Here is a 57,049-nt window from a genome sequence, read left to right on the forward strand (position 1 = left end):
CCTACCACCGCCGCCGACGGCAGACCGCTCTCGGTCGTTTGACGCCAATCGAATACGAGACGATCATGACCCCACCGGCCAGTCAGGCCGCGTGATCGAACCTGTCACCTGGTCGTGCAGCAGTCCCAAGGAGCGGTGGCAACCAGTCTCACCAACACTGATGGCAGGGTTGCTGCGCCACTACCACGAACGCATCAACCTGCCAGGTGCCACGCGACCGAAATCCCGAAACGGTCGTCCCGTCAGCGCTGCGGCACATCAACGACTACTGCGATACAGCTACGGACCCCCGATCAGCAAACGCCGCTACGACACCCTCTGGGCCCGGATCGGTACCGAGCTGGAGGTTGTTGCCATACAAGGGATCACCACACACTGGCTGCGTTACACCACGCTACGTTGGGTAGAACGCAACTTCGGCTATAGCGTCGCCAAAGCATTTGCCGGACACGCACATACACACGGCCTGGGCGCTACCACCGTCTATACCCGCGCAGGAATCGAAGAGATCGCCGAAGCCCTCGCCGGACTCACCGGCGAGCCCCACCCCCTTGCCGCCGGGCCAGGTCTGCAATGGCACCCTGCTGACCGAACCCCACCCCTCGCGAGCACAACGCTGACATAACAAACGGCGGCAAACCGCACGGTCATCGCGCACCACCCCGGCGAGCGCAGCAAAACACGACCGAGGTCCACGTGATGCGATCCTGTTCGTCACCCCCGAGCACAACCGTTCGATCCCAGGAGCGCTGAAGAACGCCATCGACTGGGCGAGCCGGCCATGGGGTGATAACTCGTTCACCTACAAGCCGTCCGCGGTGATCGGGACTTCGCCCGGCCCAAGCTGGGCACTGCAATTGCCCAACAGAGCCTGCGTACCGTTCTGGGCTACCTCAACTCTCCGCAGATGAACGCCCCCGAGGCCTACATTCAATACCACCAGGATTTCTTCACCGAAGACGGCGAAGTGCTCGACGACAACACCGCGCTTTCTGCGTGACTTCATGGACGAGTTCGGAGCCCATGTGACGCGCGTGCTCACCGTCCTCCCGCCCCGCGTTGAGACACCACCTGCCACTCATGGATCAACAGGCAGCTCGCGACACCTGCATGGCTTTCGCGCGAGCCACCTTCACGTCATGATCGGGTGAATCAATGGCCGGTGGTCGGGCATCGGCGCTGGTTTGGCGGCGACACGCAGGAGTTGAACGGGACGATCTCCCGTCGACGCAAGGCCGCTGCCACGCGCCGCCGGCGAGGAGCTACCCGCGCCTCGAACTGTGGTCGACCACTGGACCGCCAAATGCACAGCGCAGCAACGGATATAGCGCATCGAACGGGGCGCGGCCCCAGCACCCCGCTCGATGCCTGTGGGGTTATCTCCGGGTGCGGTTTTCACTGCTGAGCATCCACGCCTGCTTTTCGAGTTGATTGATGATGGCGTGCAGCAGGTCGGCCGTGGATGGATCCTCGGCGTCGGTGTCGTCGTGCACTGCGCGCACGGTCGCCACGGCGGTGCGGATCTGTGTGGTGACCAGGTCGACGACGACAGTGGTGTCTTGTTCACCGGCCGGAAGGACCGGCAGGGCGGTGGACGAGGCGACCGTCTGTGGCCGACCGTCGGGAACAGCGTCCAATGCGCGCATCCGTTCGGCGATGGTGTCGCTCGATTCCCTTGCGGAGTCGACGATTTCGTCGAGTTGGAGATGCAGATCACGGAAGTTGTGACCGACGACGTTCCAATGCGCCTGCTTACCGTTCAAGTGCAGCGCGATGAGGTCGACGAGGACCTGCTGCAGGTTGGCCGCCAATTGCGACGAGGCGCGCAAACCGATATTCGATTCCATGTGAGTGGTCATGATACTTCTCCTGATTCTATTGGGGTGGCTGGCTATTCGGGCCAAGAGTTGGATTCGATGACCTCGACGAAATCCGTCCGGGTGAAGCCGGGCAGGAAGTGTTCGAGGACGTCTGCGTTGACGGTCCCGAAGGTGGTGTCCGGGCGGTCGGCGAAGCCGTTGGTGAAGGCGGTGAGGATCTGCCGTGTGAAGTCCCGCCGCGGATGGACCGCGGTGACGGCCTCGATATCGGCGGGATCGAGATCGTCGTATCCGATGCCGAGCACGTCGGTCTCGACACCCGCAGTGACGCAGGCGATCTCGGGGCCCATATGTTCGGGGATCCCTGGGGTCGTATGCAATGCGATGGCCGTCCATACCCGTTGCGCCGCTTCGTCATCGATGCCGTGGATGGTGAGGAAGCGGCGGGCTTCATCGGCGCCGTCGACCTCGAACCGCTGCGTGGTGGTGCGGTAGATATCGGTGAGTCCGAGGTCGTGGAACATCGCACCGACATACAGCAATTCGGGGTCGGGCTTCAGGCCGCGCACCTGCGCTTGCAGCATTCCGAACAGGTAGACGCGGCGCGAATGATGGAACAGCAGCGGTGGCGCCGCGCTACGCACCAGCTCGGTAGCCTCGGCGACCACGCGACTGTCGGGGATGACGATGCCTGCGATTTGATCGTTCATGACGCGCGGACCTCCTGCTCGATGCGGTCGCCGAGGTCTTTGTCTACTTTGCACCAGTACTCGAAGGCGCGTTGTAGGACCGGCTCGGTGACGCCGTCGCGGAGGTGGCCGACGATATTGCCGACCAGCCGGGCGCGTGCCGCGCCGTCCAAGACGTCGCGGACGAGGGTGCCCGCTTGCCCCCGAATCGATTGAGTTTCGGTCATTTTCATGCCTTTCGCTTGTGGACGCGGATGGTTCATTTGTCGTCGGGATCGAGAGCGAGGAAGACGACGCCAGCCGCCGCGCCCGCGACAAGTTGAGCGGCCGGATACACCCACAGCGTCGGCCAAGCGAACATCCCCATCACGGCGGCGCCCACGGCCACCGATGGATTGAATGCGCCGCCCGAAATCGCACCTACCGCGAAAGCTCCTGCCACGACGGTGAATCCGATGGCCAGCCCGTAGACCAGGTTGTCCGGATGACTCTTACTGGTGGCCACATTGAGCACCACATAGCAGAGGGCGAAGGTGAACAGGGCCTCCACGACGAGGACGGCCCCCACGGTGCGACCGCTCAGCGTCAGTGTCGACGTGGTCGCCGCCCGCGCCGGATCGATGATCTCGCGGACCACTACCGCGGCCAGTAGCCCGGCAACTACTTGCGCGACCCGGTACCCGATGGCGGTTCGCGGTCCGATCCGGTGTCGCACCAGCACCGCCAGGGTTACCGCGGGGTTGTAGTGACCACCAGAGATATGTCCTCCGGCGTAGACCATCACCATCAGCGTGGCGCCGATGGCCAGCGGCGCGAACGGGCTGCCACTGCCGGCGGCGGTGCCGACAGTAAGAACCAGGAAGAAGGTACCGATCAGTTCAACGGCATACGTCGTATCGACCCGGTGAGCAGCAGTGGTGACCGGACCGGCATCGGGGCGGGTGGGGGTTGCGGTGATTTCTTGGGATGTGACCATGTCACGACTCCTCGAATTGCGCTGTGGCTTTCGAATTACGCTGTGGCACTTTCAGAATCGCCCCGTACCGCACCGATGTCGTCAGTGCTGGCGGCCGTTGCCCCTGCCCGCCAGCCCCAGACCTCGTATACCTGCTAGCTGCAACTCGCCCCGCGACGGCGCTGCGAACGCACTGCGCGTACCGGCCCGGAACGTGGCGGCGTAGCGGATATGCTCGAATCGAAGTAGCCAGGAGGTGACTGGATGGAGGCGACAACGGTCGGATCCGACGATGCGAGGGCTGCCGCGACCCGCTTGCGGGTGATTCTGGTCGAGGACGATGTCCTGCTGCGTGAAGGCTTGGCGAGCCTGCTCGAGCGCTCGGGATTCGAGGTCGTCGCCCAGGCGGGCGACGCCGTGCAACTACTGAAACTGGTTCGGGACCAGACACCCGAGCTGGTGGTGATCGATATTCGGATGCCCCCGACCAACACCACCGAGGGCCTCGACGCCGCCCGCGCGATCCGGGAGGAATTCCCGGAGACCGGCATCCTCGTTCTGTCCGCGCACGCCGATGTCGAGCACGCGATGGAACTGCTGGCCAGCGGCCGCGGGATCGGCTACCTGCTCAAGAGTCGGGTCATCGACGTGGAGGATTTCGTCGACACACTGCATCGCATTGCCAAGGGCGCGGCGGTCGTGGACCCGGCGCTGGTCACCGAGTTGGTGTCCGCACAGCGTCGCAATGATCCGCTCGCCGCGCTCAGTGTGCGTGAACGCGAGGTCTTGGCATTGATGGCGGCGGGGCGTTCCAACGCCGGGATCGGTCGGCGTCTGTGGGTCACCGAGGGCACCATCGAAAAGCACGTTCGCAGCATTCTGACCAAGCTCGACCTGCCCGAGACCGGTGACGATCATCGGCGGGTGCTCGCGGTGGTCAGGTTCCTGGAGTCGCGCTGAGCTGATCCTCGCCGCCGCGGAGCAGATCGTGGACGGCTGCGGACGACAGCGCGGACTTGGACAGGAAACCCACCGCCGCGCTCTCGGCGACCAGGTCGGCGAAGTCCTGCCCGGAGTGGGTGGAAATCAGTATTACCGGCACGGCGAGGCGCTCGGCGAGGTCGAAACCGCTCTCGGTACCCAGATCGACATCGACCAAGGCGACATCGGGCCGCGACTCGGCGACCTCGGTCAGCGCTGTGGTGCCGGTCGATGCCACACCCACAACGATGATTCCCTGCTGCTCGAGCAGACCACGAGCGGCAGCGAGGAAATTCGGGCTGTCATCGACGATGAGGCAGCGTAGCGGCGAATCCCGCGTCATCACGTCAGCTTGCCCGCGTGCACTCGGGGACCGCATTGCTGCTAACGGGAATCGTCTGGGTTTTGCAGCTGGCGAGTAGCCGGGTTTACCGCTGGCCGGAAGCAGCGATGGCCGCCAGCAATGGCGACAGGCGTCCGACTGCGCGCGAGGGTGGTTGCTATGAAAACAACAACCTTGGGAACCAGCGGACTCCACGTCTCTCGAATCGCCTTCGGCACCTGGCAACTCGGCGGCGACTGGGGCCACTTCGACGAAGATGCGGCGATCTCCGCGATCCGCCGCGCCCGCGAACTCGGCGTCAATTTCTTCGACACCGCGCAGGCATACGGTTTCGGCGCGTCCGAGCGACTGCTCGCCAATGCCCTGCGGCACGAACTCACTACCGCCCGAGACGAATTGGTGATCGCCACCAAGGGCGGCCTGCGACGGACCGAGTCCGGCATGGTGCGCGACGCGAGCCCCGACTGGCTGCGCCGTGGCGTGGACGCCAGCCTCACCACGCTCGGCCTCGACTACATCGACCTCTACCAGGTGCACTGGCCCGATCCGGCCGTTCCCGTCGCCGAGACAGCGGGTGCGTTGGCCGAGCTGGTCGCCGCGGGCAAGATCCGCCACGTGGGCGTCTCCAACTACGACGTGCGGCAGATCGCGGAATTCTCCGCGACCCTGCCGGTGGAGACCGTCCAGCCGCCGTATCACCTGTTCCGGCGCGAGATCGAGGACGAATTGTTGCCGTACTGCCGCGCGCACCACATCGGCGTGCTGGTGTACGGCCCGTTGGCGCACGGCCTGCTGACCGGAACGCTCAGCACCTACACGATATTCGCCGAGGACGACTGGCGCAGCGGCAGCTCGGCCTTCACCAGCGAGGTCTACGAACGCAATCTCGAGACAGTGCAGGCGCTCGAGGACTTCGCGACCGAGCGCGGAATCACCATCAGCCAGTTGGCGATTGCCTGGACCCTGGCCAACCCTGCGATCCACGTCGCGATTGTCGGCGCCCGGCACGCGAGCCATGTCCAGGACAGCCTCGCGGCAGCGGAGGTATCACTGTCCGATACCGACCTCGACGAGATCAACAAGATCATGGCCTGGGCCACCCCGGTCGCCGGACCATCACCGGAGAGTGTCTGATGAGCGCCACAGCTCGCCGGGTCGCCGTACTCGGCACCGGGACGATGGCCGCGGCTACCGCGGACCTGGGGCTCGTGATCGGATAACCCGATCCGCCGACCGGTTACGATCGAATCGTTACGTCGTCCGCGGTTGTCGACAGTCGATGTGAGCTCTGCGTCATGAGGCGGAACCGGTCCCGAACATGCGGCTGGCTGGCAGCCACGCCAGGCGCGGATACCGCACGCCACCCGACCTATATCCCGCCGACCTCGATGCGCGGGCGCTTGGTGTCGTTGTCCCTGCGCCCCACCTCCCCGCCCTGCTGGCTCGGGTTCGCGGTCGCGACCACTTTCATCGCGGCGGAATCGGTTCTGGTCTATTGGCTCAAACAGATCTCGCCCGGGGAGTCGTTCGCTGTGGTCTATCTGCTCGGTGTCCTGGCGGTCTCGACAATATGGGGACTCGGGATGGCGGTGGTGACATCGGTTGCCAACGCCATCGCCTTTGCCTACTTCCGCAACTGGCCTGCGCCCTTCGGCGCCGGGGCCGACGACTTGGCAGCCATTGTGGTCTTCCTGGTCGTCGCGTTGCTGGCGAACACACTCGCGGGCTTGGCCCGAGCCCATGCCGCCGAAGCGGATCGACGGCGCGTGCAAGCCGATCTGGTCGCCGAGCAGCAAGCCGCACTGCGCCGGGTGGCCACGCTCGTCGCGCGCGGGGCGGCCTCGTCGGAGGTGTTCTCGGCTGTGGCCGAGGAATCGGCCCGCTGCCTCGGCGTATTGAACGCGACGCTGTTCCGCTATGAGCCCGACGGCTCGGGAACGATCGTCGCGGCCCGTGACGAGCCCGGACTACAGAAGATGCCGGTCGGTGAGCGCCTCACACTGGAAGGCGACAACATCGCGGCGATGGTCTTGCACAGCGGCAGCCCAGCCCGGATGGACAGCCACGACCATGCCGTCGGCTCCGCCGCAGCGCGCATCCGAGAGCTGGGGCTGCGCGCGGGAGTCGGCGCGCCGATCGTCGTCGATGGCCAACTGTGGGGGGTGATCGTCGCGGGCACATCGCGCCGCGAACCGCTTCCATCAGACACCGAGGCGCGCTTGGCCGAATTCGCGGACCTGGTCGCGACCGCGATCGCGAATGCCGAAGCGCACGCACAACTGACCGCGTCCCGTACCCGGATCATCGCCGCCGCCGATGAGGCTCGGCGGCGCCTCGAACGCGACCTGCATGACGGAGCACAACAACGCCTGGTCTCGGTCGGACTCGCACTCCGTACCGCGGAGGCGTCGGTGCCCTCCGAACTGAGCGCATTGCAGACCCAGCTATCGGGGGTGGTGGCGGGCCTGGTCGACGTCTCGGCAGATCTACGCGAGATCTCCCGCGGAATTCACCCGGCGATCCTGTCCAAAGGTGGGCTCGGACCCGCACTCAAGGCGCTGGCGCGCCGCTCAACCGTCCCGGTCGAGCTCGACCTGAACCTGACCGAGCGAGTGCCTGAGTCCGCCGAAGTAGCCGCATATTATGTTGCGGCAGAAGCACTCACGAACGCGGCGAAATACGCGCAGGCATCCGGGATCGACATCGACGCCGGGACCGAGGGCACGCACCTTCGACTCTCGGTTCGCGACGACGGAGTCGGTGGCGCCGACCTGGCCGAAGGGTCCGGCCTCATCGGCCTGATCGACCGCGTCGAGGCCCTCGGCGGTCATCTGCACATCACGAGCCATCCCGGATGCGGGACAACCCTGTTCATGCGGATCCCGATCGTCACCGAATCACAGACGACCACCTGACGGCTCGAATTACTCGGTATCGCTACGACGTTGTTGGCGCCTGGCGGCGGTAGAGGTCGGTGACGACGGAGATGTCGGCATCCGCATGACGGGACGCCGCTGCCTCGTAGAGGTGCCGCACCACCTCGGCCTGCGGCAACTCCACACCGGCGGCGCACGCAATTTCGAGCGCCAAGCCGGCATCCTTCGCACCGAGGGCCGTGGTCCACCACCCATCAGGTGTACCGGTCAGCACACTGTCGAACCGGTTGTGCAATCCGGGCGCCACGACGGGACTCGCCCCGAGTAGATCCCGCAATTGATCGTCCTCGAGGCCTCCCGACCGGCCCACAGCGAACGCCTCGGCCAGCGCGACAACTCCCGAAAGCAACAAGAGATTGGTCGTCAGCTTGGCGGTGAGGGCAAGCGGCGCCGTGTCGTAGCGCCGGACCGTATCCGACAGCGAATAGATCATCGGACCAAGACGGTCCACCCGGTCCGCGTCACCGCCGACAAGCCACACCGCCTGCCGCGCACTCACCGCAGCGGGACCACCGATAACCGGCATGGCGACGAATCGGGGAAAGACCTCGGCCAGCTCACCGCTGAGCGCAGGAGACACCGTCGAACAGTCGACATAGCTGGTCGACGCATCCAACGAGGCCCGCAGCTCCCCCAACGCCACCGCCCTGACCGCCGCGTCGTCGGCCAACATCGTGACCACCACGCCGGCGCCGTGCACAGCCTCGGCGACGCTTCGCGCCTCTTCAGCACCCGCGGACACGAGCCGCCCAGCCTTACCCGTCGTTCGGTTCCACACCCGCACCCGGTGTCCGCCCTCGAGCAGACACCCTGCCAGTGCCTGCCCCATCCGTCCCATGCCCAATACCGCGATATCCATCCCGGCCTCCTCGGCGCTCGTATCCGTTGCGACATGACATCGCCGTCAGCGTCGTCCGCTGTGACTGCAACCCTCGCGCATATCGATCGAGTGCGTCATTGCCGCTAACCAGACAGTGGCGATTCCCGCTACCTGCATCCCGCAGAGCTGTACTGGCAGCGATGGCAGCGCGCCAGGCAAGCGCAGCGATCGACTCAGAGTGACTTCTCCGCGACGACATGTCGCCAACACAGAAATAGCAGGTGAGAGCGATGACCAGAACAACCATCCGCACCGCGGTCACGGTAGCCGCGGCTGCATCCGTGTTCGGCCTCGTACCGGGCTCCACCTCCGCCGCACATCGAATAGCGGCCCGCGCCAGCGAATTCGGCGAACCCGAGTAGCCAGCCGAAGAGTTTTACCGCATGATCGGGACGTCGCAGACGTACCGGATGAGTATCACAGAACATCCGCAGTGGCAGAGCCCCGAAGACTTCCTCGGACGGCAAGGCGCTGTGCGCCCTTCAGGCGAAAGGCTCGCTTGCCTACATCTAGGCACGCTGGAGGGTTTGAGAATGTCGAACAGAGAGCGGAAAACCGCCTCTGACTGGCCGGGATGACAGGATTTGAACCTGCGACCACTTGACACAGGTTCCAATCTCATCGACATGTCTCAGCAGACCTCATCACACCTGGTCACAGCCGATATCTATACGCCAGCACCCGCCCGTCATGTCCCATCAGATCTGGACAAATCCCATCAAAAATGTGAGATTTTGGTGGGACGGATCGAATGACAGAATCCGCCGTGGTCCAGCCACTCCAACCCCGTTGTGAGACATTTCGATCTTGCTTCGCACTAGCCGCACTGCGGTCCACGTTCGCGACAGCGCCGACGGCGTGTCAGAGTGCGACACGCCAAGCACCTTCCGTACTAGAAACTCTTCAGCAAATCGCTACCGTGTCATCGCCGAGCGGGGAGCGCGGCCCCGGACACCAGGCATCCCGCTAGTTCATCCCAAGTCAGCATGGACGGCAAACACCGAGGCGCCCACGACCCGTGTCCCTCCTTACCTCTCGATCCGACCACCGGTAGCGCTCACCCGAAATCACTGCCACACATGGGAATCCACGCACGCAAACCGGAAGGGGAGCGCTCCCCAAGGACAGCGCTGGCACGGCCGTCAACATCAGGGCACGTCAACAGACGTCCACGTCAACATCCCGGTCAAAAATCCAGTTGACGACAGGCCAGAGAAATACCCTCTGAACTGCGGCTATATCAAACTAAAATTGTTAGCGAAGGGGACTCGAACACCTAACCCCCACACTGCCAGTGTCGCAAGAACATTCCAGCGGGTGGGCTCCCGTCCATCTCGTCCAGGTCAGGGGCCATACCCCGTCCTGGTCGACCGCACCGTCCCGCCCGCACGTGCCTGTCTTGGCAAGCTCTCGGCAAGATGGCGAAGAGACGAAACCGGTTCCTGACCTGGGCAGCCGACCTGCTCGGGCACATCCTACCGAGCTACCCTTCGGACTCGGCCGTCTCGGCGCGTACGTCGAAACCGTCCACGGCCTTGGACGCTGACATTCACTCCTTGTGCACATCGAACGGCAGCAAATACGGATTGCGGACCGGCGGCGATCAGCGTGTGGGCGGAGTCGCCGTGGATGGCTTGGGCTGCTAGCAGGGCGAAGAGCTTCTGTGCGAGTGGCCCCGGCTATGTCCTCCGGCGTCCAGCGGGCACCGTGCTGTCCAGATCAGCGGCCCAATCGTTTTCCGCCACGGCCTGTCCATCGATCCGCTGTGAGCAAGACCCACTACGAGGACGGCGGCGGAGTCGACGGCAGTCCGGCGCAGCCTGCGTAGGAGTCGACTGCCTCGCAGGGTGCGGCCTCGCGGGTCGGCTGATAGCCGTCGGGCACACCGCCCTCGGCAATGATCGTGGTGTAGGTGGGGACGGCGTCGGTGGCCTTACGTTCGAGGGCGTCGGGTTTGCCGACCACATCGACCTGGTAGAGACCGAATCGAGGACTGTAGCTGCCCCATTCGTAGTTATCGGTGATGCTCCAGTAGTTGTAGCCCATGAGACTCACGCCGTCGGCCTTAGCGCGCTGCAACCAGTAGACGGTGTCCCGCAGATGATCACTGCGGGTGTAGCCGTCCAGACGTGTGCCACCGTCCTCGATGGGCATGCCGTTCTCCACGACGTAGAGCGGCTTACCGGGAAATAGTCCCGAGTACCGTTTCAGCGCGTAGTAGATGCCTTCGGCCCGCACAGTGAGCTGCGAGATGCCGCTCAGTGGGGAATCGGCGATGGCGCGAGCCGGAGTGGACACACTCGACGGCGTCGCACTGCGAGCGAAGTAGTAGTCGAGGCCGATGTAATCGAGCCGGTCACGGATCTTCGCGACGACCTGGCCGTTGACCTGCTCGTCCTCACCCGCGACATACGCGACATTGCTGGTCACCTTCGCGGTAGGACGCTTGTCGTGGATGTAGTCGTAGATCGCGTTGTGCGCCTCGACGACCCGATCTTCCATCACCTGCTGGTTGGTCTCGTTCTTGACCACCTCGTGCATGATGTAGGCGACAGGCTCGTTGATGGTGACCCATAAGGGATCTCGGCCGTCGTAGCGGTCGACCACCTTCTTCATATTGGCCAGCCAATGACTGACCATGCTGTCGGAGTCCCATCCGCCTTTCTCGAAGGCCCAGCCGGGGTACACCCAGTGATCGAGGGTGATCATCGGCCGCATCCTCGCTGCGACGATCTTGGCGACCACCTTGTCGTAGAAAGCGAAACCGTCGGCATCCCACTGATTGGGGCCCGTCGGCTGCAAACGCGCCCACTCTATGCCGATCCGGAACACCTTCACACCGAGCGACTTCGCCAGATCAATGTCGGAGGCGTACCTGTCGTAGAAGTCGATCGAGTTCTCGTAGGGTTCCAGACCTCTGTCCGCGATGTAGCGCATCCAATTGCTGTCGGGCGCATGGCCTTCCGATTGGAAGCCGGAGGCGGCCACACCCCACAGAAATTCGGGCCCGAACGCAGGAGCGCCCGCTACAGGCCATGGCGGAGCCGCGGTGCCCACACTGGGCACCAGCAGTACAGCCATCGAGGCCGCGACCGCACTCGTCACCTGCCGAGTCCAAGTGCGCATAAACCGTGAATCTAGCCGCGCGATAGCTGGACTATCGGCAGGCACCGTCAACCCGGCGATTTCGCATCGAGTTCTCCCATCGCCGCGCGACGGATCACGGTGTCCGTCGCCAATGCCGCACCACCGAAACGCCAGGACCTTGCGAGGCTGCACCAAGCACGCGAAAGGTGCTGTGTGCTGCCTATTCCGGCAGAACCATTGAGCGTGCTGACTCGTAAACTCAGCGACTACCGCGTTCTTCCCACCAACGTCGGCCAGCCCTACAGCGAAGCAGCCTTCGACCCGACCGATCCCGAAATCGTGAACCGCATCTCCGCGCAGTGTGGTGGGCTAAACCAATCGTATTCGCCAACCCACAGCCGTTCGGTCAGAGCAAACTCTCAATTCCTTCGAAAGGTAAATCCGCGAAAGCCACAATCACAGGCGTAATCCCCGTGGGGGCACCGCCCCATGTCTGTCTCCTGGCAGTCGCCACAGCCAAGAGCGATCCCATCCCGGAAAAAACTGGCATCGCTCCTGGCACCGATCGGCGCTGGGCGCAACTTAATCTGGACGCTGTAACGCCGGACATCAACGGGGCGTTCGCCACCCGCATTCAGATCGGAAACGGCAGCGCAAAACCTGGTCGATTCCACATCACTGCCCGCTGGCCTCGCCCCGAGGCCCTGGAGCCGCTCACTGAGGCTCTCGGTCTCCGATGTCACGGGGAGTTCCCCGTGAGATGGAACCTTGCAGGTCAAGAAGGTGCGGCTACAGAGAACGACTCACCGTTGGTCGTCGATCTGGATGCTGGCGAAACCCAGGAGATCGAGCTATCGGGCCGACTCCTTGACCCCCTGGAGCCGGATTCGGCGGTGGTCTTTGAGGTCTACCAGCACGGCCCGGCCGACCTCGAGTACGACCTCTGCGGTGCGATGGAGGTAATCGTGACGCCTCGCGAGATTTGATGTCGCAGAGACCTTCTCGACGAACGGACGACGGATGGTAGGGAGAAGACTCGTCGGCGCCCCTATCTGACCGCCGAATCGAACTGCGGCTTTCGGGCGCTATCGCTTGCCGAAGCAGTCACCTGAGGTTCGGAAGTGGCGGCCACACGAGGACGATCGTTTGCGAGGGCCCCGCTCCTGGCGCCACGCCCGGGCGGGGGCTTCTTTCGCGCTGGTTGCCGTCCGGCAGCGGACGCAACCAGCATTCACGCTATCGCGGGAACTGTGTTCAGCGGCAGCCTCACCCTGCTCCTGGCGATCCTCACCACCTACACCCTGCTGTAGCAATCTTCTGCGCCGCAGACCGGAATCCCTGACCGGTGTGTTTCGCACCGACCGTCGATAAGCTCATCGCAGCCAAGCACACATCCAGCCCCTCCACGCCGAACGAAGAGGATCGATGACCAGCCCGTGACGTGTGACCGCCAGATTGCCGACCACCAGCGACCAACCTGCCGACCCAGGAACAGATCTGGACCAACGCCGCCGACGTCGCGGACAGAGCCGCTCTTGCACTGTCGGACGTGCGCGACTGGCTGAACTGCGACTGGTCCGACACCGAGACGCTGACCGACGAAGCGGCCGACGCCTGCAGCAACGCCCGCGCCAAGCTCGAAGGCCTCAAGGCGGAGATCCGCCAGATAGAGGAGAACCTGCGTCGCGGCGCAAATAGTCTCCGCGACCGGCGATAACGCCGGACGACCGAGCAACACGACGGCGGACACCGATCTCGCCGATGCGGCCGTCCGGATTCAATGCAACCGAAGTCGTGGCGAAACTGTCTCTCCGAGAGAAAGATTCGTAGGGAACCCTGTTCGTCAACCGCGTGTCCGCTTGCATGGTGCAGAGAAGCGGCAACATCAGGTACCAGACGACCGGCGAACTCTCGTTCCCGCACCTGTGCTTCCCTGATGATTGATTGAGTTCAAGGAACTCATGAAGGAGCAGGGCGGACGAGTGGTGGTTGGTGTTCGTTCCGGATTCGGACCGGTGGGGGCCACTCCCACCCGATGGAGTCCTGGGAATACAGGATCTCCCGGCTGCTGTGGACCGGACGGGACTTCGTCCCGGTGATCCGGTGTTCGTCCGCCCCGACTTCGTCGTCGATGCGGATCTGCTGGAATTCGTTCTCTCGCAGGAGTTTCGGGGGCTGGAGCGCGAGACGCGCAGGAACTACGCGACGGACATTAGGTTGCTGCTGTCGTGGCTCTGGCAGCGGGGTGTGCCGTGGAGGCAGGCCACGCGGACCGATCTGAGGGCGTACCGCGAATTCCGTTGTGACTCACCGAAGAATCCGCATCGGATCAGCGGGTCGAAGTGGGACCGGGAGGCTGCGGCGTTCACCCGGCTGTATCGGTGGGCGAGGGTGGCGCCGCTGCCGGTGGACGTAGGGCGCAGGGAGGACCGAGCAGCGCATGCGCGGAGCTCGCGAGTGTCGTGGCTGACGCCCCGAACCTGGGGTCTTTGGCAGGACCTCGGTCTGCGCGGGCTGAGCCGAGACGGCGCGCCGATGCTGGGCTGGGACGCACGGACCGAGCTGCGGAACACCGCGTTCTTCGGCTTGACGCTGAGCTCAGGGCTGCGGCGGCAGGAGGCCGGAGCCATGCTGACCTTCGAGGTCCCTTCCCAGCCTTTACGATTCGGCCGGTACTGCCACGGGCAGGTAGCGCGGGCCCTGTCGCGATCTAAGCGGGACAGAACGTTCTACGTGTCGACCGATGCGTTGCGCCAGGTCGGTGCTTACTCGGAGTCCGAACGCGTGTGGGCGATCGAGCGCGCTCAGGAGCAGGGGCGCTACGAGAGGCTGCACAGGATGCGGCTGATCACGAACGTGACGGCGGGACCGGCCCCGAAGGTCCACTGGGTAGACCGGAGCGGAACCGAGGGCAGTCATGCACTGGCCCTGCTGGACTGGCGTGAACGGCAGTGGCTGTACGTCGAGGGCGCGCGAGGCCCTGAGCCAGCGTGGTTGTGGCTGACCGAGCAGGGTCTGCCGATGCTGCCGGACCGGTGGAATGCGGTCTTTCGGCAGGCGAACCTGCGGTGTGAGCGAGTCTTGTTGTCCGGAATCGAGCGGGAGGTTCCGCGGTCGGCGCGGATTGCGGAGAGTCGCGGGAAGGTCCCCTACGCGACTCCGCACTCGGCGCGGCATTCCATGGCGCTCTACATGCTGATCGTGCTGAACGAGTTGATGGACAAGAAGTATGGGCTGTCCCCGTCGGATCGGCGGGACTTCGCGCAGCTGTACGGCGATCCATGGTGACTGGTGAAAACCTTGCTCGGACATCGAGAGGTCGAGGTGACCAAAGAGCACTATCTCGCCCCAGTCATGCACTTGCAGTTGGAGTCGATCCTGGCGTTCGACACCCTCGGCGGCGAACCGCGGGCGGCAGATGATTCGGCGAGTCTCGACGATCTGTTCACGCGGCTGGCCAAGGAGACCACAGGGATTCAGGATATCGACGTCTTGGTCCGGCCCGAGTCATCGGCGATCCCCGCGTGAGCGGGCGTGGACACAAGGCGATTCTGCCACCGCCGGATTTTCAAGCGACCCAGCGGATCGCCGAGCAGGGCGTGCAGGTCACGGTGATCAACAAGGAGGGCTTCGCGCGGGTCTTCGACTTCGTCACGATGCCGGTACCCGAACCGATGCAGCGTTCCCTGGCACAGGCTTTCGCTGAGCAGTCGTTGAACTGGAATAGCCACGCCAGTGGCGAGTCGTACTGGCAGGCACTACGGGCCTTCGCTCGGTTCCTGAACACTCAAGACCACCCCGCGCCGGATCTGGACGGCCTCACCGCCGCGACGTTGCGGCTGTGGCGCAACAACCACAAGAACACCCCCGGCGGACGCGAGGCGCTCGCGAAGATCCGGACGTTGTTGCAGCGCGATCCGCGCCTGACATACGGCCCGGTCGCCGAGGAGTTGGCTCGCCGGGCCCTGCGGGACGCCACATCGTTCGAGCAGCAGTCGTACAAGGTGTCCGATCGTGAACTCGTGGTCAAAGCGGCTGAGCGGCAGTTTCGTTCGGCCCTGCTGCGGATTCGGGCGAACTCGGCTCTGCTGTCGCGGTTCCGGTCAGGCGGGCTGGAGGAGGGCAGCGGTGATTGGCAGCTCGGTCAGGTCCTCGAGCACATCGCCGAGACCGGTGACGTCGCGCGTCCGGATGGAATGGACCGCCGTCCACCGGATGCGAAACTGCTGGGTGGACGGCACCGGGAACTCACCTGGGGCAGGTTGTTTCTGAGTCGCCAGGAGTTGACCGCGCTCGCGGTGCTGATGACCGATCAGTACGGGTGGAACCTGTCGGTGTTCGACCGGCTCACCGTGCCGACCACCGTGCCGTCGGCCGGGTCGACGACCACGGTGACGTACAACGTCCTGGTCGAGAAGCGGCGTTTGGGAGCGGGTCGATGGTTCGTAGAGGAGAACTACACCGATTCGGGGGTCGGGTCCGCCGGGCGACTGATCACCCAGGCGCTCGAGGCCACTCAGCACGGCAGGGCCTTGGCCGCGCGCCTGGCTCCACCCGGGATTGATCTGTTGATGGTCGCGCGCCAATTTCACACTCGGGCAGTCGATTCGGACCTGGACCGGCCTCGCCCGGTCGGACCGCTGTGCTTCGGGGTGTCCAAGTCCGATGGCACGCTGTGGGCGAGGAGCCACAACATCGGCTCCCCCTTCCAGCGTGCGCGTCGAACAACAGTGGCCCGGGAAGGGAAACCTTTGCAGCACAGTCGCGGCACCCACGAAAGCGTCTATGTCCTGCCCGACAAGAACGTTCAGAAGGCTGCCGAAGCGGTCATCGCCGCCGGAGCACAGGACGCGGTTCGGCAGGCCCAGGACCTCACATTCCGGGCCCGGTTGACCGTCGCTGCGGATCCGGACCACCAGGAGACAGCGACGGCGGACTGCGCAGACGAAACCTCCAGCCCCTGGCCGACTTCGGGCGGCGAGTGCGGGGCCGATTTCCTTCTCTGCCTGGCGTGCGACAACGCCCGCGTTCACAGCGGGCATCACGCCCGCCTCGCATTGCTGCACGAACAGTTGTCGTCGATGCGATCGGTGTGGCCCGAACAGCTGTGGCGAAAGCGGTGGGACGACAGTTTCACACGGCTGGTGGATCTGCGCACCAAGGTCAACGAGGGCACCTGGGACGCAGCGCTGACGCGGGTGACCGATCGTGACCGGGCGATCATCGACCATCTGCTCAAAGGAGAGTTTGCCCCGTGACCGAGGCACTGGCCATCGAGTCCGACCCGTTCATCCTGCCCATGCCAGGTCCCGACACCCCGGTCGTTCAGGACCGATGGATCACCCCGGACAACATGCACCCGAACTCCCGCTACTGCGATGACGAGTGGAGCCTGGGCCCGCTGACCGACAACCCGGGACACCCTCTCTACCAAGTCATCTGGAGCAGATGCCCCACGACTTTGCAGCCGCAGATGCGGCTGATCATCTGGACGCTGATCAACGGGGAACTGCGGCCCAGCTACGTGAAGGCGCGCAGCATGCAGGGCCGTGCGCGCGACGGGGTCATCAGCATGCGCAACTGCATCCTGGAATGGCTGAAACTGGCGCGATGGCTGCACCGGCACGAGGTCACCCGGCTCAGCGAGTGCACAGCTCAACACTGGAAAACCTATGCCGCCAAGCGAACCGCCGTGCAGAATCACCGCGGGCACGCCCTCAAACTGCTGCGCTGGCTCTCGGATCTGTGGGCCTTCGACCAACTGTCGGCCCAGCCCTCGGGCATCACTGCGCCACCCTGGGAGACCGACGGCATCGACGAATACCTTCCGGCCGAAACCGGGGAAGCGAACGGAGAGAACAGGACCGAACCGGTCGACCCGACGGTGATCGGTCCGCTGCTGACGTGGTCGATCCGCCTGGTCGAAGACTTCGGCGACGACATTCTGGCGGCCTGGTCAGAACGCCGCCGCATGATCGCCCAAGCGAACGCGACCGCCCCCAGCCCCGCAACCCTCGACGCACTCAAGGCATACCTCCTGCCCCGCATCGATGCCCAGATCCCGCTGCCCGCAATGGAACACCGCAGCCGTGGAACGACCCTGAACCGGCTCTACATCGCCGCGGTCACCGGCGCCGCCTACCACCAGGTCCAGTACCTGTCCGAGCGACTCGAATTGCCCACGCTCACCGCGCAGAGACCTGGCCCCTGCCCGATGCAGGTTCGGGTGACCGGCCGGATCGATGGCCGGCCGTGGCGCGAGCACCTGGACTTCGAGGAAGCACCGACCTTGGTGCGTCACCTGGCCACGGCGTCGGCCGTCGTGATCCTGTACCTGACGGGCATGCGGCCGCAGGAGGCCCGAACCCTGCGATCAGGGTGCTGCCCCGATCCCGGATCGACTGGCCCGCACCTGATCCGGGCCCACCACTATAAGAACGTTCGTGACATCGACGGATACCATGTATCCGCCGGCGCGGAGCGCGATGTTCCGTGGGTCGCGATCACCCCGGTGGTCAAAGCGATCCGCATCCTGGAGCGAATGGTCCCCGAGGGCGAACTTCTGTTCAGCGCGACGCACCACGACGTCGTCTCCCAACGCCAGCATCACGGGGCACTCCGGGCCGCGAGCCTGGATCGCCGGGTTGAACAGTTGATCGGATGGATCAACGCCGAGGCCACCGCTCAAGGTCTGCCGCACCAGCAGGTTCCCGATGATCCGTTCGGGAACATCGGGCTGGGTCGCCTACGCAGGACCCTGGCCTGGCACATCGCCCGAAGGCCGGGCGGCTTGGTGGCGCTGGCCATCCAATACGGCCACATGCGCACCGTGTTGGACGGTCGCACCGCCAGCGGCTACGGCAACCGGGCCCGGCGCGGCTTCCACGGCGAACTCGACGTCGAGACCGCGCTTGCCGCCGCCGACACGGCCGCGCGCCTGCGGGACGCCACTGCGGCCGGAGAGAGGATTTCCGGCCCCGCCGCTCGCCGTGCCTTGATCGCCGCCGCCCACCTGCCCCGCTTCGAGGGCGCTCTCACCACGCCGAAAGCGGCAGCCAAGTTCCTGAGCCGAGACGGACAGGTGTTGTTCGACAACCCTGACGCCTTCCTGATCTGCGCGTTCAAACGCGATATGGCACTGTGCGATCCGGCGTCCAACGCCACAGCCCCCAACCAATTCGCGTGCCAAGTCGGGTGCGGCAACGCCGTGCGCACCGACAGCCACGCCCGTGCCGCACGAACGTATGCCGACGTGCTGGACCGTCGGGCAGCCCACCTGCCCGAGCCAGCGGGCAGACGACTGCGCCTGAGCGCCATACGCTTCCGCAGCCTCGCGGATACCCATGACGTCCAATCGCTGGACGCCAGCGAGGTTGTCGAATGAATCAGCAGCACAGCGACGAGCGAACCCGGATCCGGGCTGCGATCGAACGGCTCCTCACCGGCCGGCCTGAACGCTCGGACGGCAGCCTTACTGTGGTCGCGCTGGCCATTGAGGCCGAGGTCCATCGAATGGCCTTGCAGAAGCGCCACGCCGACCTGAAAGAGGAGTTCTACGCACGCGTTCGCGCCGAAACCCATCAGCCGCCGGAAGTCGAGAAACGCCTGCGCGGCGAAGTCGCTCAGCTGAAGAAGGCACTGAAACAGTCACGGACAGCCGAGGAAGAATCCCGCCGACACGCCGAGCAGATCGCGCTCGCCACCGCGGTCCTCCTACTTCAAAACACCGCCGACTCACCGACTCCGCAACCGGCAACGGTCCTGCCACTACGCCCTTCGATCAGCAATCGGGGACGATCGTCCTGACTGCGGGGCGGGATTCATCCGAGTTCTCCCGTGATGGAGGACAACCACATCTACTATCGACAACGGTCCGAAGCGACGAACACGATATCGGCAGCAGAACGTAGATGCTGTTGACGGTCGCCCCTTCTCTTCCAGCGACGATCCCGTGAAAGGGTATGTGCACCATGCGATCTGGCGGCTGCTTGTGCGGCAACATCAGGTACCAAGCATCGGGCAACCTGTCGTTTCCCCACCTTTGTAGTTGTACACATTGCCAGAAATTGTCTGGTGCACCGGTGATGTCGTGGGTCGACTTCCCCCGTGAAGGGTTCGAGTGGACCGGGCCCGGCGGGGAACCGGTCTGGTACAACACCTTCCCCGATTCCCAGCGTGGCTTCTGCGGTGTTTGCGGGAGTTCCGTGGGTGCCCAGGACGACGGTGACGCGAAGCTGGTCGGTGTGACAATGATGAGCCTCGACGACCACACGGGTTTGGTGCCCGAGCGGCAAAGCTTCCGCCCCAACGCCGTTCCCTGGCTTCCGATCGTCGGTGCGCAGGACTGATCAATTCCACTCTGGTGATGCGCACCCTGAAAAGATCCAGACCTGCCTGACCTCACGATCGGATTTGGAATCCGCTGCGGCCGTTTTGAACCGCGCACTATGCGGCAGATTAGTGCGTTTGGTGTAATTTCAGCGAGTTTCGCAAAACGAAGCACGTCACCCCCGATGGAGACTCGACCCTCGAGTTACCGTGCCGAAGCCGCCCCGGGTATAGCTGTTGACCATGTTCGCGGGTTCAGCTGTCACAGCCGCTTGGACCAGTCACCACGAGAGCGATAGCTACGGCCATCGCCGACCTGCGTCATCCCGCCGGGAACAACGTCCCTATAGTACGGATACTGCTCCGTCACCGCGGCCAGCACGAACTCGAGGAAGCCGCCCTCGAACAGGTCCCACATCAGCATCGAGTCGAACTTGGCGGCGACTGGCCACCGGTCCGGGTCCGGGCCACGCATCAGCCAGAAGAAGTGGTCGGAGTTCCAGTTGTTGCCCCACTTCAGAAGCCCGCCCTCGGCCGGGAACAGCGGATACGGACACTCGTCGTAGTCCCCGCCCTCGTAGGCCTGGGCCAGCATGGCGCAGTATGCGTAGGGATACGTCGTTTCAGAGAGGAATCCCTCGAAACCGGGCGGCGCCCCGATCCGGGAACTGGGCGCCGTCGAGGGCGTACAGATGTGCAGCTCGTTGCTGATGCTCACCATCCCGTACCGGTCGACGAACGCCCGATAGTCCGCTGGTAGCTGGAACCCGATCGCCTCGGGCCCGAGCTCCCACGGAACCGGAACCACTCCACCCGCGGGTGGCGGCCCGATCACCGAACCGAGCCGGTCCAGCATTTCCTCGATATCCATGTCCGCTCCCATCAGCGGTCCATTCTCGCTTGAGGCAATCCATTTCCCAGAGCTGGAAACCCCGGGGTCGGGTCCCGCATGCCCTGATAACAGCTCGCTCATCGGCAGAATAGTGCGTTCAGCACGCGCACGATTTCGGACCATGCCACGTTGAGCGCGATCCGAGACGGCGATCGGCGGCGCTCGCCAACCACGCTCACAAGGTCAGACTTCTGATTCGACATCCATCCAGGTTCACCGATGTTGCCACCTGAACAGCGACCCGGGCATGCGCTCTAGCGCTGAACAGAAGCACTTGACAGGGAACTTTGTAGTTGCCCCCACTGTCAGAGATTGTCCGGTAGCCCAATAATTCGTGGGTCGACTTCCCTCGCGAAGGGTTCAAGTGGACCGGACCAGGCGGAGAGCCAGTCTGGTACAATACCTTTCCCGATTCTCAGCGTGGTTTCTGCGGCATCTGCGGGAGTTCTGTCGCGGCCCAGGACGACGGTGACGCAGAATTGGTGGGCGTCACGATGATGAGTCTCGATGATCACTCCGGTTTGACGCCCGAGCGACAGAGTTTCCGTCCCAATGCTGTCGTGTGGCTTCCGATCGTCGGAGCACAAGACTGATCGTGCCCGCAGGTTGTCGAAACCGGCAGATCGTCTGGAGCGATCGACGATCGGCCGGTCTCGATCAGAGGGCCTGTGCGACTTCTGCGGCGATGGCTTGTGCGGCTTCGGCCGGGTCTGCTGCAGCGGTGATTGCGCGGCCGAGGACAAGAATGAACCACATCGATCCGCTCTACCAGGAAACGTCGAGCGGACTGGGCACACACTCGCCCCGAGTCGCAGACTGCGCGAACTCGCCGCAGATGGTGCTTTTGTATGTCACTGCCGCCCGCGGCAGAGATTTACTACAGGGCCTGGAGGGTCTCCGCCGTCGTCGAGCCCCAACACCTGCTCGCGCAGCTGCGTGAGCAAGGCTTACTACTGTCCGTCGTGGCAGAGCGCGTGCTGCGGTTCACCCCGCCGCTCACTCTGACCGCTGACGAGCTCGAATGGGGCCTCGATACGCTGCACTCCGTACTGCGCCGATACCGACAAGGCACCGACCCGAGTGCCCAGCACCCCGTAAAGGATGAATGCCTGTGAAGATCCTCGTCGTTGGTCCCGGAGGCCGTGAGCAAGCCATCGCCAAGGCGCTCTCGCGCGAGTTGGGATCGGCTCGTTGCTACTTCAGCCTGGACACCTGCTGTGCGGTGCGACTGCTCCAGCAGTCGGCCAAGACTCAACGTGGAAAGACATTAAGGAGGGGTCGAGAATGCAGTCGTTCAAGGACAATACCGTGGCGTGGTTGCCCGTTATCGAGACCGTGTCTTCATGAGCGGCGTCACCGCGCCGAGAGGCACGCAGCATCCAGGCGGTCGATGCCTGGCTCACATGCAGAGCGGCGTGGGTAGACGCAGGTACCGGGTACCCCGGTCCTCGAACATGCCCCGGTAGAACCTTGCCACCGAAGTATCGGCGGCGACCGCGACGTGCGGAATGTTGTGCTGCTGCGTCCATTCGACAAGCCGAGCAACCATGCGTGAACCGATCCCCTGTCCCTGCGCTGCTGGTTCGACAACAACGTCGACAACGAGCCCGTAAAGACCGTCACCGACGAGTCGGCTCATACCGACAGTTCGCCCGTCCGGGTCTTGGGCAACGAGTCCAAATAGGCTCGCCACCAGCGCGGACGCGCAGGCATCCTCGGGCGGACACTTCCATCCCACAAGACGGCGAAGCAGAAGATACTCGTCGACTGTAGGAAGCCTTTCCACGAGAGTCGTAGGGCCAGTCACGTGCGCCCCGACATACGCGACTGGTGTGCAGTACGTCTGGCTGTGCGCCCACCGGCGCATCCGCGCATCGATCTCGTCGAAGTATGTCGACTTGGCCCGCGTTATCTGGGGTCGTCAACCCCGTGGTCCTGGTAGCCGCGTTATGGCGGTGTGAGGTATGTGAGTTTGGTTCCCCCAACGGCGTCTCAGCAGCTCGACCGACCATCAGCAGACCCGCCGACGCTGGTTCCCGCGTCTGCTGTACGGCAGGGCAGAAGGAACATTGACGACGAAAGTAGCGCTAAGGAGTTAAGTAGCCGCATACTATCTGCCATAGGTCGCGGGTCGTTCTGGTCCGACGGAGCCGTCAGTCGAGGTGACTCGGGAAACTATCTGCCGTACAACGCAATCGGATCGTATCCGAAGCGGTACGAACTACCAGTTGGACGGCGCTCCATGCCGCTACGCCGGATCTTCGGCGGATGCTCCCTATCCCCCTTGGACCGCCCGTAACTTCTGCCTACGACATGAGCCGGTAGTCCGCGATCTCGACTCGGCGGGTGCGTCGGTCGTATTCACTGACCAGTCCGGGCCAGTTCGCTGAGATCCGGCCGGTTTCCGAGCGATACCAGCTCGCACAGGAAGCCCATACCGTCGAGGCGAGCCTGCGCTGCAGCTCGGTATCGTAGTGTCGCTCGATGTCGGCGCGAACGTCGAGCGCGGTTCCCGGACGAGTGTCGAGATGCTCGATGAGTTGGCGGATGTAGCGTGCTTGGCGTTCGAGCATGTAGATGATCGACCCGGAGCCGAGATTGGTGTTCGGGCCATACATGATGAACAGATTCGGAAAACCGGGAACCGCGATGCCTAGGTAGGCCCGCGCGCCTGCGGCCCACACATCGTGCAGGTCGCGACCGTTGTGATCTCGGATCTTCATCGGCGCCAGCAGTTCCTGCGCCAGGAAACCTGTCCCGTAGATAATGGCGTCGACGTCGTGCTCAACACCGTCGGCAGTCCGGATTCCTCGGGGGGTGATCTCGGTGATGGCCTCGGTCACCACGTGCACATTGGTTTCGGTGAGCGCGGCATAGAAGTTGTTGCCGAATAGCACACACTTGCACCCGATCGGATAGTCCGGCGTCAGCGCCGCCCGCAGTTTCTCGTCCGGAATTTGTATGCGCAGATTCCATTTCGCGATCCAGCCGACAAAGCGTGCGATGCTTCGATTCCCCACAAGGCCCAAGGCGGCAAGTTCCCCGCCCGACCAGCACAGCAGCCGCTCCGCGCTTTGCAGCAGTGGCCTCCGCCGAAAAGTCAACCGGTGCAGACGACCGTACGCGGTGTCCGGCTTCGGCAGGATGTAAGGAGCCGATCGCTGAAAGACCGTCAGATCGGCCACCACCGGCTGGATCCGCGGCACGAACTGGACGGCGCTCGCACCGGTTCCGATGACCGCCACCCGCTTGTCGGTGAGTTCGTAGTCGTGATTCCACTCCGCGGAATGGAAGCTGACGCCCGCAAATGACTCCCGGCCCGAGATTGCCGGAATTGCCGGTCGGGACAGCTGGCCGGTGGCGGGCACGAACACGTCAGCATCCAAAGTCTCGCCAGTGTTCGTCTCGATTCGCCACCGTAGCGTTGCCGCATCGAAGTCCGCGCCGGTTACCTCTGTGTTGAACCGGATGTGCGGGCGCAGACCGTAGTCGTCCATCAGCCGGTTCAGGTAGTCCTTGATATCGCGCTGCTCCGAATACCGTCTCGGCCAACTGGGATTCGGAGCGAATGAGAACGAGTAGTACGGCGACGGGACGTCGCATGCCGCACCCGGATAGGTGTTCTCCCGCCAGACTCCCCCTGCCTCGGATGCCTTCTCCAGGATGACGAAATCATGGTGACCGGAGCGCACGAGCTCCAACGCCATCGCCACCCCACCGAATCCTGCACCGACGATGACTACAGCCACAGACTCAGCCTAGCGCCGCATCCTCTGATGCGCTGGGGCTGTGATGACCAGTCCACCAACGGGATTGGCCGACCGGTACCGAGGGGAGTGGCGGCACTTCGCCCGCTGGTGCGCCGTGCACGACCGACCGATGTTCCCTACCGACACCGATACGCTCACGGGTTATCTCTTGCTACGGGAAAGTCAACGCTGATCGGGGGAGGTTTTCGCCCCAAAGGCACTCACCAACCGTCATCACCCCTATGGCGGAGACGTCAAAATTGGCCGTTACCAACATCTTCCGCGTCAGGGTGGTGTCAAATTGCCATTGATCGGCGGTAGATGACCGATGTGCCCAGTCAGGAGTGTTTGCGTGCCACGTGAAATCGATTCGGCTGTCTTCCCGCATCTGGATGCGGACCTGGGCCGCGTCCGTGACGTTCTCGGCCCCGTGCAGTTGCGGGGCAGGCCAGAGCTGACCGCACTCACAGACCAAGGACCGGACACCTCTCGTCGCCTGGTGCGTCCCACCTTGACGTTGCTGTCGTACTACCTGCTCACCGATCCCGCGGTCCCGGCCGACGACCGGGTGGTGCGCGCCGCCGCCGCTGTCGAGTTGATGCATCTGGGCTCGCTGTATCACGACGACGTCGTCGACCACGCGTACGAGCGTCGAGGCCGTCCCAGTGCCAACGTGGTGTGGGGTTCGCATATGGCCGTATTGGGTGGGGACTCGGTGACGTTCTCGGGCATGCGCATGCTGGCCGAACTCGGCCAGCGTGAAGTTCTCGCGGCGATGATCGCGGGCGAGGAGATGTGCGCGGGCATGGTGATCGAGGCCGCCGACCTCTATGTGGCCTCCCGCAGCGAGCAGTCCTACCTGGACACGATCGACGGCAAAACGGCGGCAGTGCTGTCGCTGGCATGCCGGGTGGGCGCGATGCAGGCCGGCCGCTCCGAGGATGAGGAACAGGCGCTGGCCGGGTTCGGTCGACACTTCGGGTTGGCCTACCAGCTGTATGACGACATCCTCGATCTGACCTCGACCGCAGAGGAAATGGGCAAGCCCGTCAACGCGGATCTGCCCGAGGGCATCTACACACTGCCCGTGATCCGCGCGGCCGCCCGCAACCGGGACCTTGCCAACCTGCTGCGCAGCAGAATGACGGGTGAGCAAGCCGCACGCGCTCACGAGCTGGTCATCGCCTCCGGCGCTGTGGACGAAGCGCGGGCTGTGGCCGAGGAATTCATCGACCAAGCCGGCGGTCACCTCGCCGCCGTGGCCGTTGACCCGCGCGCCCGCCACGCGATGACCGCCTACGTCCGGTCCATACTCGACCGGCGAACTTCTGGTCCCGCGGTCCCCGCGCAGGTGACGCAGCCACCCGGGGCCCACACTGATGGGCTCCCGCCGCAGCTCGCGCAATGGCTGAGGAGCTGGCTGGTGGACACCGGCCTTGCCGTCACCCCGGCCGAGGCCGAGTACCACCGGTGGATAGGAGCGTTCTGGGGCCGGGTACAGATCTTGCCGCCAGCGGCGGACGCGGCCCGTGAACAGACCGCCTACGCCATGGCCGTGCTGACCCTTATGTGGGACGACCTCTTCGAGGATCCGCAGCTGAGGGCCCCGGAAGCCGTGACCGCGCTGCGGCGTGGCATGGTAGCAACGCTGCGTCAGGACCCGGAGAAACCGTGGAGGTCCGGCGCGATCCCGACGGCGTGGGCGAGTTTGTGGCCGCGCCTGCGCGAGGGCCGCACCACCCGCTGGCAGGAGCGGTTCCTCGACGGCATCGAGGAATGGTGCGAAGCCGCCGAACGCGAAGCGCACCATCGCATCAATGGCTACATCCCCTCCACGGCCGACTACCTGCCGTTGCGGATGTCGATCAGTGGGGGCGAAACCGCCCTCGCCTGCGTGGAGGTGTACCAGGACCGGGAACTGCCGTCGAAGCTGCGCAACCACCCCGTGATCCGCCGTCTCGAGGAACTCGTCTTCTTTGTGACCTTCGTGGAGAACGACCTGGTGGGGTTGGATCAGGACGAGGCCGACCAAGTCCCCTACAACCTGGTGCGGGCGGTCCGTCACGAGACCGGCTGCACCCGCCGTGAAGCCGTCGAGCAGGTGCAGCGCCAAGTGGCCGAGCAGCGCGCCCAGCTCGAGGCGCTGATCCGCTACGTCCCCGCACTCTTCCGCGTGCTTCCCGGCATGTCGGGCCGGGGGAAGAACTACACGGAGATATACGTGAACCTGGCGAACGTGGGGCTCTGGGGGCGTGAGAGCGGTCGGTACGAGCAAACCTCCGCTTCCGCGGCGCCGGACTTGGAACGCTTGCGGCGTGAGATCTACCTCCCGGCCGCCGAACCGGCTCCTACTGCGGGGTAATTCCCGCACTCGGCTATAAGCGGGGTGTGTCCCGCGCGATCCGCCGTGGTGGTCGCGCGGGACACCCTTTCAGTGCTTCGCCGGCTGTCCGGACCTCGTCGATCCGGGCAGGCGGATCCACATCGTGGGTCGAAGGGACGAGCGGGTGTGCAGATGGAAGGCGACCAGTCCGACGAGGGCGCTCGCGGTGAACCAGGCCAGTTGCACGGCGAAACCCGCGATTGAGGTGGTGTCGGAGAAACCGGCCGCGGTCGAAGCCTGCATTGTCCCATACGAGGGCAGCCCAGGGGGTCGAGACTGGTAGAGGCCGGTATTCGAGTGTTCGGTATTCCATCCCCTGCGTCGGGGTGGTCAGCGGCTGCGGTCGCCGGGTGCGTAGCTTTTCGGGCCTTTCCCCGGCCGCGGTCCAGATCCGGTGCATGTGGTGGGCGGAGAAGCCGAGGGCGGCGGCGACCACGGGCCGCGCGGAACATGTGTCGGCAACGTCCGTGGTCAGGGTGCCTTCTTCGCATAGGGTTTCTCTGTTGATCAGTACGCGCCGCATTCCACTCGAGAAGGGGTACCCATGATTCACCGAACCGCGGCCGCTGCACTGGCCGGACTGTTCACCCTTGCCGCGCTCGGCACCGCTGCCGGTGTCGCCGTGGCGACACCGGCAGGGGCCAGCCACGTTCCGGGCGGCGGCATAGTGCTGATCCAGGACGAGAAGGACGGCGCCAGCACGGACGGCGGGAAGGGCGGCAAGGGCGAGAAGGGCGGCAAGGACAAGAAGAAGTGGGACGGCAAGAAGGGCGGAGGGAAGGGCAAAGGCAAGAACGGCCCTGCATGAGGACAGCAACGCCGAACCCGACGACAACGACAAGCCCGATCGCGACGCCGGTCGGCGATCGGTTTGCGGTCCTCGTCATCCGCACAAGAACCTCTCCAGCTCCACCCTCGACAACGCCGGGAACCGGCCGTACTCGACAGCGCCCTCACCACGCACAGCCGCACATGAAACCACCAGCGGCGCAACGGTGCTCGGCATTCCACGGAATCAACAGAACAAAAAGATCGGTCCGTCGAAACGGGTGCTGAGCGTGACATTTTCTCGTCACTGGTCTCACGTGCCGCGACATGGCGATTCGCGAGCGAAGACAGTCAACGACGACCCAGCGCACCCCACGATCCACCGGCGAGACGGCGCGCACAGCACGAAACACCGGCGGTTGACCAGCCAGACCAGACGTCACTCGAAACCCCCAGATAGGTGTGAGGCACGTGAGGATGCAGGCTACCTAACTCACGTACCGAAGATCGTTGGGAGCACCCAAGATAACGCGGGTGTAGTCGTCGTAGTCGGGATCTGCGGCGTGCTGTGTGGCCAGCCCGCACTTGTATACGGCGTAGTCCCGCGCTTCGTCGGAGTGCGCCCGCAGCCAATCCCGAAAGAGGACAACGAACTTGGCGAACGGGGAGTCGAGCCTGCGAATGTGCAGGATGGCCGGCTCTTCTGGCGAATGGAACAGGCGCTTGTCGTACAGCTCAGGTGACGCTGCGCTGTCCCGGCGTGGGATGTCGCGGTACACACCGGGCGAGTCCGGCCGCGCGCCGGAGGCGGGCAGGAACCCTGTCGGTGCGAGGACGGTGGCGAGTTCGGCCAGCGTTGGTAGCACGGGCAGACACACTTGCAGATCGACGATCGGCTTGGCCGCCAAGCCGGGAACTGCGGTTGATCCGATGTGGTCGAACACGTACACCTCGGAATGGGGCCAATCACCAATCGCCGCACGTACGTTGTCCAACAGCCGATCCGCACGGATCGGCCACGAAGGGTCGTAGTCGACAATCTTCATATGTCCCACCCTCTCATCGGGATACGCGGTTGGTGGCCTGGTCCCGGTATCTTGGCGCGAGGACACGATCCTTCAGGCCCCACCTCGTGCCAGCTCCTCCACCACCAACGAGGCGATCAGTTCCACACCGAGATCCGGTGACGGATGAAGACCATCCGCATGCCACAAGCTGCGCGCGCTCGGCCGAGCGGGCAGTTCCAGCGACCAGCCGCTCAGAAGTCCGGCGGCCCTGACGAACTCCTGCCACACGTCGATGAAGACTGCCCCAGCATTGGCCGCGCACTCCGCGGCGGACTCGTTGTACCGCACCAATTCTCGATTGGCTGCTACGACATCCAGATCGGCCTCGGCGTCGGAACTCCACCCGATCGGCGGTACACCTATGCACACCAGCCGTGCCGCGCGACGTTTCAGGCACCGCAACATCTCCCGGTAGTTGGCCGTGAATTCCTCGATCGCCACCGCCTCGTCGACGCGCCGCTGAAATTGTCGGAGAACATCATTCGTCGCAACTTCGCAGGCTGCCACACCGTAGACCCTGTCGCCTGTGCGCTGAGCGCTGGCCAGCACATCACGGGACGTCGCTCCTCCCGAACCGTGATTCATGATCCGAAATACCTTGTGCGGGAATCTGATTTGCAGCGCAATGGACACGCGATGAACGTAGCCTCGGCATTCGACGCCCTCGACCATCACCGATTCCCCAACCCTCGGCAAGTTGGCCTGATCAACTAGCCGAGAGCTAACGCCCGCCGGATGCTCCGTCAAACTAGTGCCCCAAAACCCCAGCGTGACCTGTTCACCCACGCCTTCAGTTTCCATCAGTGATCGGGCTCTGAAGACGGGAACCAGTGAGCCAGCACTGCGGCCACCCCGTCCTCGGTCACCGGCGGGCACACCTCATCCGCAGCCGCTTGAACCACCGCTGGCGCCTGTCCCATCGCTACCCCCCATCCTGCCCAGCGGAGCATCTCCATGTCGTTGGTGCCGTCTCCGATGGCGAGGGTGCGACCGATGGGAACACCGAGTTCGGCGCGCAAGAACTCCAATGCCGACGCCTTGCTGACTCCGACCGCGGTCAGGTCGAGGAATGACTCTCCCGGGTACACCCAGCATTTCAATCCGGGAAGCGCGAACCCCGCGAGCGCCGCCACGAGGTCCTCGGTGGTGTGGTCCGGCCAGTGCGCCGCCAAACGGGTCGTGGGTTGCAAGGCCAGTTCGGCGACATCGACCTCCCGAACCGTGCCGAAGAAGGTGTCCGAGTCCGATACCGGGCCGGTGACTCGCACGCCAACACCCGGATCCTCCGCCACGAACACCGCACCCGGAAGTCGATCCTGAAGGTCGGCGACGACGGCGGGGAGCGGAAACAGGTACTGGTGGACTACCGCGCCGGTCGCGACATCAACCACTATCGCACCGTTGGAGCAGACCGCATACCCGACACGAATATCGAGTTCACGCAAGAACGGCAGAGTGGCCGGAGCGAGCCGCCCCGTGCACAACACCACATACGAGTTCGCCCGCTGTACCGCCCTGACCGCCGAACGCACCGCAACGGTGATGGTCGCGTGGGCGGCGCGGTCAGTGTGGCTTCCGTCGTTGCACAGCGTTCCGTCGACGTCTAACGCGACCAGAAGAGGAGTTTCCGGACGAACCGAGCCTTGGCCAGAGCCCGACACCGGAGAGGATTCAAGCCGCACCGCTAAGTTGTAGCAGTTACACCGTTGCGCCTCACCGAATCTCGTCAACCTGGGCTAATTGCCGCATATGCGAGGCCACCACGACTCAGGGCGCCAGACCTGCGCCTCGCAGGGGCAGCGCCATCGTCACAATCATTGAGGCCGGGTGCGTCCGGTGTGGGCGACTGCGGGGTGTGACGACGAAGTTCATGACGGGCGTAGAACGCAACTGCCCTGCCCCTGCTGCGCCGTCATAACTCCTACCGGCCAAGCTACCCACCCCGGGCGACAATCGGCTGTGGAAGACTATCGGCCCATGCCCAAGCTCCGCGTCGGTGTCCTGGTCTCGCACAACGGCTCCAACCTGCGCGCGCTGCACCGGGTATCACTGCAAACCGACGCGCAGTTCGAAATAGTGGCTGTGATCAGCAATAACAGTGGCTCGCTCGGGCTGGCGTATGCGCGCGAGAACGAGATTCCGACCCGCCATCTGTCGGGCAAGACCCATCCCGATCCCGACCAACTCGACGACGCCGTCCGCGCCATGTTCGTCGAGCACTCGGTCGAATTGGTCGTCACGGCCGGCTATATGAAGAAGCTCGGCCCGCGGACCCTCGAGGAGTTCGCACCCCGAATCGTCAACGTGCACCCTGCACTTTTACCGCTTTTCGGCGGCACTCAGATGTTCGGCGCCCGCGTTCACCAGGCTGTTCTCGATGCCGGGGCCAAGGTCAGCGGCCCGTCTGTCCATCTGGTCGAAGACGAATACGACACCGGCGAGGTCATCGCCCAACTCGAGGTCCCGGTCCTCGCCGACGACACCGTCGACACACTCGCTGCCCGTGTGCTGGCCGCCGAGCACACGCTGCTGCCTCTGGTCGTGCAGCAGATCGCCACCGGACACCGTCTCTACCTCAACCTTCGGCCCTGACGGTGCCTCGTAGACACCCGTTTCTCCCGTTCACCAACATCATTGGGGTATCGCATTGTCCGAACGCTCGCGCGTAGCTGTCTGGTTGAACGGCAGTTTCGGCTCCGGAAAGTCGACTCTGGCCAAAGCGCTGGTCGCCGCAGATCAGCGATGGCGGATCTTCGATCCCGAGTACGTCGGATTCATGCTCGCCCCGCAGTTCCCCGAGTGCGAGATCGCCGACTTCCAGGATCTTCGCTCATGGCGGCGCCTTGTGCCGATCGTCGCCCACGAGCTCGCCGAGGAGACCGGCCAGCCTCTGCTGATCGTCCAGACCGTACTGAACCAGCGGTACTGGCGCGAGATCGCCGACAGCATTCGCGGACAAGGGTATTCGCTGCACCACGTGCTGCTCGACGTCCACCCCGACGCGTTGGACGAGCGCATCACCGCAGACCGCGACCTGCCCGCCGCGGCTGAGTGGCGTCGACAGCACATCCCCGCCTTCGCCGACGCCCGCCGCGAATGGCTCGCCTCCGCAGCCGATCTCGTGATCGACACCACCTCGATCAGCGCACCGCAGGCCGGCGGCCAACTCGCCGACGCGCTCGCATCCTGGACTGCCAGCACACCCGCGGCGGCCCCGATCCTCACCGACGCACACTGCATGGTCGTGCTGCGCGGTCACCGAGCCGAGGACATTCCGGCGATCGTCGAGCAGTGCCACGACCGGGCAATGCTCGAATACGCCCGCATCCCCCGCCCCTACAACCTCGAGCACGCCCATCAGCTACTCGACCTCGCCCGCAGCAGCTGGGCCCAGCCCTGCGCCGTTTCGCCGCGATTCTGGGCGATCACCACCCGCTGTGAGGAAGGCGAGTACGCGTTCGCCGGGACAATCGACTACCGGCCCACCGGCCACGGCACCGCCGAAGTCGGATACGGGCTACACCCCGCCTTTCGCGGTGCCGGCCTCATGTCGATCGCGCTGGGCCTGGTCCTCGACCATGCCTTCGAGCACGACGGGCAGCACCTGATGGCTTGGCAGGCCGCTGTCGGCAACTTGGCCTCGGCAAAAACAGCGTGGCGCAACGGATTCCGATTCGAGGGCCGCGTGCGCGGGCTATGCCTGTGCCCTGACGGCGGCTTCTCCGATGGCTGGATCGCCACCCTGCACCGAGACGATCCCCGCACCCCCACCCGGCCCTGGTCGGAAACGATCGACGTGCTCGGCGCTGCCGATCTCCGTTGACGGGCCCGCCGATTCGTGTTCACCACCAGCGATTCGCGTAGAAAGGGCCTTATGGTCTCGGAATTCGATCGGCACTTGGATGCATTCCGTCGCTACCAGGAGACCCCGTGGGGCCGATTGCGCTACGAGCAGGTCGCGACCAACCTCGCTCGCCACCTACCGCACCGGCCGCTGAGGGTCCTCGACGTCGGCGGCGGCAACGGCCTGGACGCGCTGCACCTGGCAGCCCTGGGCCACCGCGTCACGATCGGCGACACCTCCCAGGCATCGCTCGACGAGGCCATAACGCTGGCCGGAAGCAACGGTTGCACGGAACTGCTCGAGACACGCCTCGCCGACATCGAAGCCCTGGCCGGCGTCGCGGCAGAAGGATCGTTCGTGTGGTCCTGGCCCACAACGTGCTCCAATACGTGCCCGGCCGGGCCGAAGTGCTCGCGGCGATGGTGTCGGTCCTGGCGCCCGGGGGCTTGCTGTCGGTGCTCGTGCCCAACCCCGCCAGCGACCCGTTGATCGCCGCCGTGCGGCGCGGGGAGCTCGCCGAGGCGATACGGCTGCTGGACGCCCCAACCCGGCCCGCACTCACCTACGACGTCGAGGTCGACGCGATCACCGCGACCGAGCTGGCCGCCGACATGATCACCGCAGGCCTGGGCCGACCGGTCCGCTACGGGGTGCGCGCGGTATGCGATCTGATCAGCGACGACGAGGCCAAACACGACCCTCAGTTTTTCGGCGAACTGCTGCGGTTGGAGAACCTGCTCGCCGACCGACACCCCTACCTCGAAACGGCCCGCTTCGCCCATCTGATCGCACTGAAACCCGAAACCGCCCCAGTGTCCCAGCGCTCCCCCGGAACTGCTGAGTAGAAATTAGATCGAAGGGATCCGACCATGGACGAGACAGACCCGTTCGACGACCTCGAGCCGGGTGAGAAACAGCGTCTGTTCGAGCTCGGAGCAGCCGAGATGCGAGGCGAAACCGCCGAGGCCGGGTGGAAGATGTACCAGGAGTTCGAAACACCGCTGGGGATCCGCCGCTACACCAACGTGCGGACCCTCGAGGACGGGCGCGTGCAGGCACGCGAGTACCGAGTAGATCGCAACGATCCGCAGACGATCTTCGACCTCGAGATGGACCGCTACCTGATCGAGAACGGCGTAATCCATGAGGTCCACTGGATCACCGCCGAGTGAAAGCCACCCTGCCAGTACTGGACCTGTTGGCCGCCGCCCTGGCCACGGCGTCTGAACCCGCGCAGCGCGTGCGACTGATCAACGAAGGAGTTCTGCCGTGAGTGCGCATCAAATCGCGTTCGCCCGAGTATTTGTCGTGAGCCCCGTGGGTCAGGTCTTGCTGGTCCGTGACCACTTCGGGTACTGAATCTACCCGGCGGCAAAGTCGAGCCAGGTGAGATGCCCGCAGCAGCCGCTGTCCGAGAGATACGGGAGGAGACGGGCCTGACGATCGTGGAGATCGAGGAAGTCCATCACGATGAATACGAGTTCGACGGCGTTTCCTGGACCGGTTGCTTCTACCGGGCGCAGTGCGTCGCCGGTCAGCCTGCGCTGCAAGAACCTGACAAGGCAACCGAACTCGCCTACCGCGACCTCGCCGAGGTGGCGTTCCATCCGGCGGTTTCGGCGGCGATGACGGCCCTGTGGATCGGGCTCAGCCCTGATCTCGGGCCGACCGCGCATCGGCCGCAGATTCAACGCTACTGCGCGCCGTAGACCTGTGGGTCGGGGTCCAGTGCGGTGGCCGCCGTCGAGCGCGAACGACGATAATGCCTGACCTGCCAGACTTCGACATGGTCAACACTCGTCGGCATCCCGTGATCGGCATCGTTTCCGGCCCTCCAGGCTCAGGGAAGTCGACCCTGGCTCACGCGCTTGCCACCGACATCGGCGTCCCCGCGATCATTCGCGACGAGATCAAGCAGGGCATGGTCGCGGGCACCGCACCAACCAGCAACACCGGGTACGAAGACCTCAACATCCCCGTCATGCACACCTTCTTCGACGTGCTGACCCTGCTCGCCCGCAGCGGTGTCAGCGCGGTCGCCGAAGCTGCGTTCCAGGACAAACTCTGGCGCCCGAACCTACTCGAGCTGAGCGAGTTCGCCGAAATCCGCATCATCCACTGCATCGCGCCGCAACAGGTGCTCCACGACCGCATCACCCACCGTGCCGAGCGCGACCCTCACCGGCGCACGCACAACGACGCCGACCTCATCGCCGAGATCGCCGCCGGAACCCGCACTGCAGACTCCTTCGTGCCGGTGAAGCTGGACGTCGCGGAAATGACCGTCGACACCGCCAACGGATACCAACCAGGCCTGGACGCCATCGCACGATTCATCACGAACAGCCCTCACGACACCCAGACCCCGGTCGACTTGGACAGAACCACATAACCGACCAAGTGACGAACTCTCAATAGAGGCGAAGCCGATGAACGAACCGCAGATTCCGCCAACCGCACGCAACGCCGACGAACAAATACGGGAAGCTATCGCCGCCGAGATGCAACTACTTGACCCGGCCGTTCGACGATCACGCGAACTTGCCGAAGCGCTGCTGGATCCAGAGTTCGTGGAGGTTGGCGCATCTGGTCGACGATGGGATCGGCACCAAATGCTCGCGGAGTTACCAACGATGTCGGGTTCGGCGGGCAATCAGCGGGTCGAGGTCTCCGACGTTCGCGGAGTACTACTGGCACCAGGCCTGGTGCACCTGACCTATCAGACCAACCGCGATGGGCGGCAAGTACTTCGATCTTCGTTGTGGCGCAAGGATTTTGCCGCCACCAGCTGGAGGATGTACTACCACCAGGGAACTCCAATAAAGGAATGATGACGATATGACCGAGACCTCGTCGTCTGCGTCGACACCGCCGAGCTGGCCTGTGCAGCCCGACTACCGCGAGGATCTGTATCGCGGGACGGCGGATCACTAGGGTCGGTATCGACCGACTTACCCTGAGCCCCTATTCGAGGACCTACTCCGTCGGACGGGTCAAGGCGGCCTTCTCATCGACCTTGCCTGCGGCACAGGCGAAATCGCGATTCCGCTGCACGACCGGTTCGCCGACGTCCAGGCTGTTGACCTCGAACCCATCGGGCGCTGGAAGGACCGGACCGCCGTGCCGCCGGGGCTCCGGGGACGGAGTGACCTGGTCTCTTGGGCCAAGGCCGCGTGCCTACGCCGGGCACACCCACCCCGGAGGCACCGGCGGCGCGACCTTGACCTATACCACCCCCAGCATCGTCGAACTGGCCGAGGCGTTGAGCGCGATCACCGGACAGCCCCATCCCCTCGCACGCGCCGTGCGACACCCACTTGCGCCGAGAACGGGAAGTCACACGCGGTAACGTATGACGCTATGAACCCGCAGATAGAGCGAAATCGCTCAGATTATGCGACTGAGGTAACCTGACGTCACATGAGTACCGATCTGTTGGGCAAGAGCGCACTGGTCACCGGGGCCAGCCGGGGTATCGGCAAGGCGGTGGCGGCCGAATTGCTGAGTCGCGGCGCAAACGTGCTGATCACCGCGCGCAAACCGGAGCCATTGGACGAGGCAGCCGTCGACCTGCGAGCGCTCGGCCATCAGGGTGAGGTGGTTGCGCTCACGGGCAACTCCGGCGATGCGGAGAGCCGGGCAGCCGCGGTCGGACGGGCCGTCTCCGAGTTCGGCTCGCTGGACATCCTGATCAACAACACCGGCATCAACCCGGTCTACGGCTCGCTGATGGAGGCCGACCTCGACGCCGTCCGCAAGATCTTCGACGTCAATGTCGTCGCCGCACTCGGCTACATCCAGGAGGCGTATAAGGCCTGGATGCGCGACAACGGCGGCGCGGTCGTCAACGTCGCCAGTGTCGCGGGCATCCGCTCCTCGGGCGTGATCGCCGCATACGGCGCGTCCAAGGCCGCCCTGATTCGCCTCACCGACGAACTGGCCTGGCAGCTCGGCCCGAAGATCCGGGTGAACGCGGTCGCCCCCGGCGTTATCAAGACGAAGTTCGCCGACGCCCTCTACTCGGCGGACGAGGAAGCGGCCGCATCGGTGTATCCGCTCAAGCGTCTCGGTGCGCCGGAGGACGTGGCGAAGCTGATCGGTTTCCTGGTCTCCGACGAGGCCGCCTGGATCACCGGTGAGACAGTCCGTGTCGACGGCGGCTTGCTCTCCACCGGCGGCATCTGACTCGTCCCGCTGAATTCGATGGCCGTTCGGTGCATACCGAGCGGCCATCGGCCATTCGGGTCGTCACACTCGTGCGGGCCTGCGGTGCTCGTCCTGGCTGCGCATGGGCGGTGCGGAACCGCCTTCGTCGAAACCGAAGCGGGCGTGCAGCTTCTCCAGCGGACCCGGCGCCCACCAGTTCCAGTCGCCGAGCACCTTCATCACCGCGGGCAACAGGAATCCGCGCACCAAGGTCGCATCGACGAGCACGGCCAATGGCAGACCGATACCGAAGGCCTTCATGAAGGTGATGTCGGAAGCGAGAAAGCCCAGGAATACCAGCGAGATCAGCACGGCCGCCGCGGTGACGATGCGGCCGATACGTTCCAGCCCGAACGCCACCGCCGACTCGTTCTTGCCGGTGCGCTCGTACTCCTCGAGAATTCGGGACAGCAGGAACACTTGATAGTCCATCGCCAGCCCGAAGGCGACGCCGAACAGCATCACCGGCACCGTCGGCGGTAGATCGCCGGTCACGGTGAAGCCGAGCAGCCCGGACAGGTGCCCGTCCTGGAAGATCCAGACCAGTGCGCCGAAGGTCGCGGTGAGGCTGAGCACGCTCAGCACGATGGCAACCAGTGGCAGTACCACGCTGCCAGTCAGCAGGAACAACACGATCAGCATCACGATCACCACGAAGCCGAGCGCGGTCGGCAGCGTCGAGATCACCGAATCGATGGCGTCGGCATTGGCCGCGGCGATGCCGCCGACCAGCACCCGCGATGGCGCCGGTACCGCGCGCACGTCGCCGGCCACCCGGTCCAGTGTGTCCGGATCGGTCGTATCAGGAAGCACCGCGAGGTATGCGGCGTCGGTGGCGCCGAAGCGCTTGTGCTGCTCGGTCGGCTGTGCGAGGAAGCCGCCGTGCGAGTAGCTACCGGTGGCGGTGTCCACGCGCGCCACGTTTTCGACTTCCGAGAGCTTCCTCGCGTACGCGTCGAGTCCTTCTGCGCTGTCGGGCAATACAGCGACCAAGCTGTTGGCGTCGGTCGCGGTGAAATCGCGCTGGATGATCTCGGTGACCTGTCGATTGTTCATCGACTCCGGCAGTGCCCGCTCATCCGGGAAACCGAGTTTCACCCCGAGGAACGGCGTGCCGAGCAGTAACAGTAGCGCTGCGACCACCAGGCCGATGGGCACCGGACGACGCATCACGAAAGTCGCGAGGCGATGCCAGAAACCCTCGCCGGGCGCGGGCCGGGGCGCCCGCAGGAACCAGCCGAGCTGGCCGCTATCGATGCGGGTGCCGATCAACAACAGGATCATCGGCAGCACGGTCAGTGACACCGATGCCGCGATCACCGCGACCGCAAGGCCTGCGTACCCCATCGAACGCACCGCGAGCAGCGGGAAGAACAGCAGCCCGGACAGTGCGACACCGACCGTGACGGCGGAGAAGGCAACTGTCCGACCTGCCGAACGCATGGTCGCGCGCACCGCCGCGGCCGGCTGCGCACCAATGGCGAGTTCGTCACGGAAGCGGTTGATGATCAGCAGGCTGTAGTCGATCGCCAAGCCGAGTCCGAGCAGAGTCGCGACATTGGTCGCGGTCGCGGCCAGATCGGTGCACAGGGTGATCAACCACAGCGCGCCCATGGTGATCATGACGGTAACTAGGGCGACGACCAGCGGCAGACTGGCCGCAACCAGGCCGCCGAACACGAACAACAGCGCGAGCAGGGTGACCGGAAAGGCGATGGATTCGCCGAGCACCGCGTCCTGCTCGCTCTGTTGCACGGTCTCGTGCAACAGCATTGCGTAGCCACCGACCCGAACATCGAGCACGCCATGCCTACCGCCGTACTTGTCGGCGAGACCGCCGACTTTTCTGTCGACGTCCGCTTCGTCGCCCAGAATGCTGGCGACGATCAGCCCTTTGGCACCATCGGTGCTGGCGAGCGCGGGCGGCTGGCCGTCGGTCCAATACGACGCGACACCCGAGACATCGGACTCGTTCTTCAGCCGCTGCGCCAACTCGGCTGCTGCGGTGGCCGATTCCGGGTCGTCGACCGACTTCCGGGTCTGCACCAGCAGCACGAAGTTCGGCGCAGCCTGGCCGAATTCTTCGCGCAAAATCTCGGTGGCGCGCGCGGATTCGGCGTCGGGATCGGAGTATCCGCCGCCTTGCACCCGATCGAACAGCGTCGAGCTGAGCATGCCCATCGCCAGCGCAAACACCGCGAATACGGCCAGGACCTGCCGGCTGCGCCGCCTGGTCAGTTCGAACACTGCCTTACCCCTAACTCCTTATGCCGCAGCGCGTCCTGTGACGCGGCAACAGCTCGCCCGGCTTTCGCCACCAATCTGGCGTTCCCGCATCGGGCAACAGCCCAGGGTGAACCAGCGCGCCGATCACCGTTGACCACCGCGCAACCGGGTATCGGGCGCTGGCGTCGGCGCTCGGAGATCGTAACAACCGGACCGGCAAATCCGGTGAGCGAGAACACAATTCCCGCAACTGCCGAGCAATGCGTGCGAGCATCACTTCGACACTCGCGGAAAGTAGCTACCACCTGGGGATTTCACTCGACCGAGTGCGGATGGAGACCGACGTGCCCACCGCCGTCCGGGACCCGAATATGAAATGGATCACCGTCCGGTCGGCGAATGGCCACCAGAGATCTTCGGTGTCACACGCCCCCACTAAGCTCGGCCCGACGAAAGGACGCGCGCGACCGATGCCCGGATTCGAATCCACCTCACACTGGCAACTACATCGCACGACAGGCGTGGCATGACCGCAGACATCATCGTGTGCGGCCTCGGCCCCGCAGGTCGCGCGTTGGCGCATCGCAGTCTCGCCCATGGCCTTTCGGTCACCGCCATCGATCCGTTCCCGGACCGGCTCTGGTCGGCGACCTACGCCGCCTGGGAAGACGAGCTGCCCGCGTGGCTGGACCCGGCAGCTGTCGGCGCGACGGTCGATGAGCCGACAGCGTGGGGCACGCTGGGCCACCGCATAGCGCGACGCTATGCCGTTCTCGACACACCTCGACTACAGGACTCCCTCGAGTTGGCCGGCGCGGACGTGATCGCCGACCGAGTCGTCGGCCTCGAGCGTCACTCGGTGTCGTTGGCGTCGGGGACGGTGCTGAACGGCGCCCGGGTCATCGACGCCCGCGGCATCGCCCGCTCCGCCGCCTTGGCCGAACAGACCGCATACGGGGTGGTCGTCGCCGACGGCCGCGTCGACCCGCTGTTCATGGATTGGCGCCCGGACAACGGCGCACATCCGGAGGCGCCGCCGTCCTTCCTGTACGCGGTGCCCCTCGGCGGCGGTGCGATGCTGCTCGAGGAGACCTGCCTCGCCGGACGGCCTGCACTCGACGGCGCGGTATTGCGCGATCGCCTCGAGCACCGATTACGCTCCCGCGGCATCGAACTCACCGGAAACGAACCGGTGGAGCGGGTGCGTTTCCCGATTGAGGGCGGCCGGCCGGGGGCGCGAAGGTTCGGCGCCGCAGGCGGTTTCACCCATCCTGCCACCGGATACAGCGTCGCGGCCGCGCTCACCGCCGCCGACGCGGTAGCGGCAGGAGACTCGCCGTGGTCCGCCGCGGAACGGGCGGTCCACCTGCTGCGGGCGGCCGGCCTGCGTGCTCTGCTCGCCTTGCCGCCTGCCGAGATTCCGGTCTTCTTCGATGTCTTCTTCTCGCTGCCGCCCGAGTTGCAGCGGGCGTATTTGTCCGGGCGAACCGATCTCGGCGGCACGCTCGGTGCCATGCGGACGCTGTTCGCCGGATTACCCCCCGGAATGCGGCGCCGAATCGCCGCGGCGACACTGCGGATTCCGGTTCGCTCGCGTATTCGAATTCGTTCCGCCATCATGGGAGCATGAGGGCGATCTGGAAGGGCTCGATCGCATTCGGGCTGGTAAACGTCCCGGTCAAGGTCTACACCGCCACCGAGGACCACGACATACGGTTTCATCAGGTGCACGCCAAGGACGGCGGGCGAATCAAATATGACCGGGTGTGCACGGTCTGCGGAAAGTCCGTGCAATACGCCGATATCGACAAAGCCTACGAATCGCCCGAGGGCGACAAGATCATTCTCACCGACGAGGACTTCGCAAAACTCCCCGCGGCCGAAAAACACGAGATCCCGGTCCTGCAATTCGTGCCGTCGGAGCAGATCGACCCGATCTTGTTCGACAAGAGCTACTACCTCGAGCCCGACTCGAATACGCCGAAGGCTTATGTACTGCTCGCGACAACGCTGGAGCGCATCGACCGTACCGCGCTCGTGCACTTCACGCTGCGGCAGAAGACCAGACTTGCGGCGTTGCGGGTGCGCGAGGGGATGCTGGTGCTGCAGACGCTGCTGTGGCCCGACGAGGTCCGAGCGGCCGAATTCGAGTCGCTCGACGGCGTCGCCGAGCCCAAACCACAAGAGATCAAGATGGCCGAGACGCTCGTCGAGACCATGTCCGACGATTTCGATCCCGGCCAATACACCGACGAGTATCAGATCGAACTCCAGCGGGTGCTCGACGATGCCATCGCCAGCGGCACCGGCAAGGTGGCCGGCCGGCCCGAGTCGGTCCCCGCCGAGATGGATGCCGAGGTGGTCGACCTGGTCGCCGCATTGCAACGCAGCCTGGAAGCCAGCGGCCGCCGCGCCACGTCCGGCCATGGCAGCAGCGAGAGCGCCGGCAAGAAGGCCGCCCCTGCGAAGAAGGCGGCAGCAAAGAAGGCCGCCGACAAACCGGCGAAGAAGCCCGCGAAGAAGGCGGCTGCCCGCAAGGGGGCGTGAGTCGCTCGCACCGAGCGGACAGCCGCAACGGTCACTCTGTTCGTCCGGCCCAATCCCGCCGAGCCCGAACCCGAGGATGCGCTGCCCGCGGTGGCACCGGGCACCAAGCGTGCCCTGATCCGTCGCAGCCGCCTCGCAGGTGAAGGTCGGGGCGCTCGCTGAACGCACCCCGACCCGGTCTGCTCAGAACATCCCGTGCGGGATCTCGGCGGCATCGGGCACCAGCTGCACGACGTCCCAGTGCTCGACTATGCGTCCGTCGACCAGCCGCCAGACATCGACCACGGCGAGGCCGCGCTCGTCGCCGGGCGGAATCATGTGGTAGTGCACGACCGCGAAGTCGGCATCGGTAATCACGCGTTTGATCTCCAACCGCCCGGCGGCGACCGGAGAGTTCGCGATGAATTCGATGAAGGCGTCGCGGCTGGAGGGATTGCCGGGACTGTGCTCGATGAAATTCTCGTGCAGCAGGTCGCGCAGGACCTCGATGTTGCCCCTCGCGAACTCGGCAAGGCCGTGCAGCACGAGTTGTTTGTTGTCGGCGGGCAGGGTGTTCTGTGTCATGGCGGTAACCGTCGCAGCGGTGCCGTGCGCGTGTCGATTACCAGGGATGTAATGGCGGCCGTCCGGTCGCGCGGTGATACTTGCCGCATGGATGAGGATCGCCGGGTCGGTGCGCTGCTGCGAGAGTGGCGCACCCGACGCAAGCTGACTCAGCTCGAGCTGTCGATCCGGTCCGGGATCTCCGCCCGGCACATCAGTTTCGTCGAAACCGGACGGACGATCCCCAGCCACGCAATGATCGAGCGATTCACCGAGCATTTGAATATTCCACTGCGCGAACGCAATAGGCTGCTGATTGCGGCCGGGCACGCGCCTACCTATCGACAGCGTCCGCTGGATGGTCCGGACCTCGCAGAGGCCGAGGCCGCGGTGCGGCGCGTCATGGCCGCGCAAGAGCCCTACCCGGCACTGGCTCTCGATCGCCACTGGAATCTCCTGTTCGCCAATACGGCCGCCGAGATCTTCTTTCACACTGTGCGTGGGGCGCTACTGGAGCCACCGATCAATATGATGCGACTCGGTTTGCACCCCGACGGATTCGCACCCCGGGTGCGCAATCTCGCCCAGGTTCGCGGCTTCCTGCTGCCGCGTCTCGCGCGCCAGGCCGCACATACCGGCGATCCCGAACTCGCGGCGTTGCACGAGGAGTTGAGCCACTACGCCACCGACACCGATCCGGTGCGCATCGACTCGGCCGACGTCGCGCTGACCATCCAGCTGAGCAACCGCGGCATGGATCTCTCGCTGTTCAGCACCATCACGACCTTCGGCGCGGCCTTCGACGTCACGTTCGACGAGATCACCGTCGAGTCCTTCTTTCCCGCCGATGCCGCAACCGCGGACTATCTGCACGCGCTCGCACGCGATACCTCGGATCGTGCTGCCGCGTTAGCGGATCCGTCGGGCTCGAGCCGCTGATCAGATCGTCTCCGCCGCGCGCGCCCTGCCTTCCTCGAAGAATATGAGCAGGTCCGCCTCGGCGTTCACTTCCTCGCGCGGGAGCAGCGCACCGAACGGCGCGTTCCAGAATGCGCCGCTGCGCGGCGTCCACGGCCCGACATAGGCGTAGGGACCGGGATGGGCATCGTCGCCGGGCGACACACCGTAGTTGACCTCGTTCAGGGTGCTGGACAGATCGAAATGCTCCGGCCACAGCACCGCGGTGGCATCGGGCGCCAAGCAGCGCAGCGCGGAATTGCCTAGGGCGAACCAGTCGGCGATCACCGCGGCCGCCGCCGTGTCGACCATGATCGGGTCATCGGGGTCGACGCCGGTGGTGTCTTTGTACACGCCCTCGGGCACCTCCGGTTGAAAGCCCGCTTTCGCGGCGACCTCGCGATATGTGCTGTCCAGCGGGATGCGACCCGCGGTGGTGACCAACTCGGTGCCCACCACCGAGACCGGCCATCGCACACCGCCGAAACCGCCGAGCACCGACCGCAAACGAATGGTTCCGAACATCCGATATTGCGGGCCCGCGATCAACAACTCCCCCGCGGCATGCAACGCCAGCCGGGTCTCCCGGTACTTTGCCTCGTCCACCCAACGAATCATTGCCGGTCAGCAGATCGCCCGCAGGTGTTTCGGCACCGAAATCGTCCGAGCGCCGAGTACGTAACTGTTCAGCGGTGCGCCAACCGGCCGAATACAGCGCTCGAACAGGCGAACCCGATCACGGCGAGACCGACACACCAGAACACGGCGACCGTGGCATCGTGCCCGGTGTCGGTGGAATCGAGCAGCCCGCGCACCGTGTCCACGACGGGCGTGGCCGGTTGATACTCGGCGAACCCGCGCAGCCACCCGGGCATGGTGGAGGTCTGCACGAAAGCGCTGCTGATGTAGGGGATGAACATGATCGCGTAGGTGAGCCCACCGGCGGCCTCGGGGTTCTTCGCGAGCAGGCCCAGCGCAACCGCGACCCACGAGATCGCCAGAACGAAAAGCGTGATCAGCGCGAACGCCGACAACCAGCCGATGACGCCGGTGTGGGGTCGGTACCCGAGAACGAGCGCAACGGCGACCGCGATCGCGATGGCAGCCAGATTGCGGACGACGCCTTCGGCGACGTGTCCGGCCAGCACGGCCTGCTTGAACATCGGCAGGGTACGGAACCGATCGATGCTGCCCCTCGTCATATCGGTCGACACACTGGTGGCGGTGATCGACGAGCCGAAACCCGTGCATAGCAACATGATTCCTGGCACCACATAGTCCAGGTAGGGCCCGCCGACGTCGATCGCCCCACCGAAAACGTAGGTGAACAGCATCATGACCAGGACCGGCATGAGCAGTGAGATGATCAAGGTGTCGCGACTGCGCAGGGTATGTCGCGCGCAGCGCCGGAACATGACGGCCGTGTCGGTGACAACGTGCGTTATCACCGGGCGGTGGCCTCGACAATGTCGGCGGTGCGGGCGCTGGCGTCGTCGGTACTCAGCGTCTTAGCGAATTCCGTTGCGCGAGTTCTACATTCTTTGTCGAGTATGGACGTGACGCCATGCTCGAGGCGAGCCGTGGTGAGCTTCGTGAACTTCAGGTGCGCGCCGACGCCGAGTCGCTCGACCTGCCCGCCCCACATGGGCTGCTCGAACGACACCGAGCACACCAGCGTCGGCAGTCCGGCGCGCAGGCTCTCGAACAGCGTCCCGATACCGCCGTGATGCACGGCGGCGGCGCAATGCGGAAAGACGATGTCGTACGCGAACGGCCCGACGACCTTCACATTCGGACCGGCTTGCGCGGCAGCGACATCCAGATCGCTCCAGCCCGCGCCCACCAGCGCGCGCACACCCAGCCGAGCCGACACCTCGGTAGCCATGGCCAACACGACTGCGGTGTCCCGGATCGGCATGCTGCCGAAGCCGAAGAACACCGGCGGGTCCCCCTCCTTGATCCAGGACAGAATGCCGGCGTGGTCACCGTCGAGGTCGCCGACCGCCGCACGGGCGGCATGGTCGAGGGTCAGAAAACCAGTGAACGGCCTACGCGCGTCCCATTGTTCGGGCAGCCCGGGAACCAACGCTCGATCGTAGATCTGCACTTCCGGAACATGCTTGCGGGCCAGCACCGCGGCGGTGCTCGCCATCGACTTCGGCAGGCCCAGTGTCGCCCGCAGATCGTTGAGGTAGCGCATGAACACCACGCGGCGCAGATTCTCCGCAAACGCCCAGGTTACGCGGTTGACCGGCGCGGGAGGACGCCACTGCGGCGGTAGCGCGCCGGGAAATGGATAGGCGCCATTGGCACGGCAGGGGAAATAGTGCAGGCTGACCAGCGGCACGCCCATTGCTTCGGCGACCGAACTCGCCCGGTCCTCGGTGACGGTGCTGGCGACGATCAGGTCGGCGCCCGCGCATACGTCGATGACCTCACGGTTCATCTGCTCGGCGTAGCCCGCCATCTGTCGCGCGACCAGTTGCATCAGGCGCAGGGTGTTGCCCGCTGCCAACGCCTGCTGCCCGGCGTCGGAGCTGTAGAGCTGCTGCACATCCGGCCCGCACGAGCGCGCGGCGAGTCCCGTACCGCTGACGAAATCGACCAGGTTGGGTGGCGCGCCGAGCAGCACGTCGTGTCCGCGCCGCTGCAACTCGAGTCCCAGTGCCACGACCGGCTGAACGTCACCTCGGGTTCCGGTGAGCGGAATCGCTATTCTCACGGTGCTTCTTTCGATGCTGTTGTGGTCCTGTCGGCACTGTGCTCCTATCGAGGTTCGCCGGGTAGTCGACAGAATTGTGGGCTCTCGGCGAACGTCGCGCGTCGGTACAGTGCCCATTGTGCACATCGCTATGTTCATGGATTACCACCCGGCCACGCTCGGTGGTGTCCAGACTGCGGTCGGCTCGCTGTGTCGCGGGCTCGAGCGTGCGGGCCACCACGTAACTCTCTTCGTCGCGCCGCTGTCGGGCAAAACCACTGATTCCCGGCCGAACGTGGTCGAGCTCGAGGCGGTCGCCGGGCTCGAGGCGAACGGCTTCCCGGTGGTGCTGCCGACCAAGCGCAATGCCGAGTTGATCGACGCCGCTTTCGCCGCACACGGCCCGATAGACGTCGTACACACGCACACCACCTACGGTGTCGCCATTTCCGGGATGAAAGCGGCACGGCGACACCGGCTTCCGCTGGTGCACACCGCCCAGAGCCGGGACGACGCCTTCATCGAACACACCTCGCCCGCGCCCTATGCGGCAGCATTGGCGATGCGCGCGTTGCACGGCCGGTTCGTGCCGCACCGCCATCACATGCCACACGGGTCCGAGAGCCGCGCCGCGCGCCATGCCTGGTGGACGATCGTCGGCCAGGCTCAGGCCGCCGACCGGGTGATCGCGCCGACGCAGCATTTCGCCGACCTGATGGTCGCGCACGGGCTGACCCGCCCGATTCAGGTGGTGTCCAACGGCGTCGACGATGCCCTGCTGGAAAACCACAGCAGCGTGGTTTCCGGACAGTCGGCCGACGGGCCGCTGCGGCTGGTGTGGAGTGGCCGACTTTCCACCGAGAAGCGCCTGCTCGACGCTATCGACGCGGTGCGGCGCACCGACAACTGCACCCTCGATATCTATGGCGAAGGCGATTTGCGCGACGCCGCGACCGCGGCGATCGTCGAGCACCGTCTCGACGATCGAATCCGATTGCACGGCAGAGTCACTCAGGCTGAATCCCTCGACGCCATGTCCGGTGGCGATGCGCTGCTTTTCCCCTCCTACGGCTTCGACACACAGGGCATGGTCCTGCTCGAGGCCGTGGCGGTGGGGCTTCCGATCATCTACTGCGATCCCGATCTCGACGAGTCGGTGCCGACCGGTGGCGGTGTCCGCACGGCGGATGCTTCGGCCGCGGGGATCGCCGCGACCATTGCCGAGCTGGCCGCCGATCGCGATGCGCTCACCGAAATGTGCACCGTGCTCGGCAAATACAGCGACTCGGTGCTGCAGTCACAGCACACGGGCGCCGTGCTGGACATCTATCGACAGGCCGGCGAGACGTCCGCGCTCAGCCCCGAACCGGTGATGCCGCACTCTCTTTCGGAAGTGCCCACCGCGCCGGGGCACCTGCCGCTGGTAGGTCATAGTCTGCGGGCGCTGCGCGACGCCCCCGCCTTTGTGACGTCGCTGTCCGGCCTCGGTCCGGTCGTGCGGATATTTTTCGGCAAGCAGACCGGATACCTCCTCACCACCCCGGATCTGGTTCGCGAGGCGGGCATCGGCGACGCGGAGCTCAATCGTGAAGACCTGCGTGAGGCAATCGAGGACATCGCAGGTGGATCGGTCAACGTCCTGCGCGGCGACGAACACAAGCTGCGGCGCAGGATGATCGCGCCCGCATTGCGCCAGAGCCGCCTCGCCGAGTACACGAGGTCGGCGGCCGATATCGCCGAAAGCTGGTCGGCGGGACTGCCATCGGGTGCACGCGTGAATCTGATGGACGAGGCCCACGGCCTGATTCTCGACACGGTCTCCTCGACGCTGTTCACCGCCGAGTTCAGCGACGACGCGCGCCGCGAGATTCGGGACAATGTGCCGTGGCTGCTCGGCCAGGTCATCCTGCGGACCGCATTGCCGCCGCAGGTGCGCCGGCTGCGCGTGATCGCGAACTGGCGGTGGCGCACGAAGGCGCGCCACCTGCGTGGCGCCATCGGGGAGGTGGTGTCGGAATATCGCCGCCGCGACGAGGATTTCAACGACGTGGTCTCCGCGCTCATCCGGCACACCGACAGCGAGACCGGAGCAACGCTGTCCGACGAGCACATCATCGATGAAGCGATCCTGATGCTGGCAGGTGGCGTCGGGTCGATGGCCTCACTGACCGGCTGGCTGTGGCACGAGGTCATGCGCCGACCACACATCGCCGAACAACTCTATGCCGAACTCGATGCCGTCGTCGGAACCGGCCCTGTTCGACCGGAGCATCTCGCCGCGCTCCCCTATCTGAAACAGGTTGTGACGGAGACACTTCGCTTCTGGGGCCCGTGGATCAGCGCGGGCACCGCCGATGGCGACGTCACCATCGGCGGGCTCACCATTCCGGACGGCGCGGCAATCATGTTCAGCCCCTATATGGTTCAGCACGACAAGCGCTATTACGCCAACCCGGAGGCTTTCGACCCGGCGCGCTGGTCACCGGAGCGCGCCGACGCCATCGACAAGAAGGCCAACCTGTCCTTCGGCGTCGGCCGCCGCCGCTGCCTCGGCGACCACTTCGCCCTGCTCGAGATCACCCTGGCCTCGGCAGCGCTGCTCGCACGCTGGCGGCCGACGCCTGATCCGAACTACGTCGTGCGGGCCTCCAACCGAGACTTCGTCCTGTCGCCCTCGGCGCTGCCGGTCACGCTGAACCCGCGGTAGCAGGCGGAAGCACAACGTGTTCGAACGCACGCCAACCTAGGCCAGGCCCAACTCCCGCAGTTCCGAGCAGACCGCGAGGAAGCGTTCGTTCTCGGCCGTCGAACCGATGGTCACGCGCAAGTGGTGCTGGGTACCAACCTCTCGGATCAGCACCCCACGGTCGAGGTAGTTCTGCCACGCCTTGGACGGATCAGCAAACCTGCCGAAGAGTAGGAAATTCGCTTCACTGTCATAGACTTCGAATCCCAGGGTGCGCAGCGCGGCACAGACTCGGCCTCGCTCCGCGATCGTGGTTGCGACACGAGCGAGGATGGTGTCGGAATGGCGCAATACCGCTCGTGCAGCGGCCTGGGTGATCGCCGAGAGGTGGTACGGCAATCGAACCAGCGATATCGTCTCGACCACTGCGGGCGCGGCAATGAGATATCCGAGCCGACCGCCGGCGAAACCGAACGCCTTGCTCAATGTCCTGGTCACCACCAGCTTCGTGGGGAATCGCTCGATGAGCCTGATCGCACTCGGTGTCGCGGAGAATTCGCCGTACGCCTCGTCCACCACAACGATTCCGGGTGCGGCGTTCAGGATTCGTTCCAGCTCGCCGATTTCGGTGCTGTGGCCGCTGGGACTGTGCGGATTGGTCACGAACACGAGATCGGGCCGCTGGTCGGTGATCGCGGCCACGATGTCGTCGACATCGAGGGCGAAATCGGGCGCGCTGGGAACTGAAATCCACTCGGTGTCAATGCATTCGGCGAGGATGCGATACATCGAATACGCCGGCGTGCAGCCGAGCGCACGCTGACCTGCGCCACCGAACAATGCCATGAGCTGCTGCAGAATCTCGCTGGAGCCGTTGGCCACCCAGACATTGGCGGGGGCCACCGCGCATCCGATACTCCTGGTCAGGTAGTCGGCCAGCTCGGTGCGCAGTGCGAGTGCATGCGGGTCAGGGTAACGGTGTGATGTGGTGGCCGCGGCCCGCACCGCCTCCGCGATGTCGGATACCAACTCCGGCGTCGGCGGATACGGCATCTCGTTCGTATTCAGCCGCACCGGAACAACCGGTTGCGGTGCGGCATAGGATGTCAGGCGACGCAGGCTCTGACGTAGCGGTAGCTCAGCGGGTAGCGCCCCGGCTCCGAGCGGCGTCACGGTAGAGCCCTCAGCAGGCTCTCGGTCGCCAACCGTTATCAGTGTCATGCAAAGCCCCTTCGAAACAAACCATGCGTCCCGTTACGCACATCACATGATCGCCGAAGCGTTGCTGCCCGCCTCACCGATGATGGGAACCGATGCGACCGCGGGCCGACGCGACGACGGACGTGAAAACGATCAGCGCCGCCGGAACCCTGGTCGAGGCCGAAGGAAGGCGCACCGACGGGTCGGCAAAGCCCCCAAGACCGACAACAGCCAGCGGCTGATTTGCTGCCACCACACACAATCGAGACCGGTCGCGAAGCCATCGAGCACCTGCAGACCTCAGGGCGGCCGAATCCGGCTCACACCGTCACCGCTTACCTGTGGCAGGGGGTGTCGAACGTTGCCTTGTCGGTGTAGGTGACGTTGGGTAGGTATGAGATCCTCTGCGCCCCAGAACATCCGCTCTTGCCGCTGGGCGCGCGTCCTTCCCGGTGACAGATACAACTCGCATGTGACAACGACGACCTGCCGTCGAGCTCGCGTTCCCCTGCGGTCAGCATCGACACACTCCGATATAATCGAACACACGTTCGAGTTGGAGGGAGTCGGGTATGCGGGCGCTTCGCCCAGCCGAGATCGCCGGGCTGCTGGCCAACGACATCGTCGCGCACCTGGCCACGGTCGATGCGTCGGGATATCCACACGTCACGCCGATCTGGTTCCTCTGGGACGACGGCGCCTTCCGTCTCACCAGCTATGCGGGGCGGCCACACCTGCGCAGGATCCGTTCGAACCCACGCGTCGGCCTGGTCATCGATCGGGAAGCCGGGTTGCGGGCCGATGGTCAACGCCCCAATCGGCAAGTCCGCATCCTCGGTGACGCCGAACTGGCCACCGACCGGGACGGCATCTGGACCGCGCGCATCCGTGAGAAGTACCTCGACAGCGCGAGCGCTTCCGGGATGGCCGAACAAGACCTCGCCTGCGACCGGATACTGATCACGGTTAGACCGAACCTGTTCATCGCTGTCGCAAGCACCTGACGATCCGCAAACCGCGCGTGGGCGACACCGCACGCGAGGGGACACCGCCGGAAAGGAAGTGTTGCGATGCCCACCATCGTTCCCCGGCGGTCCGAGGGGATCCCCTGCCCCGCACCGCAGTTCCCGGACTGCGTTAAGGTTCGCTCAGTCACTGTCCGCAACGTTCTGGAGTCCCGAGTGAGCGACGACCTTGCGATCGAGATGCGCGACGATCGTGTGGCAGTGGTGGAATTCTCGCGGCCACCCTACAACTACTTCGACACCGGCCTGATCCGGTCCCTGGCCGATGCGTATGCCGCGCTGGACGCAAACCCCGACTGCCGAGCAATTGTCTTGTGCTCCACCGGAAAACACTTCTGCGCGGGAGCCGACTTCGCCGGGCCGGGGATCGGCGATCCACGCGAGCTGTATGCGGAGGCCGCGCGGCTGTTCGAGGTCGGCACCCCGACCGTAGCGACCGTGCACGGCGCAGCGATCGGAGGCGGGCTCGGACTGGCACTGTCAGCCGACTTCCGGGTCGCCACCCGTGAGACGCGATTCATCGCCAACTTCGCCAGGCTCGGCATCCACCACGGGTTCGGACTTACCGTCACGCTGCCCGCGGTCATCGGCGCACAGAAGTCTCTCGACCTGCTGACCACCGGTCGGGCCGTCGACGGGGCCGAAGCCGAAACCATCGGCCTGTGTGATCGACTGACCACCGCGAGCACACTCCGCGACGAGGCCATCGCACTGGCCGCGCAACTCGCGGCCAACGCGCCGCTCGCAGTGCGCTCGATCCGCACCACATTGCGCGGTGATCTGGCCGAAAAGGTCCGTGCCGCAACCGATCACGAGGCCAAACAGCAGGCGGAACTGATGCACAGCGCCGACTTCGCGGAAGGCGTCCGCGCGGTCGTCGAACGCCGCGCGCCGAAGTTCACCGCCTCCTGAGGACTGACCTTCGTCACCAGGCGCATTCAGCGAATTCACGCCGGAGATGGCTGCCGAGGTGTTGTCGAGTTCAGGTGGAAGTCAGCTGTGCTGGTTCTGCAATTCCCCTACCAATCCGAAACGTTCGGCGAATTCCGACATCTTGTCCAGCTGTTGACCGGGATCGCCCGGCTGGAGTCCGACGACGATTCGGGTCACGCCGCGCGCGGCCGAAGCCTCGACCTGTTCGGCAGTCATGTCGATAGTCCCCCAACGGGTGTACTCGAGCGCCGCGGGATCGCGGCCTGCCTCCACAGCCGACGCCTTGGCCAGATCCCACTGAATGTCACGTTCGGGCTCGGGCAGCATCCCACCGGCGAAATAGCCGTCACCGCGCCGACCGGTCCGACGCGCCGCCGCTCTACTGCTGCCACCGATATGGATCGGAAGCTCGCTCGCCCCTTGCGGTTTCGGGAAGCTGCACAGATTGTCGAAGTCGAAGAACTCACCGTGATAGCCGACCCCCTCCGGCCCGCCCGACCACAGCAGGCGCATGACGTCGATCGCTTCGTCGGCGCGTCTGCCCCGGGTGGCGAAGTCCACGCCCGTCGCTTGCGCCTCGCCCGGCAGGAAACCGAGCCCGACGGTGAGCAGCTGCATACGCCCGCCGGACAGTACATCGATCGTCGCGAGCCGCTTGGCCAGAATCACCGGATGCCGGTACGGCAGCAGCAGTACACCGGTACCCAGCAGAATCCTCCGGGTAGAAGCGGCGACGAAGCTCAGACTGTCGAGCGGGTCGAAATACGGCAGCGTCGAAGGCAGCTCATTTCCCCCGTATAACGCACCGGGATACAGCGCGATGTGATCCGGCAGATACAGGCCCTCGAAACCGCTGTCCTCGGCATGCACAGCAAACGCGGTGAGCCGGTCGGGGTCGGTGCCGTTGAACGGCGTGCTGTAGCTGATCGCGAACTTCATGGGCATTCCTCGGATGATCGATGCGGACGAAGCACGGCCCTTCCGTGCGGCCGGCGATCGCAACGCTAAACGTTGCCGCCGAGGTCAAGGCAACCTCGGACGAGCAGGCCAGACGTTTGTCGCCCGCATCGAACGGATCCTTTTTCGCCTCCGGGTACGAGCCCGCGCATCCGGAGCGATGTGGCGCCGTGCGGCTTTACGCGATCGTGACCCCAATGACCGAACGCGGCATGCATCCGGCGACAAGCTGGATGTATGCCGCTCGGCCAGGAAAGGACACGCACATGATGGAGTTCGATGTTCCCGTCATCGACATCTCGTCCTACGTCGACCTGGCAAGCGATGCCGAGCGGGCCACGGTCGCTCGCCAGGTGGATGCGGCCGCGGGCACGGTCGGGTTCATGCAGATTCGCGGGCACGGCATCGCGCGGTCGGTCCTCGACGACTTCGCCGCCACGCTCGACGACTTCTTCGCCCTCGATCCGGCGATCAAACAGCGGTACCGGACCGCCGTCGAATTCAACCGCGGTTACACACCGCCGAAAAGCGAGAACCTGAGCTCGAGTCTCGGGGTGGCCTCGGCGACTCGGATGAACGATTACTTCGAAGCGTTCAACGTCGGCACCACCACGGCCGACTACCCGGACCTGGACCTGCCCGCGGCGGCAGGCTATGCCGACAACGTCTGGCCCGCCGAGCTGTCCACATTCCGACAGCGGGTCCAGGCGTACTTCGCCGAGGCCGCGCGCGTCGTGCGTACTCTCACCACCATCTTCGCCGACGCCCTCGACCTGCCCGCCGGATATTTCGACCACTTCACCGATCACTCGCTGGACGTGCTGCGGATGAACAACTACGCCCTGCCTCTGGGCACCGTCGATCTCGACGGCGAACTCAAGGGCATGGGCGAGCACACCGATTACGGCATCGTCACCGTGCTGTGGGCCGACCAAGTCCCCGGCCTGCAGGTACTCGGTGCGGACAGACGCTGGCACGACGTGCAGCCCGCCGACGACGCACTGCTGGTCAACCTCGGCGACTTGATGACGCGCTGGACCAACGAACGGTGGCTGTCCACTCTGCACCGGGTGATGCCGCCGATCGTCGACGGCACTATCGAACGCCGCCGCAGCGCCGCGTTCTTCCACGACGGCAATTTCGACGCGATGATCGAGACGCTGCCTTCGTGCATCGGTGCAGGCAGCAAGTACGCGCCGATCACGGTCTCCGAGCACGTGCAGGCGAAGCTGGCCGGTTCGCGTGCGCTGCAACCGAATACGAACGCACAGCGCGAGGCCGCCAGACTGCTGTCCGCGCTGGACAGATGAGATCCTACTTGCGGAATTTCGCCTCGAGTTCCCGCAATGTGGCCTGCAGGTCCGCGGGATCGTTGGTCTTGAACACACCCTGGTAGCCGGTCTCGGCGCGCACGGCCGCCTCGACCTCGGGGTCGTGGTACAGCTTCGCGAGGGCCACCAATTTCGGGTTGTCCTTGTCCGCGGCGCGGGCGGCGAAGATATTGATGTACTGCTTCAGCTCCGGCCGCTCGGGGTCATCGGTGAAGATCACTTCTTTGGTGGTCAGACCGGCGGGGCGCGCGAAGGTGTCATCGACGAATGCCGCGTCCGAACTGTCGAGCGAAGGCGCGGTCAGTGTGGGATCGATGGTGGTCAGGCGCACCTTGGAGGCGGCGGTGTCGACATCCTCGATCTTGGAGTCCCAGCTCGCGCCGCCATGGAGCACGATCAGGCCCGCCGCAGACAGCGCCAGCAGCGGCCGCACCTGGTTGGCCGGATTGTTGCTGAGCGTGATCTGGCCGCCCTTCGGAATGTCGTTGACCGACTTGTGCTTCCGCGAGTAGAGGGTGAGCGGGAAGATCTCGGTGGCGCCGATCGGCACCAGGGTGTCGTTGTTGCGGACGTTGTAATTGGCCAGATACCGCACATGCTGGAACTTGTTGAGATCCACCCGCTGCTGCGACAGCGCGGGGTTCGGCTGGTTGTAATCGGTGAAGTTGACGTACTCGACCGTGATGCCCTGTTCAGCGGCCTTCTTCTGATAGACCTGCCAGTGCGGCAGCGCGATGTCGTTCACACCGACACGAACCACGTCCGGACTGCGCTCGTCACCACATGCGACCGCACCGGCGGCAAGGGCGAACAGGATCGGGATCATCGCAACACGGCGCAGCACTCGCATTGCTCGCAAACTAGACGCCAACCGGAGGAGTTCGCGAGAGTTTTGCTCAGCACAATTCAAACCGTTGCCGCGCCCCGCGAGACACCGCTTGGATTACCGGGTTCAGAAAGCGCTCGATCGGGCACGGGTCCGTCGGGTGGATGTTGCGACAAGCATTCGGGAGCACGAGTGAAATTCCATCGGGTACTGGCGATCCCGGTCCTGGTTGCCACCGCGGCCCTCGCCCTTACGGCGTGCGGCTCCGACGACAAGGCCGCCTCCGACACGGTAGTGCGCATCGGCACCACCGACAAGGACAAGGCCTGGGACGTCTTCGAGCAGAAGGCGAAGGAGCAGGGCATCACCTTGAAGATCACCAACTTCTCGGACTACAAGCAGCCGAACCTCGCGCTGTCGCAAAAGCAGATCGATGTGAATCTGTTCCAGCACCTGCAGTTCCTCGGCGCCTACAACGTCGCGAACAATGCGGATCTGACCCCGATCGGCTCCACCTATATCGTGCCGCTCGGCCTGTATTCCAAGAAGCACAAGACCGTCGCCGACCTGCCGCAGGGCGCCGAGATCGCGATCCCCAACGACCCGACCAATCAGGCGCGAGCGCTGTTCGTGCTGCAGGCCGCGGGTCTACTGAAGTTGTCGTCGGACACCAAGGCGCCCTCGCCCGCCGATATCGACAAGGGCGCGTCCAAGGTCAAGGTGACCCCGGTCGACGCGGCGCAGACGGCGCTGTCGCTGGCCTCGGTCGACGGATCGATCATCAACAACACCTTCTTGGACCGCTCCGGCATCGACCCCAATTCGGCTCTGTACAAGGACGATCCGAAGAATCCGTCCGCGGAGCCGTACATCAATGCGCTGGTGACAAGGGCCGAGGACAAGAACAACCCGAGGTACCAGAAGCTCGTCGAGCTCTGGCACTCCCCCGAGGTGCAGCAGGCCCATTCCGAGGTGACCAAGGGCACGGCGGTCGAGGTGCGGCGCAACGGTCCCGAGCTGGAGCAGATCCTGCAGCGGGTACAGCAGACCATCCGCGACGGCAAGTGAGCGAGCATCAGGTCCCCGCGGTCGAATTCCGTTCGGTCACCAAGGCTTTCGGCAAAGGCGCAGATCGGCATGTCGCGCTCGACAGCATCGATCTGCGGATCGAAAAGGGTGAGATCTTCGGCGTGATCGGCTATTCCGGGGCGGGCAAGAGCACGCTCGTACGGCTGATCAACGCACTGGAGAAGCCGACGAGCGGCACCGTCGAGGTCTCCGGCACTCCCATCACGGGGGTGCGGGAGGCCGAGGTGCGGCGGATCCGCCGGGACATCGGCATGGTGTTCCAGCAGTTCAACCTGTTCCGATCGCGCACGGCCGCAGGGAATATCGAGTACCCGCTGAAGGTGGCACGCTGGCCGCGGGCCCAGCGCAAGGCGCGCGTCGCCGAACTGCTCGAGTTCGTCGGCCTGTCCGAGAAGGCGCGCAGTTATCCCGATCAGCTCTCCGGTGGCCAGAAGCAGCGCGTCGGCATCGCGCGCGCTCTCGCCACCTCGCCGTCCTTGCTGCTCGCGGACGAATCGACCTCGGCGCTGGATCCGGAGACCACCCAGGAGGTGCTGCGGCTGCTGAAGCAGATCAATCGCGAGCTCGGCGTCACCATCATGGTCATCACCCACGAGATGGATGTCATCCGCGCGGTGGCCGACCGTGTCGGGGTCCTGGCCGAGGGTCGAATCGTGGAGCTGGCCCGCACTTTCGACGTCTTCGCCGACCCACAGGCGACGCCGACCCGGTCGTTCGTCGACACCGTGCTGCACAACCGGCCCAGCGACGAGGAGTTCCGCAGGCTCAGCGAGCTGCACGGCGGCAGGCTGGTCACCGTCGACATCGACGACAAGCGCGGTATCGGCGCGGCGCTGGCCGCGGCGACCAACGCACAAGTCCGGTTCGAGGTGGTCTACGGCGGGGTGAGCACGTTGCAGGACAAGACGTTCGGCAGCGTCACGCTGGCTTTGCACGGGCCCGGCGATGCGGTCGACAAAGTGGTCGACGAACTCGATCGCCGACCGGCCTGAAAGGAGCAAGCATGCATACCGATTGGGACAAACTGCGGCCGGTGCTGCAGGAAGCGATCGGCACCACCGTCTATCTGGTACTGCTCACCTTCGTGATCGGCGGACTGA

The 57,049-nt window shown here is 64.9% G+C and carries 56 protein-coding genes and 2 pseudogenes (1 of these 58 cut by a window edge); 36 read left to right on the forward strand and 22 right to left on the reverse strand.

Annotated elements, in window-relative coordinates; translation table 11 throughout:
• Positions 1-160 precede the first annotated feature (160 nt).
• Entirely contained in the window at positions 161-625 is a 465-nt protein-coding gene (locus tag ACLMAL_RS23920; RefSeq protein ID WP_412001125.1) for a hypothetical protein, read from the forward strand.
• Positions 626-707: 82 nt separating this feature from the next.
• Complete coding sequence (locus ACLMAL_RS23925; protein ID WP_412001251.1) at positions 708-911, forward strand: NADPH-dependent FMN reductase; 204 nt, start codon at positions 708-710, stop codon at positions 909-911.
• A 465-nt stretch (positions 912-1,376) separates the two neighbouring features.
• Here ACLMAL_RS23925 and ACLMAL_RS23930 read toward each other — a convergent pair whose 3' ends face one another.
• The 4 genes and pseudogenes from ACLMAL_RS23930 to ACLMAL_RS23945 form a co-directional block, all read right to left on the reverse strand.
• Positions 1,377-1,859, reverse strand: coding sequence for a Dps family protein (locus ACLMAL_RS23930; protein WP_412001126.1), 483 nt, complete (start codon positions 1,857-1,859; stop codon positions 1,377-1,379).
• 32 nt (positions 1,860-1,891) lie between these two features.
• Positions 1,892-2,530, reverse strand: a complete 639-nt coding sequence (locus ACLMAL_RS23935; protein ID WP_412001127.1) for an HD domain-containing protein — start codon at positions 2,528-2,530, stop codon at positions 1,892-1,894.
• Positions 2,527-2,712, reverse strand: a pseudogene (locus ACLMAL_RS23940) (catalase-related domain-containing protein); the annotation flags it as partial. The pseudogene ACLMAL_RS23940 and the gene ACLMAL_RS23935, both read right to left, overlap by 4 nt.
• Before the next feature lie 56 nt (positions 2,713-2,768).
• Entirely contained in the window at positions 2,769-3,485 is a 717-nt protein-coding gene (locus ACLMAL_RS23945) for an MIP/aquaporin family protein (protein WP_412001129.1), read from the reverse strand.
• Between the two features lie 243 nt (positions 3,486-3,728).
• On the opposite strand from ACLMAL_RS23945, the gene ACLMAL_RS23950 reads away from it, so the two are divergent.
• On the forward strand, positions 3,729-4,424 hold the full coding sequence (locus ACLMAL_RS23950; RefSeq protein ID WP_412001130.1) for a response regulator: 696 nt from the start codon (positions 3,729-3,731) through the stop codon (positions 4,422-4,424).
• Here the strand turns inward: ACLMAL_RS23950 and ACLMAL_RS23955 are convergent.
• A complete protein-coding gene (locus ACLMAL_RS23955) occupies positions 4,402-4,788 on the reverse strand; it encodes a two-component system response regulator (RefSeq protein WP_412001131.1) in 387 nt (128 codons plus the stop codon). The two genes, ACLMAL_RS23950 and ACLMAL_RS23955, sit on opposite strands and share 23 nt — an antisense overlap.
• A gap of 159 nt (positions 4,789-4,947) precedes the next feature.
• Here ACLMAL_RS23955 and ACLMAL_RS23960 point away from each other — a divergent pair, with 159 nt between their 5' ends.
• Together ACLMAL_RS23960 and ACLMAL_RS23965 are read left to right on the forward strand one after the other, a co-directional pair.
• A complete protein-coding gene (locus ACLMAL_RS23960; protein ID WP_412001132.1) occupies positions 4,948-5,922 on the forward strand; it encodes an aldo/keto reductase in 975 nt (324 codons plus the stop codon).
• A gap of 161 nt (positions 5,923-6,083) precedes the next feature.
• Entirely contained in the window at positions 6,084-7,703 is a 1,620-nt protein-coding gene (locus ACLMAL_RS23965) for a GAF domain-containing protein (protein ID WP_412001133.1), read from the forward strand.
• A gap of 22 nt (positions 7,704-7,725) precedes the next feature.
• Here ACLMAL_RS23965 and ACLMAL_RS23970 read toward each other — a convergent pair whose 3' ends face one another.
• Positions 7,726-8,583, reverse strand: coding sequence for an NAD(P)-dependent oxidoreductase (locus ACLMAL_RS23970; RefSeq protein ID WP_412001134.1), 858 nt, complete (start codon positions 8,581-8,583; stop codon positions 7,726-7,728).
• Positions 8,584-8,834: 251 nt separating this feature from the next.
• Between ACLMAL_RS23970 and ACLMAL_RS23975 the strand changes: the two genes are divergently transcribed.
• Positions 8,835-8,966, forward strand: coding sequence for a hypothetical protein (locus ACLMAL_RS23975; RefSeq protein ID WP_412001135.1), 132 nt, complete (start codon positions 8,835-8,837; stop codon positions 8,964-8,966).
• A 1,417-nt stretch (positions 8,967-10,383) separates the two neighbouring features.
• Here ACLMAL_RS23975 and ACLMAL_RS23980 read toward each other — a convergent pair.
• A complete protein-coding gene (locus ACLMAL_RS23980) occupies positions 10,384-11,730 on the reverse strand; it encodes a family 1 glycosylhydrolase (protein WP_412001136.1) in 1,347 nt (448 codons plus the stop codon).
• A 770-nt stretch (positions 11,731-12,500) separates the two neighbouring features.
• On the opposite strand from ACLMAL_RS23980, the gene ACLMAL_RS23985 reads away from it, so the two are divergent.
• The 8 genes from ACLMAL_RS23985 to ACLMAL_RS24020 all read left to right on the forward strand — a co-directional run bounded on the left by ACLMAL_RS23985 (position 12,501) and on the right by ACLMAL_RS24020 (position 20,039).
• Positions 12,501-12,677, forward strand: coding sequence for a hypothetical protein (locus tag ACLMAL_RS23985; protein ID WP_412001137.1), 177 nt, complete (start codon positions 12,501-12,503; stop codon positions 12,675-12,677).
• A gap of 563 nt (positions 12,678-13,240) precedes the next feature.
• Positions 13,241-13,408 (forward strand): hypothetical protein, encoded by a 168-nt coding sequence (locus tag ACLMAL_RS23990; RefSeq protein ID WP_412001138.1) that lies wholly within the window; start codon positions 13,241-13,243, stop codon positions 13,406-13,408.
• Between the two features lie 353 nt (positions 13,409-13,761).
• Positions 13,762-14,979, forward strand: coding sequence for a site-specific integrase (locus ACLMAL_RS23995; protein ID WP_412001139.1), 1,218 nt, complete (start codon positions 13,762-13,764; stop codon positions 14,977-14,979).
• Between the two features lie 3 nt (positions 14,980-14,982).
• Positions 14,983-15,219 carry a hypothetical protein gene (locus ACLMAL_RS24000; RefSeq protein WP_412001140.1) on the forward strand — a complete coding sequence of 79 codons (237 nt, stop codon included), beginning with the start codon at positions 14,983-14,985 and terminating at the stop codon, positions 15,217-15,219.
• A complete protein-coding gene (locus ACLMAL_RS24005; protein WP_412001141.1) occupies positions 15,216-16,949 on the forward strand; it encodes a hypothetical protein in 1,734 nt (577 codons plus the stop codon). The genes ACLMAL_RS24000 and ACLMAL_RS24005 overlap by 4 nt, the downstream gene beginning before the upstream one ends.
• Entirely contained in the window at positions 16,946-19,075 is a 2,130-nt protein-coding gene (locus ACLMAL_RS24010) for an integrase (protein ID WP_412001142.1), read from the forward strand. Before ACLMAL_RS24005 ends, ACLMAL_RS24010 begins: the two co-directional genes overlap by 4 nt.
• Entirely contained in the window at positions 19,072-19,497 is a 426-nt protein-coding gene (locus ACLMAL_RS24015; protein WP_412001143.1) for a hypothetical protein, read from the forward strand. Before ACLMAL_RS24010 ends, ACLMAL_RS24015 begins: the two co-directional genes overlap by 4 nt.
• Positions 19,498-19,661: 164 nt before the next feature.
• On the forward strand, positions 19,662-20,039 hold the full coding sequence (locus ACLMAL_RS24020; protein WP_412001144.1) for a GFA family protein: 378 nt from the start codon (positions 19,662-19,664) through the stop codon (positions 20,037-20,039).
• 242 nt (positions 20,040-20,281) lie between these two features.
• Here the strand turns inward: ACLMAL_RS24020 and ACLMAL_RS24025 are convergent, their stop codons facing one another.
• Positions 20,282-20,890: a hypothetical protein gene (locus tag ACLMAL_RS24025; protein WP_328401017.1), complete on the reverse strand. Its 609-nt coding sequence runs from the start codon at positions 20,888-20,890 to the stop codon at positions 20,282-20,284.
• 380 nt (positions 20,891-21,270) lie between these two features.
• On the opposite strand from ACLMAL_RS24025, the pseudogene ACLMAL_RS24030 reads away from it, so the two are divergent.
• Together ACLMAL_RS24030 and ACLMAL_RS24035 are read left to right on the forward strand one after the other, a co-directional pair.
• Positions 21,271-21,504, forward strand: a pseudogene (locus ACLMAL_RS24030) (GFA family protein); the annotation flags it as partial.
• Between the two features lie 255 nt (positions 21,505-21,759).
• Positions 21,760-22,026, forward strand: a complete 267-nt coding sequence (locus ACLMAL_RS24035; RefSeq protein WP_412001145.1) for a hypothetical protein — start codon at positions 21,760-21,762, stop codon at positions 22,024-22,026.
• Positions 22,027-22,310: 284 nt separating this feature from the next.
• On the opposite strand, the gene ACLMAL_RS24040 is transcribed toward ACLMAL_RS24035, so the two are convergent.
• Together ACLMAL_RS24040 and ACLMAL_RS24045 are read right to left on the reverse strand one after the other, a co-directional pair.
• A complete protein-coding gene (locus ACLMAL_RS24040) occupies positions 22,311-22,778 on the reverse strand; it encodes a GNAT family N-acetyltransferase (protein WP_412001146.1) in 468 nt (155 codons plus the stop codon).
• Positions 22,779-23,217: 439 nt separating this feature from the next.
• Positions 23,218-24,660 carry a flavin-containing monooxygenase gene (locus ACLMAL_RS24045; protein ID WP_412001147.1) on the reverse strand — a complete coding sequence of 481 codons (1,443 nt, stop codon included), beginning with the start codon at positions 24,658-24,660 and terminating at the stop codon, positions 23,218-23,220.
• Between the two features lie 352 nt (positions 24,661-25,012).
• Between ACLMAL_RS24045 and ACLMAL_RS24050 the strand changes: the two genes are divergently transcribed.
• Complete coding sequence (locus ACLMAL_RS24050; protein ID WP_412001148.1) at positions 25,013-27,022, forward strand: polyprenyl synthetase family protein; 2,010 nt, start codon at positions 25,013-25,015, stop codon at positions 27,020-27,022.
• Between the two features lie 69 nt (positions 27,023-27,091).
• On the opposite strand, the gene ACLMAL_RS24055 is transcribed toward ACLMAL_RS24050, so the two are convergent.
• On the reverse strand, positions 27,092-27,286 hold the full coding sequence (locus ACLMAL_RS24055; protein WP_412001149.1) for a hypothetical protein: 195 nt from the start codon (positions 27,284-27,286) through the stop codon (positions 27,092-27,094).
• A 301-nt stretch (positions 27,287-27,587) separates the two neighbouring features.
• Between ACLMAL_RS24055 and ACLMAL_RS24060 the strand changes: the two genes are divergently transcribed.
• On the forward strand, positions 27,588-27,851 hold the full coding sequence (locus ACLMAL_RS24060) for a hypothetical protein (protein ID WP_412001150.1): 264 nt from the start codon (positions 27,588-27,590) through the stop codon (positions 27,849-27,851).
• A 448-nt stretch (positions 27,852-28,299) separates the two neighbouring features.
• Here the strand turns inward: ACLMAL_RS24060 and ACLMAL_RS24065 are convergent, their stop codons facing one another.
• From ACLMAL_RS24065 to ACLMAL_RS24075, 3 genes are all read right to left on the reverse strand, one after another.
• Positions 28,300-28,857: a GrpB family protein gene (locus tag ACLMAL_RS24065; protein ID WP_412001151.1), complete on the reverse strand. Its 558-nt coding sequence runs from the start codon at positions 28,855-28,857 to the stop codon at positions 28,300-28,302.
• A gap of 72 nt (positions 28,858-28,929) precedes the next feature.
• Entirely contained in the window at positions 28,930-29,679 is a 750-nt protein-coding gene (locus ACLMAL_RS24070; RefSeq protein ID WP_412001252.1) for an SGNH/GDSL hydrolase family protein, read from the reverse strand.
• Positions 29,679-30,560, reverse strand: a complete 882-nt coding sequence (locus ACLMAL_RS24075; protein ID WP_412001152.1) for an HAD family hydrolase — start codon at positions 30,558-30,560, stop codon at positions 29,679-29,681. Before ACLMAL_RS24075 ends, ACLMAL_RS24070 begins: the two co-directional genes overlap by 1 nt.
• A 295-nt stretch (positions 30,561-30,855) precedes the next feature.
• On the opposite strand from ACLMAL_RS24075, the gene purN reads away from it, so the two are divergent.
• From purN to ACLMAL_RS24115, 8 genes are all read left to right on the forward strand, one after another.
• Entirely contained in the window at positions 30,856-31,470 is a 615-nt protein-coding gene (gene purN / locus ACLMAL_RS24080; RefSeq protein ID WP_412001153.1) for a phosphoribosylglycinamide formyltransferase, read from the forward strand.
• Between the two features lie 85 nt (positions 31,471-31,555).
• Entirely contained in the window at positions 31,556-32,701 is a 1,146-nt protein-coding gene (locus ACLMAL_RS24085; protein ID WP_412001154.1) for a GNAT family N-acetyltransferase, read from the forward strand.
• 51 nt (positions 32,702-32,752) lie between these two features.
• The gene (locus tag ACLMAL_RS24090) at positions 32,753-33,211 is read left to right on the forward strand and encodes a class I SAM-dependent methyltransferase (protein ID WP_412001155.1); all 459 of its coding nucleotides are present in this window, start codon (positions 32,753-32,755) and stop codon (positions 33,209-33,211) included.
• Positions 33,212-33,591: 380 nt separating this feature from the next.
• Positions 33,592-33,894, forward strand: coding sequence for a hypothetical protein (locus tag ACLMAL_RS24095; RefSeq protein WP_364779013.1), 303 nt, complete (start codon positions 33,592-33,594; stop codon positions 33,892-33,894).
• Positions 33,895-34,077: 183 nt separating this feature from the next.
• Positions 34,078-34,431, forward strand: coding sequence for an NUDIX hydrolase (locus tag ACLMAL_RS24100; RefSeq protein WP_412001253.1), 354 nt, complete (start codon positions 34,078-34,080; stop codon positions 34,429-34,431).
• A gap of 53 nt (positions 34,432-34,484) precedes the next feature.
• Positions 34,485-35,114: an AAA family ATPase gene (locus ACLMAL_RS24105; RefSeq protein ID WP_412001156.1), complete on the forward strand. Its 630-nt coding sequence runs from the start codon at positions 34,485-34,487 to the stop codon at positions 35,112-35,114.
• A gap of 37 nt (positions 35,115-35,151) precedes the next feature.
• Positions 35,152-35,553, forward strand: a complete 402-nt coding sequence (locus ACLMAL_RS24110; RefSeq protein WP_412001157.1) for a DUF4440 domain-containing protein — start codon at positions 35,152-35,154, stop codon at positions 35,551-35,553.
• A 589-nt stretch (positions 35,554-36,142) separates the two neighbouring features.
• Positions 36,143-36,907, forward strand: coding sequence for an SDR family oxidoreductase (locus ACLMAL_RS24115; RefSeq protein ID WP_412001158.1), 765 nt, complete (start codon positions 36,143-36,145; stop codon positions 36,905-36,907).
• 63 nt (positions 36,908-36,970) lie between these two features.
• Here ACLMAL_RS24115 and ACLMAL_RS24120 read toward each other — a convergent pair whose 3' ends face one another.
• Positions 36,971-39,175 (reverse strand): MMPL family transporter, encoded by a 2,205-nt coding sequence (locus tag ACLMAL_RS24120; RefSeq protein ID WP_412001159.1) that lies wholly within the window; start codon positions 39,173-39,175, stop codon positions 36,971-36,973.
• Positions 39,176-39,680: 505 nt separating this feature from the next.
• Here ACLMAL_RS24120 and ACLMAL_RS24125 point away from each other — a divergent pair.
• A complete protein-coding gene (locus ACLMAL_RS24125) occupies positions 39,681-40,784 on the forward strand; it encodes a lycopene cyclase family protein (protein ID WP_412001160.1) in 1,104 nt (367 codons plus the stop codon).
• Complete coding sequence (locus tag ACLMAL_RS24130) at positions 40,781-41,701, forward strand: Ku protein (protein WP_412001161.1); 921 nt, start codon at positions 40,781-40,783, stop codon at positions 41,699-41,701. The genes ACLMAL_RS24125 and ACLMAL_RS24130 overlap by 4 nt, the downstream gene beginning before the upstream one ends.
• A 183-nt stretch (positions 41,702-41,884) precedes the next feature.
• Here the strand turns inward: ACLMAL_RS24130 and ACLMAL_RS24135 are convergent, their stop codons facing one another.
• A complete protein-coding gene (locus tag ACLMAL_RS24135) occupies positions 41,885-42,265 on the reverse strand; it encodes a nuclear transport factor 2 family protein (RefSeq protein WP_412001162.1) in 381 nt (126 codons plus the stop codon).
• An 87-nt stretch (positions 42,266-42,352) separates the two neighbouring features.
• On the opposite strand from ACLMAL_RS24135, the gene ACLMAL_RS24140 reads away from it, so the two are divergent.
• On the forward strand, positions 42,353-43,183 hold the full coding sequence (locus ACLMAL_RS24140; protein ID WP_412001163.1) for a helix-turn-helix domain-containing protein: 831 nt from the start codon (positions 42,353-42,355) through the stop codon (positions 43,181-43,183).
• On the opposite strand, the gene ACLMAL_RS24145 is transcribed toward ACLMAL_RS24140, so the two are convergent.
• From ACLMAL_RS24145 to ACLMAL_RS24155, 3 genes are all read right to left on the reverse strand, one after another.
• Positions 43,184-43,807 carry a hypothetical protein gene (locus ACLMAL_RS24145; RefSeq protein ID WP_412001164.1) on the reverse strand — a complete coding sequence of 208 codons (624 nt, stop codon included), beginning with the start codon at positions 43,805-43,807 and terminating at the stop codon, positions 43,184-43,186.
• 80 nt (positions 43,808-43,887) lie between these two features.
• Positions 43,888-44,649 (reverse strand): ABC transporter permease, encoded by a 762-nt coding sequence (locus ACLMAL_RS24150; protein ID WP_412001165.1) that lies wholly within the window; start codon positions 44,647-44,649, stop codon positions 43,888-43,890.
• The gene (locus ACLMAL_RS24155) at positions 44,646-45,923 is read right to left on the reverse strand and encodes a glycosyltransferase (protein ID WP_412001166.1); all 1,278 of its coding nucleotides are present in this window, start codon (positions 45,921-45,923) and stop codon (positions 44,646-44,648) included. Before ACLMAL_RS24155 ends, ACLMAL_RS24150 begins: the two co-directional genes overlap by 4 nt.
• 118 nt (positions 45,924-46,041) lie before the next feature.
• Between ACLMAL_RS24155 and ACLMAL_RS24160 the strand changes: the two genes are divergently transcribed.
• Positions 46,042-48,609, forward strand: a complete 2,568-nt coding sequence (locus tag ACLMAL_RS24160; RefSeq protein WP_412001167.1) for a cytochrome P450 — start codon at positions 46,042-46,044, stop codon at positions 48,607-48,609.
• Positions 48,610-48,645: 36 nt separating this feature from the next.
• On the opposite strand, the gene ACLMAL_RS24165 is transcribed toward ACLMAL_RS24160, so the two are convergent.
• Positions 48,646-49,809 carry a histidinol-phosphate transaminase gene (locus tag ACLMAL_RS24165; protein ID WP_412001168.1) on the reverse strand — a complete coding sequence of 388 codons (1,164 nt, stop codon included), beginning with the start codon at positions 49,807-49,809 and terminating at the stop codon, positions 48,646-48,648.
• A 551-nt stretch (positions 49,810-50,360) separates the two neighbouring features.
• Here ACLMAL_RS24165 and ACLMAL_RS24170 point away from each other — a divergent pair.
• Together ACLMAL_RS24170 and ACLMAL_RS24175 are read left to right on the forward strand one after the other, a co-directional pair.
• Positions 50,361-50,792, forward strand: a complete 432-nt coding sequence (locus tag ACLMAL_RS24170; RefSeq protein WP_412001169.1) for a pyridoxamine 5'-phosphate oxidase family protein — start codon at positions 50,361-50,363, stop codon at positions 50,790-50,792.
• A 177-nt stretch (positions 50,793-50,969) separates the two neighbouring features.
• A complete protein-coding gene (locus ACLMAL_RS24175; protein ID WP_412001170.1) occupies positions 50,970-51,725 on the forward strand; it encodes an enoyl-CoA hydratase/isomerase family protein in 756 nt (251 codons plus the stop codon).
• An 81-nt stretch (positions 51,726-51,806) separates the two neighbouring features.
• On the opposite strand, the gene ACLMAL_RS24180 is transcribed toward ACLMAL_RS24175, so the two are convergent.
• Positions 51,807-52,685: an LLM class F420-dependent oxidoreductase gene (locus tag ACLMAL_RS24180; protein ID WP_412001171.1), complete on the reverse strand. Its 879-nt coding sequence runs from the start codon at positions 52,683-52,685 to the stop codon at positions 51,807-51,809.
• A gap of 251 nt (positions 52,686-52,936) precedes the next feature.
• Between ACLMAL_RS24180 and ACLMAL_RS24185 the strand changes: the two genes are divergently transcribed.
• Complete coding sequence (locus ACLMAL_RS24185) at positions 52,937-54,013, forward strand: isopenicillin N synthase family dioxygenase (protein ID WP_412001254.1); 1,077 nt, start codon at positions 52,937-52,939, stop codon at positions 54,011-54,013.
• A gap of 4 nt (positions 54,014-54,017) precedes the next feature.
• Here ACLMAL_RS24185 and ACLMAL_RS24190 read toward each other — a convergent pair whose 3' ends face one another.
• Complete coding sequence (locus tag ACLMAL_RS24190) at positions 54,018-54,884, reverse strand: MetQ/NlpA family ABC transporter substrate-binding protein (protein ID WP_412001172.1); 867 nt, start codon at positions 54,882-54,884, stop codon at positions 54,018-54,020.
• Between the two features lie 168 nt (positions 54,885-55,052).
• On the opposite strand from ACLMAL_RS24190, the gene ACLMAL_RS24195 reads away from it, so the two are divergent.
• The 3 genes in view from ACLMAL_RS24195 to ACLMAL_RS24205 are tightly spaced (at most 11 nt apart) and all read left to right on the forward strand, a layout consistent with a single transcriptional unit that may run on beyond the window.
• Positions 55,053-55,928 (forward strand): MetQ/NlpA family ABC transporter substrate-binding protein, encoded by an 876-nt coding sequence (locus ACLMAL_RS24195; RefSeq protein ID WP_412001173.1) that lies wholly within the window; start codon positions 55,053-55,055, stop codon positions 55,926-55,928.
• Entirely contained in the window at positions 55,925-56,941 is a 1,017-nt protein-coding gene (locus ACLMAL_RS24200; protein ID WP_412001174.1) for a methionine ABC transporter ATP-binding protein, read from the forward strand. Before ACLMAL_RS24195 ends, ACLMAL_RS24200 begins: the two co-directional genes overlap by 4 nt.
• Before the next feature lie 11 nt (positions 56,942-56,952).
• Positions 56,953-57,049, forward strand: the beginning of a protein-coding gene (locus ACLMAL_RS24205; protein ID WP_328402849.1) for a methionine ABC transporter permease. 566 nt of this gene lie beyond the right edge of the window; 97 of the gene's 663 nt are visible here — the first part of the coding sequence; it begins with the start codon at positions 56,953-56,955; its stop codon lies off the right edge, out of view.

The sequence above is a fragment of the Nocardia sp. CWNU-33 genome (assembly GCF_046764895.1).
In the GTDB taxonomy this organism is placed as follows: domain Bacteria; phylum Actinomycetota; class Actinomycetes; order Mycobacteriales; family Mycobacteriaceae; genus Nocardia.

Coding starts and splice junctions, on each gene's coding strand:
- ACLMAL_RS23935 (WP_412001127.1), bottom strand. CDS start 2,530: ATGAACGATCAAATCGCAGGCATCGTCATCCCCGACAGTCGCGTGGTC.
- ACLMAL_RS24015 (WP_412001143.1), top strand. CDS start 19,072: ATGAATCAGCAGCACAGCGACGAGCGAACCCGGATCCGGGCTGCGATC.
- ACLMAL_RS24095 (WP_364779013.1), top strand. CDS start 33,592: ATGGACGAGACAGACCCGTTCGACGACCTCGAGCCGGGTGAGAAACAG.
- ACLMAL_RS24115 (WP_412001158.1), top strand. CDS start 36,143: ATGAGTACCGATCTGTTGGGCAAGAGCGCACTGGTCACCGGGGCCAGC.
- ACLMAL_RS24035 (WP_412001145.1), top strand. CDS start 21,760: ATGTCACTGCCGCCCGCGGCAGAGATTTACTACAGGGCCTGGAGGGTC.
- ACLMAL_RS24130 (WP_412001161.1), top strand. CDS start 40,781: ATGAGGGCGATCTGGAAGGGCTCGATCGCATTCGGGCTGGTAAACGTC.
- ACLMAL_RS23950 (WP_412001130.1), top strand. CDS start 3,729: ATGGAGGCGACAACGGTCGGATCCGACGATGCGAGGGCTGCCGCGACC.
- ACLMAL_RS23930 (WP_412001126.1), bottom strand. CDS start 1,859: ATGACCACTCACATGGAATCGAATATCGGTTTGCGCGCCTCGTCGCAA.
- ACLMAL_RS24040 (WP_412001146.1), bottom strand. CDS start 22,778: ATGCGCCGGTGGGCGCACAGCCAGACGTACTGCACACCAGTCGCGTAT.
- ACLMAL_RS23960 (WP_412001132.1), top strand. CDS start 4,948: ATGAAAACAACAACCTTGGGAACCAGCGGACTCCACGTCTCTCGAATC.
- ACLMAL_RS24020 (WP_412001144.1), top strand. CDS start 19,662: ATGCGATCTGGCGGCTGCTTGTGCGGCAACATCAGGTACCAAGCATCG.
- ACLMAL_RS24110 (WP_412001157.1), top strand. CDS start 35,152: ATGAACGAACCGCAGATTCCGCCAACCGCACGCAACGCCGACGAACAA.
- ACLMAL_RS24140 (WP_412001163.1), top strand. CDS start 42,353: ATGGATGAGGATCGCCGGGTCGGTGCGCTGCTGCGAGAGTGGCGCACC.
- ACLMAL_RS24055 (WP_412001149.1), bottom strand. CDS start 27,286: ATGCAGGCTTCGACCGCGGCCGGTTTCTCCGACACCACCTCAATCGCG.
- ACLMAL_RS24165 (WP_412001168.1), bottom strand. CDS start 49,809: ATGACACTGATAACGGTTGGCGACCGAGAGCCTGCTGAGGGCTCTACC.
- ACLMAL_RS23945 (WP_412001129.1), bottom strand. CDS start 3,485: ATGGTCACATCCCAAGAAATCACCGCAACCCCCACCCGCCCCGATGCC.
- ACLMAL_RS24170 (WP_412001169.1), top strand. CDS start 50,361: ATGCGGGCGCTTCGCCCAGCCGAGATCGCCGGGCTGCTGGCCAACGAC.
- purN (WP_412001153.1), top strand. CDS start 30,856: ATGCCCAAGCTCCGCGTCGGTGTCCTGGTCTCGCACAACGGCTCCAAC.
- ACLMAL_RS24065 (WP_412001151.1), bottom strand. CDS start 28,857: ATGAAGATTGTCGACTACGACCCTTCGTGGCCGATCCGTGCGGATCGG.
- ACLMAL_RS24060 (WP_412001150.1), top strand. CDS start 27,588: ATGATTCACCGAACCGCGGCCGCTGCACTGGCCGGACTGTTCACCCTT.
- ACLMAL_RS24135 (WP_412001162.1), bottom strand. CDS start 42,265: ATGACACAGAACACCCTGCCCGCCGACAACAAACAACTCGTGCTGCAC.
- ACLMAL_RS24070 (WP_412001252.1), bottom strand. CDS start 29,679: ATGGAAACTGAAGGCGTGGGTGAACAGGTCACGCTGGGGTTTTGGGGC.
- ACLMAL_RS23980 (WP_412001136.1), bottom strand. CDS start 11,730: ATGCGCACTTGGACTCGGCAGGTGACGAGTGCGGTCGCGGCCTCGATG.
- ACLMAL_RS24180 (WP_412001171.1), bottom strand. CDS start 52,685: ATGAAGTTCGCGATCAGCTACAGCACGCCGTTCAACGGCACCGACCCC.
- ACLMAL_RS23920 (WP_412001125.1), top strand. CDS start 161: ATGGCAGGGTTGCTGCGCCACTACCACGAACGCATCAACCTGCCAGGT.
- ACLMAL_RS23970 (WP_412001134.1), bottom strand. CDS start 8,583: ATGGATATCGCGGTATTGGGCATGGGACGGATGGGGCAGGCACTGGCA.
- ACLMAL_RS24105 (WP_412001156.1), top strand. CDS start 34,485: ATGCCTGACCTGCCAGACTTCGACATGGTCAACACTCGTCGGCATCCC.
- ACLMAL_RS23975 (WP_412001135.1), top strand. CDS start 8,835: ATGACCAGAACAACCATCCGCACCGCGGTCACGGTAGCCGCGGCTGCA.
- ACLMAL_RS24185 (WP_412001254.1), top strand. CDS start 52,937: ATGTATGCCGCTCGGCCAGGAAAGGACACGCACATGATGGAGTTCGAT.
- ACLMAL_RS23955 (WP_412001131.1), bottom strand. CDS start 4,788: ATGACGCGGGATTCGCCGCTACGCTGCCTCATCGTCGATGACAGCCCG.
- ACLMAL_RS24125 (WP_412001160.1), top strand. CDS start 39,681: ATGACCGCAGACATCATCGTGTGCGGCCTCGGCCCCGCAGGTCGCGCG.
- ACLMAL_RS24090 (WP_412001155.1), top strand. CDS start 32,753: ATGGTCTCGGAATTCGATCGGCACTTGGATGCATTCCGTCGCTACCAG.
- ACLMAL_RS23965 (WP_412001133.1), top strand. CDS start 6,084: ATGAGGCGGAACCGGTCCCGAACATGCGGCTGGCTGGCAGCCACGCCA.
- ACLMAL_RS24025 (WP_328401017.1), bottom strand. CDS start 20,890: ATGGATATCGAGGAAATGCTGGACCGGCTCGGTTCGGTGATCGGGCCG.
- ACLMAL_RS24190 (WP_412001172.1), bottom strand. CDS start 54,884: ATGCGAGTGCTGCGCCGTGTTGCGATGATCCCGATCCTGTTCGCCCTT.